Origin of the sequence: Streptomyces sp. NPDC048504 (assembly GCF_043200035.1) — a bacterium.
Classification (GTDB): Bacteria; Actinomycetota; Actinomycetes; order Streptomycetales; family Streptomycetaceae; genus Streptomyces.
Genome location: NZ_JBICXA010000001.1, coordinates 621,766 through 679,436 on the forward strand (window position 1 = coordinate 621,766; position 57,671 = coordinate 679,436).

The window sequence follows — 57,671 nt, forward strand, 5'->3', positions numbered from 1 at the left end:
CGTGTTTCGGGCTGGTGCAGGACGGTGGTGATTCGGCAGCGGATGGTTTTGGTCCGGTGCGGGGTGGTGGTGGTCCGTCGCCGGGCGGTTTCGGACCAGTGCCGGGCCGTGGCGCCCCGATAGCGGATGACTTCGGACCGGTACAGAGCGGTCGTGACCCGGCACAGGATGATTTCGTGCCGGCACCCGACGGTTTCGGCTCGGCACAGGACGGCCGGCCCTCGGCTGATCAGTCGTCGGGGCCTGTCGCCGATGGTGCGCCCGGTCAGGTCGCGAGTGGTCCGGCAGGTTACGTCGGCAGTGGCGCGGCTGGGGAGGTCGGGAGTGGTCCGGCGGGTTACGTCGGCAGTGGCGCGGCTGGGGAGGTCGGGAGTGGTTCACCTGGCCAGGCCGGGAGCGATCACCCCGGCTACGCGGAAAGCGGCTCGTCCGGCGATGCGGTGAGCGAACCGCCGGGCTACGTCGGAGGTGGTGCGCCCGGCCAGGTCGAGAGCGGTCCGGCGGGCTACGTAGGGAGCGGGCCCGGCGATGTCGCGAGTGGACCGCCTGGCTACGCGGGGAGTGGTTCGTTCGGCGATGCGGGGAGCAGTCCGGCGGGCGATGCCGCGAGCGGTCCGCCCGGCCACATCGGGAGTGACCAGCCCGGCCATGTCGCGAGCGGCCCTCCGGGGCAGGACCCGGGCGGACCTCGGGGTCGAGTCCCGGGCGGGCAGCCCGGATACGCCATGGGTGGTCCCTACGTGGGCGGTCCCTACGCCCCGCAGACCCCGGGACGGTCTGGGACCACCAGCCGGGACCCGGCGCTGTACGGTGACCTCTCCGTGCCCGCCCTCGGGGGCTCCACGCCCGCGGGTCGGCCCACCCCGGGCAGCCCGCGTACACCGGGGGCGCCGGAGGCCTTGGAGGCGCCGCAGACTCCGGGTGCCCTGCCGACTCCAGGGAAGCCCGGGGCCTTCGGGACGCCGGGGACTCCGGACGCCCGGCATGGCCGGGGCACCCCAGGTACCCCGGGCATCTCGTACAACCCGAGTACCCCGAGTACCCCGCAGGCCGCCAACACCGCACACGCCCCCGTCATCCCGCAGGCCCAAGGCACTCCACACACCCCTGTCACCCCGCGGGCTCCAAGCACTCCGCCGACCCCCAACACACCGAACGCCCCGCCAGGCTCCGCCTCGCCGTACTCCTCCCAGGAGCAGGCCAGTTCGCCCGGCGGTGCGCCGTACGGCCAGTGGAGTCCGTATGCGAACAGGCCCACGATGTCCTACCAGGGCAGCACGCCGACGCCCCCCTATGGGGGTCGGCAGAGGCCGACTTATCCCGGTGGTCCAGGGGCGATCGGCGGTGGGGCACGTCACGGGGGACCGCGTCGGAGGCCGGTCGGGGCGGTTGTCGTTCTTGTCGTGGCCGTCCTGATGGTGGTCGCCGGTGGGGTGTGGGCCGTGACCTCGCTGGACGACGGGAAGGGTGCGGCGGCGACCAAGAAGGCGTCCCCGTCCGCGGAGTCTGCGCCGGCCGGGGCCGCCTATCCGTACGGCGAGGACGTCGGGCTCAAGAAGACGCTGCGGGCCGGGGATTGTGTGCACGCGGTGTGGACCGGGGCGGCGTTCGCGTCGCGGCCCGAACTGGGGGTCGTGAGCTGTGCGCACGACGTTCCGGACGGGCAGGTGATGGCGGTCGACACGGCGAGCGACTTCGCCGACGCGCGGGACCACGGGGGCGAGCGGTGCGCGGGCAAGGTGAACGGGGTGGCTGGGTCCCTGGCCGACGCGGGTGTCTACGCCCTCACTCCGACGGAGGCCGGCTTCCGGGCCGCCGGGAGCGGTACGGCGTGTCTCGTGCTCGGCCGGCATGTGCCGATCGGCGGGGAGATAGGGCGCTTCCGCAACACCGGGTCGAATGTGTGGACCACCGAGATGAGCGTCGGTGACTGCTGGCTGTACGTCGCCCACAAGACGTACTTCACCGCGAACCTGACCGACTGTGCCGATCAGCACACCGACCAGGTGATCGGTTTCGTGACGGCCCCGAGGACGATGGCGTTCGAGGAGGCGCTGCGGCAGGGGAACAAGCTGTGCCGCGACAAGTTCGAGTCGACTTGGGGGCCTGGTGCCGGCCGTTCCGTCTTCGGGTATCTGTCCGACGAGACCAACTGGAAGGCCGGTTTCGACTCGGTCGTGTGCACCGTGGGCCGGGCCGACCGGTCCCGGACGAGCGGGGCGATATCGTCCTCAGGGACGACCGCCTGAGCCCTGTCCGCCGCGAGTTCACCCGGGGTTGGCCTGCCCGTCGCCTCCGGGTGCCAGCCTCCCGGACCGGGGCATCCGGCCAGGAGGGGACACACATGGAGAGCGGGCCTGCGATCTTCGCGGGGTTGGTGTTCGCCCTGTTCGGAGGTGCGCTGCTGCTGTGGACCGTGGTCAGGGTCCGGCACCGCGAACCCGTCGCCCAGGGTGTGAACCCGGTCGCATCGGCGACCCTCGCGACCCTCGCCGCGGTCGCCGCCCTCCTCCTCGGAACCTGGTGCTTCCTGCACGTCTGAGCAGCGCGCCGGAGCCGCGGCGCGGACCATCGGCGGACAACCAGGGGATCACCCTCCGGATGGCTCCGAAAAGGCCGGTGGGGACTCCGGGCGGCAGGAATGGCGGTAGTCGGGTTACCGTTCGAGTGGCCGTTGCGGGCTTTTCCCGTTTGACACGGGGGCGGGATGTACCGTCACACTCCGCAGCGTCACCATGACCCGACCCCGGGACCAAGCGACCCCGGGGAGATGCAGGCACGTCCCCGCGCCGCCCGGCAAGCACTCTCGCCGCACCGGTCGAAGGCCCTGGTAGCTCCGCTACGAGGACCTCCACCGGTACACCGAGAGCCCGCACGGAACGACGCGGAAGCGCACCTGCTCCTCCCCGGAGCCGTTTGCCCCGGGGGAGGCCCCAGCGTCGACCGGAGAGAAGAGCGAAGTTGTCCCCGACCAGCGAGACCGCACACGGCGGCCGCCGACTCGTCATCGTCGAGTCCCCTGCCAAGGCGAAGACGATCAAGGGCTACCTCGGCCCCGGATATGTCGTCGAGGCGAGCGTCGGGCACATCCGCGACCTTCCCAACGGCGCCGCGGAGGTGCCCGAGAAGTACACCGGCGAGGTCCGCCGCCTCGGTGTGGACGTCGACCATGACTTCGCGCCGATCTATGTGGTCAACGCCGACAAGCGGGCCCAGGTCAAGAAGCTCAAGGACCTGCTCAAGGACTCCGACGAACTCTTCCTCGCCACCGATGAGGACCGCGAGGGCGAGGCCATCGCGTGGCACCTCCTTGAGGTCCTGAAGCCCAAGGTCCCGGTCAAGCGCATGGTGTTCCACGAGATCACCAAGGACGCGATCCGCGCCGCCGTCGCCAACCCGCGCGACCTCAACCAGCCCCTGGTCGACGCCCAGGAGACCCGCCGCATCCTCGACCGCCTCTACGGCTACGAGGTCTCGCCGGTCCTGTGGAAGAAGGTCATGCCGCGCCTGTCGGCCGGCCGGGTCCAGTCCGTCGCCACCCGGCTCGTCGTCGAGCGGGAGCGCGAGCGCATCGCGTTCCGTTCCGCCGAGTACTGGGACCTCACCGGCGCCTTCGGGACCGGCCGGACCGGTGACGCGAGCGACCCGTCGACCCTCGTCGCCCGCCTCCAGGCCGTCGACGGCAAGCGCGTCGCCCAGGGCCGCGACTTCGACTCCCTGGGCCAGATCAAGGGCGCGAACACCCTCCACCTCGACGAGGCCAACGCCCGCGCGCTGGCCGCCGCCCTGGAGGACACGCGGTTCGCCGTACGGTCCGTCGAGTCGAAGCCGTATCGACGTTCGCCGTACGCCCCGTTCCGTACGACGACGCTCCAGCAGGAGGCCAGCCGCAAGCTCGGCTTCGGCGCGAAGGCCACCATGCAGGTCGCGCAGAAGCTGTACGAGAACGGCTACATCACCTACATGCGTACGGACTCCACGACCCTGAGCGAGACGGCGATCACCGCCGCCCGCGCCCAGGTGACGCAGCTGTACGGCGCCGACTACCTGCCGGCCCAGCCGCGCGTGTACGCCGGGAAGGTCAAGAACGCCCAGGAGGCGCACGAGGCGATCCGCCCCTCGGGTGATCGTTTCCGCACGCCCGCCGAAACCGGCCTGACCGGCGACCAGTTCAAGCTCTACGAGCTGATCTGGAAGCGCACTGTCGCCTCCCAGATGAAGGACGCGGTCGGCAACTCCGTCACCGTGAAGATCGCGGGCACTTCGTCCGACGGCCGGGACGTCGAGTTCAGCGCCTCCGGAAAGACGATCACCTTCCACGGGTTTTTGAAGGCCTACGTAGAGGGCGCCGACGACCCGAACGCCGAGCTGGACGACCGCGAGCGCCGGCTGCCCCAGGTCGCCGAGGGCGACGCGCTCACCGCCGAGGAGATCACGGTCGACGGGCACGCCACCAAGCCCCCGGCCCGCTACACCGAGGCCAGCCTCGTCAAGGAGCTCGAAGAGCGCGAGATCGGCCGCCCGTCGACGTACGCGTCGATCATCGGCACGATCCTCGACCGCGGCTACGTCTTCAAGAAGGGCACGGCCCTGGTGCCGTCCTTCCTGTCCTTCGCTGTCGTCAACCTCCTGGAGAAGCACTTCGGGCGGCTCGTCGACTACAGCTTCACCGCCAAGATGGAGGACGACCTCGACCGCATCGCCAGCGGCGAGGCACAGGCCGTGCCGTGGCTGCGGCGCTTCTACTTCGGCGAGGGCGAGGCGACGGGTGCCGCCGAGGCCGGCAACGGCGACGGCGACCACCTGGGCGGCCTCAAGGAGCTCGTCACCGACCTGGGCGCGATCGACGCCCGCGAGGTGTCGTCCTTCCCGGTCGGCAACGACATCATGCTGCGCGTCGGCCGCTACGGCCCCTACGTGGAGCGCGGCGAGAAGGACTCCGAGAACCACCAGCGTGCCGACGTCCCCGAGGACCTGGCGCCGGACGAGCTGAGTGTCGAGCTCGCCGAGGAACTGCTCGCCAAGCCGAGCGGCGACTTCGAGCTGGGCGCCGACCCCGAGTCGGGCCACCAGATCATCGCCCGCGACGGCCGCTACGGCCCGTACGTCACCGAGGTGCTCCCCGAGGGCACCCCGAAGACCGGGAAGAACGCCGTCAAGCCGCGTACGGCCTCGCTGTTCAAGTCGATGTCCCTCGACACGGTGACGCTCGCCGACGCCCTCAAGCTGATGTCGCTGCCGCGCGTCGTCGGCAAGGACGCCGAGGGCGTGGAGATCACCGCGCAGAACGGGCGCTACGGGCCGTACCTGAAGAAGGGCACGGACTCCCGCTCGCTCCAGACCGAGGACCAGCTCTTCACGATCACCCTCGAAGAGGCGCTGGAGATCTACTCCCAGCCCAAGCAGCGCGGCCGGGCCGCCGCCAAGCCGCCGCTGAAGGAACTGGGCACCGACCCGGTCAGCGAGAAGCCCGTCGTCGTCAAGGACGGCCGCTTCGGGCCGTACGTCACCGACGGCGAGACCAACGCGACCCTGCGCTCCGGCGACAGCGTCGAGGAGATCACCCCGGAGCGCGGCTACGAGCTGCTCGCCGAGAAGCGGGCCAAGTCGCCCGCCAAGAAGACGGCGAAGAAGGCCCCGGCGAAGAAGACGGCAGCCAAGAAGGCGCCCGCCAAGAAGACCGTGGCGAAGAAGACGACGACGGCCGCCAAGAAGACGACCACCGCCGCCAAGACCGCGACGGCCCAGAAGACGGCCACCTCCAAGGTGACGTCCGAGGACTGACCCGCACGCTTCCTGCACCGCAGGGTCGCGAAACGAACGCCCCGGCATCACTTTGGTGTCGGGGCGTGCGCAGGTCCGGGCGGGCGCGGCTTGTTGTCGGTGGCTGCCGATAGGCTGAAAGCATGACGCCAGCCGAGCAGCCAACGGCCCACCAGCCGGCCCCCGACGACGCCCTTGTCGCGGACTCCCGCGAGCGTGCCGTCCGCGCCCTGCTGCGCCAGCCGCAGCTCAAGCGGTTGTGGAGCGCACAGCTCGTGACGGGTGTCGGTGACACCCTCGCCCTGCTGGTCCTGGTCGTGCTCGCCTTCCAGGCGGCCATCGCCCAGGGCTCGTTCGGCGGTGGTTACCGGGGTGTGGCGTTCGCGGTCGCGACGGTCTTCGGGGCGCGCATCCTGGCGACGCTGCTCTTCGGGGCGGTGCTGCTCGGCCCGCTCACCTCGCTCACCTCCCAGGAGGGGCCGCTCGACCGGCGCTGGACCATGGTCGGCGCGGACGGTCTGCGGGCCGCGTTGCTGATCGTCGCCCCGCTGTGGATCGACTGGACTCCGGACAACGCACTGGCCGTGCTCCTGGTGACCGCCTTCGTGACCGGAGTCGCCGAGCGCTTCTGGACGGTGTGCCGCGAGAGCGCGGGACCCGCCCTGCTGCCCGCCCCGCCGCTGGAAGGCGCCACGGTCCGGCCGCTGCCCGACCACATGGACGCGCTGCGCCGGCTGTCGCTGCGCACGAGCTTCGTGGCGATCCCCCTCGCGGCCGCCGCCCTCGTCGTGGCGGCCCTGCTCAACAACCTGCTGGGCACGGGCGTCGCCTGGTTCGACCAGCACCAGGCCGCGCTCGGTTCGTACGTCGCCGCCGGACTGTTCGCCGCGTCCCTCTCCGTCCTGACCGCCCTGGAACTGCCCGGAATCCGCACCCCGCGCGCGCGGTCGCCGCTCGAAGGGCTGCGCCGCCCCCGGACGGGCACCGGTGTCGACAAGGGCCGTACGGGCGCGATCGCGCTGCTCGTGGTCGCCTGCGCGGCCGTCGCCGCGGCGATCTCCGCCGCCGTCGCCGTGTCCGTGCTCCAGGCCCAGGACCTGCACGGCGGCCCGGTGACCTTCGGGCTGCTGGTCCTCGGACTGACCGGCGGGGTCGTGGTCGGCATCCGTACGGCGCCCGCCCTGCTGCCGACGCTGTCGCGCCGCCGCCTGCTGACGCTCGCCATCGCCTTCACCGGTATCGCGCTGCTCGCCGCGGGCCTGGTCCCGGACGTCACCACCGTGCTGCTGATCGTCGCGCTCGCCGGCATCGGCGCGGGCGTCGCCGCCAACACCGGGCACACCCTCCTGGATCAGGAGGCCGAGGACTACCGCCGGTCGCGCACCACCGAGCACCTGCACGCGGTCGTACGGGTCGCGGTGGCGCTCGGCGCGCTGATCGCCCCCCTGGTGGCGGCGCTGATCGGCCCGCACCGCCTGGAGAACGGCAAGTTCGTGTTCGCGCACGGAGGTGCCGCGTTCACGCTGATGCTGGTCGGCGCCCTGCTGCTGCCGGTCGCCGCCCTGGTCCTGGCCAAGGTCGACGACCGCTCCGGAGTGCCGCTGCGGCACGATCTGCGCGACGCGCTGCTCGGCGGCGACGACCCCGACACCGTGCCCGCGAGCACCGGCTTCTTCATCGCCCTGGAGGGCGGCGACGGTGCCGGGAAGTCCACCCAGGCCGAAGCCCTCGCCGAGTGGATCAGGGGCAAGGGACACGAGGTCGTGCTCACCCGCGAGCCCGGCGCGACACCGGTCGGCAAGCGGCTGCGGTCGATCCTGCTCGACGTGTCGTCTGCGGGACTGTCCCACCGCGCGGAGGCGCTGCTCTACGCCGCCGACCGCGCGGAGCACGTCGACACCGTCGTACGACCGGCTCTGGAGCGCGGCGCGATCGTCGTCTCCGACCGCTACATCGACTCCTCCGTCGCCTACCAGGGCGCGGGCCGCGACCTGTCCCCGACCGAGATCGCCCGCATCAACCGGTGGGCGACCGACGGACTCGTCCCGCACATGACCGTCCTGCTGGACGTGGACCCGGAGACCGCCCGCGAGCGGTTCACCGAGGCGCCGGACCGACTGGAGTCGGAGCCCGCCGAGTTCCACGCGCGCGTACGGTCCGGATTCCTCACGCTGGCCGCCGCCGACCCGAGCCGCTACCTGGTGGTCGACGCGGGCCAGGAGCCCGAGGCCGTCACCACGGTGATCCGGCACCGCCTCGACACCGTACTGCCGCTCTCCGAGGCCGAGATCAAGGCCCAGGAGGAAGCGCGCAAGGCCGCCGAGGAGGAGGCCCGCCGCAAGGCCGAGGAAGAGGCCGCCCGCAAGGCCGAGGAGGAGCGACTGGAGCGCGAGCGCCAGGAGCAGCTCGCCCAGCTGCGCGCCGAGGAGGAGGAGCGCAAGCGGCGCGAGCTGGAGGAGGCCCAGCGCCGCGAGGCCGAACGCCAGGCCGAAGAGGCCCGGCAGCGCGCCGAGGACGCACGCAGGCGTGCCGAGGAGGAGAAGGCCCGCCTCCTCGCCGAGGAAGAGGCCCGCGCCGCCGAGGAGGCCCGCCGCAGGGCGGAGGCCGACCGGCTCCGCAAGCAGGCCGAGGACGAGGCCCGGCTGCGCGCCGAGGCGGAGGCACGGCGGCTGGAGAAGCAGCGCAAGGCCGAGGCGGCCCTGCTCGCGGCCGAGGAGGCCCGCCGGTTGGCGGCGGAGGCGGCGGCCGCGGCGGAACGGGCGGCTCGACAGCCGACGGCTCCCGCGGTGCCCCCCGCTCCGGAGGCCAGGCCTGAGGCGTCGACTGTGCCGACGCCGGTGGTGAAGCCGGGTTCGGGCGAGGGCGCCGGTGCGCGTGGGCGGTCGGCGGAGGACACGGCTGTGCTGCGGCCGGTGAGTTCTGGCTCCGGTTCCGGGGACGAGACGGCCGTACTGCGGTCGGTGTCCGGGGACTCCGAGGCACCCGATGCCGAGGTGCGCGACTCCGACGTACGCGACTCCGAGAGGACGGCCGAGCTGCCGCAGCCGCCCGCTCCGGCGGGGGCCGCGGACGAGACGGCCGTACTGCCCCCGGTGCCGGCTGCGGAGGAGACGGCTGTGCTGCCGCCGGTCGGTGCCGCGGACGAGACCGCGGTGCTGCCGCCGGTGCGCGACCAGGGGCCGTCGGACCGGGTGCCCGCGGGCTTCTTCCGGGACGAGCGTCCGGGTGACCGGACCGAGGGTGGCGAGGACCGCACCCGCGAGCTGCCGCAGGTCGACGAGCAGGGCGCGCCCCGGCGCCGGCCGCGTCCCGACTGGGCCGAGGAGACTCCCCTGGACGACCTGCCCTCGCTGGCCGACGAACTGCTCGGTCCGCGCGAGGACGGCGACTTCGGCCGCGACGACGACACCGGGCGTGGACGGGGTCGTGGCCGGGGGCGCAGGGGCTGACGCCGACGGGGGCCGGCGGGGACGCAGGGGCTGACAGCGGGGCGGCGCCCCACACCTCGCGTGCCCGCCCTCACCCCAGCGCCCGCCCCCGGATCGCGCCCCGAACCAGCTCCCGGCCCCCGTTGTCAGTGGTGGCCCGCACAATGGATCGCGTACCTCGAAACGTGACGAAAGGGCCGGTGACCCATGACCGTGTGGGATGACCTGGTGGGCCAGGAGAAGGTGAGCGAGCAGCTCGATGCCGCCGCTCGGGACGCCGACGCCTTCGTCACCGCGGCGACCACCGGCACGGCCCCGCCGGAGGCGTCGAAGATGACGCACGCCTGGCTGTTCACGGGGCCGCCCGGCGCGGGACGCAACCAGGCGGCGCGGGCCTTCGCCGCCGCGCTGCAGTGCGTGAGCCCCGACCGCGCGCTCGGCGGCAGCCCCGGCTGCGGCTTCTGCGACGGCTGTCATACGGCGCTGATCGGCACCCACGCAGACGTCACCACCGTCGCCGCGGTGGGCGCGCAGATCCTCGCCGACGACATGCGGGACACGGTCCGCAAGTCCTTCACCTCGCCGGCGACCGGCCGCTGGCAGATCATCCTCGTCGAGGACGCGGAGCGGCTGAACGAGAAGTCGGCCAACGCCGTCCTCAAGGCCGTGGAGGAACCCGCCCCCCGCACGGTCTGGCTCCTCTGCGCCCCCTCGATCGAGGACGTCCTCCCCACGATCCGCTCCCGCTGCCGCCACCTGAACCTGACCACGCCCTCGGTCGACGCCGTCGCCGACCTGCTCGTACGGCGGGAGGGGGTCGAGCCCGCGGTGGCCGCGGCCGCCGCGCGCGCCACGCAGGGGCATGTCGACCGGGCCCGTCGGCTGGCCACGGACCCGGCCGCGCGCGAGCGCCGGGCGACCGTGCTGAAGCTGCCGTTGCGCGTCGAGGACGTCGGCGGGTGCCTCAAGGCCGCCCAGGAGCTGGTGGACGCGGCGGCCGCGGACGCGAAGCAACTGGCCGAGGAGATGGACGACAAGGAGACCGAGGAGATGAAGGCCGCGATGGGCGGCGGCCAGGGCAGCCGGATGCCGCGGGGCACGGCCGGGGTGATGAAGGACCTGGAGGACAAGCAGAAGCGCCGGAGAACGCGTACGCAGCGCGACAGTCTCGACCTCGCGCTGACCGACCTCACCGCGTTCTACCGGGATGTGCTCGCCCTCCAGTTCGGTTCCCGGGTGGCGATCGCCAACGCGGATGCGGAGGACGCGCTGGAGCGGCTCGCGCGCGCCGGCTCCCCTGAGTCCACGCTGCGCCGTATCGAGGCGATCGGGGCGTGTCGCGTGGCGCTCGACCGGAATGTGGCGCCGTTGCTGGCGGTGGAGGCGATGACGTTGGCGCTCAGAGCGGGGTGAGCGGGTCCGTGCGGGCCGAGTGGGCCGCGGCGGGCTGATTGTGCGGGCGTGAGGTTGACGGCGTAACTCGTCCGGGGCTGATCGTGCACGTACGGCATTCAAGTGATCGCGCAGCGTTACGCTCGCTGGATGCACATGAGGCGCCCCCTTCGCCGGCCCAGCCGGAGCAGTCAGCCGAGCCGGCCGAGCCCGTCCAGCGAGGTCGAGGCCCGTCGAAGTCACCGGAGCCGGAGCTGGAGTCAGCGCGGCCGCGGTCGTAGGACCGGTGGCACGCTGCTCGCCGTAGCCGCGCTGCTCGTGTCCGCCGCATGTTCCTCGGGGAGTTCGACGACGGCGACGAGTCCCGCCGCGGACGTGGCGCTGGCCGCGCTGCCGCGGTCGACGCCGTCCACCCTGGCGTCGTACTACGGGCAGAAGCTCAGTTGGCACACGTGCGGTGTTCCCGGTTTCGAGTGCGCCACGATGAAGGCGCCGCTGGACTACGCCAAGCCCACGGCGGGGGACGTCCGGCTCGCGGTCGCCCGCAAGAAGGCCACCGGCAAGGGCAAGCCGCTCGGTTCGCTGATGGTGAACCCGGGCGGGCCGGGCGGTTCGGCGGTCGGGTACCTCCAGCAGTACGCCGGGATCGGCTACCCGGCCGAGGTCCGCGCCCGCTACGACATGGTCGCGATGGACCCCCGAGGCGTCGCCCGCAGCGAGCCCGTCGAGTGCCTCGGCGGGCGGGCCATGGACACGTTCACGCAGACCGACACCACCCCCGACGACCGGCGCGAGACCACCCGACTCGTCAGCGAGTACAAGAAGTTCGCGGAGGGCTGCGGCGCGCACTCGCCCGACCTGCTGCGTCATGTCTCGACGATCGAGGCGGCGCGGGACATGGACATCCTGCGGGCGGTGCTGGGGGACCGGAAACTGACGTACGTCGGGGCGTCGTACGGGACGTTCCTCGGGGCGACGTACGCGGGCCTCTTCCCCGACCGGGTCGGCCGCGTCGTCCTCGACGGCGCGATGGACCCGTCGCTGCCCGCGCGCCGTATGAACCTCGACCAGACGGCGGGCTTCGAGACGGCGTTCCAGTCCTTCGCCAAGGACTGCGTACGGCAGACGGACTGCCCGCTCGGCGGCAAGGGCACGACGCCCGCCAAGGTCGGGACGAACCTGAAGGCATTCTTCCGCAAGCTCGACGCGCACCCGATCCCCACCGGCGACGCGGACGGCCGCAAGCTCGGCGAGGCGCTCGCCACCACCGGCGTGATCGCGGCGATGTACGACGAGGCGGCCTGGCCGCAGCTGCGCGAGGCGCTCACGTCGGCGATGAAGGAGAACGACGGCGCCGGGCTGCTCGTCCTCTCCGACAGCTACTACGAGCGTGACGCCGACGGCCGCTACTCGAACCTCATGTTCGCCAACGCCGCCGTGAACTGCCTCGACCTCCCGGCCGCGTTCTCGACCACCGACCAGGTCGAACAGGCACTCCCCGCCTTCGAGAAGGCATCCCCGGTCTTCGGCGACGGCCTCGCCTGGGCCTCCCTGAACTGCGCGTACTGGCCGGTCAAGGCCACGGGCGAACCCCACCGTATCGAGGCGAAGGGTGCCGCCCCGATCGTGGTCGTCGGCACGACCCGCGACCCGGCGACGCCGTATCGCTGGGCTCAGTCCCTGGCCCACCAGCTCTCTTCGGGCCGGCTGCTGACGTACGTGGGGGATGGGCACACCGCGTATGGGCGTGGCAGTACGTGCATTGACTCCGCGATCGATGCGTATGTGCTGCGGGGGACTGTGCCTGGGGAGGGGAAACGCTGCTCGTAGCCTTGGTCGGGGTGCGGGTGGGGTGTTGTTGGGGCTGACTTCGGGGTGCGGTCGGGGGTGGTCCCGGGGGGTGTACGGAGCACCCCCGGAAACTGTGTAGACTTTCCGACGTTGCTGATCGCACCATGGTGTGGACAGCGCGCCGCCTTAGCTCAGATGGCCAGAGCAACGCACTCGTAATGCGTAGGTCTCGGGTTCGAATCCCGAAGGCGGCTCTGCCGAAGCCTCAGGACTCACTCGCCGTGACCTGGGGCTTTTGCTTTTCCATTACCTTGCCTCGCTGTGACGGCCCAGTCCGAGAACCGTCGCTGAGGGCCGCCGGTGGACAACCGGTGGACACGCGTGCAGTGGGCGTGCAGAACGGTGGTCGAGTGCGCTCAAGTGGATTGGCCTGTCGCGCCGGAGGCAAAGGGGGTGCGGGTCCGTGTCCCTCGGGCTGTCGGCAGCGACGCTGTTGGGGGGTTTCCATAAAACGGGCGGGCCGATACGGCGGCTGGTGAAGAATCAGCCGCATGGACAACGAGATTCAGCTGATCAGCGACGGTGACGGACTGACGGTCATCGGGAGTGAGGCGGATGTCGAACGCTTCCTCGTCTCGGAGGGGCTGACGTCCAAGGACGACCTTGGATTGCGACGGCTCAGGTCCGTCGCCGGCACCGGGGCTGTGGTCGCGCAGGCAGGTTCGGACATTGCCGCCGAATCCGCTTGCTGGGTGAAGCTGACCCGGGAGTCGGCGCAGGTCATCAAGAAGTACGGGCTGAGGAAAAGTGCGAAGACTGGTCTCAGCACCGGTGTGGTGAAGGGGCCCAAGGGCCAGACGAAGGGTTTCGTCGAATTCGCGACCGGGCCCAGATCGCTCCTGGGTAACCCGGCGGTTCTCGCTCGTGCCGCGGGGATCATGGCACAGCTCGCGATGCAGCAGACCATGGACGAGATCACCGACTATCTCGCCACGATCGACGAGAAGGTCGACGACGTGCTCCGCGCCCAGAAGGACGCTGCGGTGGCGGGCATGATCGGAGCGGAGCTCGTGATCGAGGAGGCCATGACCATCCGGGAGCAGGTGGGCCGGGTTTCCGAGATCACGTGGTCGAAGGTGCAGGCCACGCCGGGGACGATTGCGACGACCCAGGTGTACGCGGTGCGTCGACTCGACGCACTCGCGGAGAAGATGGAGCGCAAGGCCAAGATCGGTGATCTCGCCGAGGCGGCCACGGAAGCCGAGTCCAAGGCTCAGGAGTGGCTCGCGGTTCTGGCTCGTTGCTTCCAGCTGCAGGACGCGATCGCCGTGCTCGAACTCGACCGGGTGCTGGACACGGCTCCGGAGGAGTTGGACCGGCACCGCCTCGGCATTCGGATTGCCCGGCAGAATCGGCTGGATCTCATCTCGCGGAGCACCGAGCGTCTGGTGGCCCGGATGAACGCAGCCGCCAGCGCGGCCAACGAGAAGGTGCTACTGCACCCGACCAAGTCCCCGGCTGTGGTCCAGTCGAGCAACCATGTCGTGGGCGGTGTCCATGACTTCCACGGGCGGCTCGGGATCGAGTCCGGTCGCCAGCCGTCGGAGACGAGACGATGGGCGGTTGCGGCGGCTGAGGTGAGGGACAAAGCGCTTGAGACAGGGGCGAAGGGCGTCGGCGCCGCCAGAAGCCTCGGCAACGAGACCGTCGATCGGGCCAGCTCGATAAAGGGCAAGCTCTCCAGCGGGGTCGCCGAGCGGACGCGCCGTCGGCGCGGGGGCGGGGAGAAAGGCTGAGTGAGCGCCGACCGTGAGCCACTTGCGTAGCCCGACTGCACCCTCACTGCGGAGAGCCTCATTACCGCGGAGGAACCGGGCGTGAACGTTTTGCGCTTCGGTGCCGGCGTCGGGGGACTTCGCCTGTGACGTCCAGGAGGAGAGCATCCAGCTTCTCAAGGGCATGGGCGCGATCTGCCCACCTCGCCAAGGCCCCGCCGCCCAGGAGGGTCGACAGGTTCCTAGTGCTTCAAACCGACAGCGACAGTGCTGTGGAGCCCGCTGTCGTGGGGAGTCGATCAGGGGTCGAATCCTCATGCAGCAGCCCGAAGCCACGATCAACGCGCACTTACAGTAGGAACATCCGCCGTGCTCGCCGATGCCTTGCGTTGCATGCGGAAGGAGGGGAAGAACGGGGGGATCCGGGACAGGTACCTCTGTTGCGTCAGATCATCTGCGCTGCTGACGGTGGTCGACAAGCCCGCCTATGGGTGGAGTGGTCCGGCGACAGTTGGGTCCCCGGTCGGAACTGACGGCACACAGGCCGGAGCCCCGGTCAGATTGCCGCTGGCCGGGACTCCTCTCCATCGCTCACTCAGGCTGAGCGTTCCTCGGCCGATTCCTTGGCCTTCCGCGGAGGGGACATCCTCGGGCGGGAAGAGGCAGTCTCGGCGTCCTTGACCACCGCGAGGGGCTTCCGTGCCCGAGGCACGAGCTGTACGACCTTCTCTGCGGCGTCTCGGGCGAGGTCGTCCAGGACGGCCTGGTAGATGTCGCGGGTTACCCGGGTGTCCGAGTGGCCGAGGGTTTCGGAGACGACCTTGATGTCGACACCGGCCGCGAGCATGAGTGTGGCGGCGACGTGGCGAAGGTCGTGCAGTCGGATGGGCGGGAGCCCGGCGGCCTCCACGAGGCGCTCGAAGAGGTCGGAGACCTTGCCCGGGTGGAGGATCGAGCCGTCCTCTTGGGTGAAGATGCGTCCTGTATCGACCCACCCGTCACCCCAATCGAGCCGCTCCTGCTGCTGGCGGGCCTTGTGGGTGAGCAGCAGCTGATCGGTCTCGTCGTCGAGGGCGATCAGGCGAATACCGGAGTCGGTTTTGGGTGCACCCTCGTGGATCTCCCAGCCGTCCTGCACGAGCTGGGTCGCGATGGCGAGAGATTTCGCGGCGGCCGAATGGTCTACCCACCGGACACCGCACGACTCGCCGCGCCGAGTGCCACGGAAGGCGATCAGCCGCCAGAACGGGTATAGGCGGTCCTCGGCGACGTAGTCGAGGAATTGACCGGTCTGTTCGGGGGTCCAGACCATGACCGGCGACGGCTTCTCGCCGGTCTCCTCCCACCGGACGATCCGCTCGTCCGTCCAGATGAGGGCTTTTGGCTTGGTTCCTGGCAGCAGCTCGACGTGTGCCGCAGGGTTGAAGGCTGGCATCACCTGCTGGGCGATGGCGACGTTCAGCGCGGCCCGCAGGGTGTCGCGGATGTGCGGTTGGGTGTTGAGACCGGTGATCCGCCGGAACGGGGGCATCGCGTCGAGCTGGGCCTGAAGCCACTTGCGGCGGGCCCGGTTCTCGGCACCCTTGTTCGGTGTCGCCTTGAGGTCGTCGCGGACTACCCGCCGCTGGGCGTTCTGCTCCTGGATCTCGATGTTGCGCTCGTTGATCGCGTCGAACATCGTGTTGATGTGGTGCACCCGCAGCTTGTCCAGTCGTAGGTGGCCAAGGTGCGGCTTGAGGTGGACGCGGATATCGCACTCGTAGCGGGCCGCGCCTCCCCGGCGCAGGCGCTTACGCCCGGCGAGCCAAGTGTCGAGCCACTCGCCCACGGTGGTCTTGGAGTTGAGCGTCTGCCCAGACTGGAACCGGCGGCGGGTCTCGTCGTAGTCGGGGAGCGGGTCCTTCTCCTTGAGGCAGCTCTCTATTAGGTCGCTGATCTGGGTCTTGCCCCAGGCGTCGTCCTCCTCGGGAATGGCCATGAGGGCACGGACTTTGTCCAACTCCTCCTGAGCCTTGGTGGAGGACTGGAAGCCGCCGCGACGGAACCGTCGGCGGCGGCCGTCCTGAGCCGGGTCCAGTTCCTGGAACACGCTCCAGACCCCGTGCCGTCGCGACTTGAGCTTGGGGCATGAGGCCCCGAAGTCCTTCCCGGTCGCAGGGTCCGTGCACCGGCACCGCCGAGTTATGGTGCCGTTCTTCACTCGCTGTCCTCCGGGTGGGCCGATATTTCAGGCTGGTCGACGAAGGCCAACTCGTCGGGCAGGGCCGGAGGTACGAGGCCGCGTTCGCGCATACCGCTGCGGAACGCGCGTAGCTCCTGGCAGTCCTCGAAGGCGTGCTCTTCGTACCCTTCGGCGCGCTGTAGGAGTGTGGCTCTGCGGGCTCGGTCCAGGGTGGTGCTCGCCGTGCGTCGCCGTTCCCTGGCCAGGGCGTTGGAGGACGTAGCCGCGGTCGCCAGGTCGCCGTGATGGCGGAAGACGTCGAGAACGTCCCGGGCGGTGCCTTCGGCTGCGGGCTGGTCCAAGGGGCTCTCGCCGGTGAACCAGGTGAGTGCCTCCCAAGTGGACACCTCCCGTCCCGGGATGACCTCCACGGTGGCAGACGTGCCGAGTGGGAAGAGGAGAGTCACCGGCGGGACGCCGAGGACGTCGGCCAGGACGACGAAGTCGGCGATCGTCATGCTCGCCTTCCGGCCGGACTCCAGGTTCTTCATGGACTGCTCGGTGATCTCCGTCAAACCGCGGTCGGCGCAGCCATGGGCGACTTCGCCCATGGTGAGGCCGGCGGCCCTGCGCGCCTCTCGCATCCCCTGGGCGATACGAGCGGTGAGTGCCGCTGGCCATTGATCAAGTTTCATGGCTGCACTTTAGATCGAAAAAAGGTGCTGCTGCAACAAGGTGATACATCTAGAGCCATCGCTGCGGCACTAATGACCCTTTGGAGGGCGTCGTGATGGCACCTGATACTTCCCGCGAGGCGCGAGCGCTCACGAGCGATGAGCTGCTTGCTCTCCCGGCGGTGATCGACCTGGACACCGCGAACCGAGCGCTCATGATTGGTCGCTCCACCGGGTATGGGCTCGCCAAGCAGGGGGAGTATCCGGTCAAGGTCTTGCGGCTCGGGAACGCCTATCGAGTGGTGACGGCCGATCTGCTGAAGTTGCTCGGGCTGGAGCACCAACACTCAGAGAGCGGCCATCCTGGGCGTGCTGTCTGCCTGTGCGCCTAGCCTCGATGCAGTGGTGGACCGTGGCTGAGCGCTCTCAGCCGTTGTGAACCGGGCGATTAACGCACAGCTTTCGGCGGCGGGTGAATGTCGCAGAGCTGGCGGACAGCGTGAGCATGTTGCGTGCCCTGGGCGCGAGAACCGCGTCGGAGGGTCACGTCCTTGGACGTTTCTACGACGTGATGACCGGGGCGTGGGGAACGGACCGGATCGAGTGGGCAAGGGGAGATACGCTCGCCGTCATGGCTGCGGTCTGGTGGGCTTATGAACTCGCGGAATCCCTGCTGGCGGACCTGTTGCCGCGCCGCTGGGCGCACTCGCGTGGGGTGGCGGTTCGCGCTGAAACATTGGCTCCGGTCCTCGGAGGCGAGGCGGAGACTCTCTGGGCTGCTGCCGTGCTGCACGACATCGGTTATTCCCCGGCCGTGGCGGAGACGGGCTTCCACCCTCTAGATGGCGCCCGCCACTTGCGGGCGATTCCCGGAGTGGATCAGCGCATCGTGCGGCTGGTGGCCAACCACTCCTTCGCGCTGCTGGAAGCCGAGGAGCGGGGGCTACGGGAGACACTGGAGGCAGAGTTTCCGTTACTGGACGATCATCTGCTGGTGGACGCCCTGGTGTACTGCGACATGACCACCACTCCGGACGGGGCCGTGACCACGTCGTACGCCCGGGTGGAGGAGATCCTCAGGCGTTACGGGGCTGACAGTGTGGTCGGGCGGTTCATCGGCAGGGCCGCACCCGCCATTCACGGGAGTGTGGAGCGGGTGCAGGCGCAGGCGGCCAAGGCAGGGATATCTCCCTGAGAGATAGTCGCCGATCTGCTCGCGTTCACCTCAGAGGCATCTGGCCGCGACCAGGGACTACAGATGTCCGTTGGCAATGGTCAATGAAGTGGTCTGACATGAGGTATAGCGGGGTACGGTTCACGCGACGGGCGTCATCTCGCCGGCCTCAATGAAGGCTGATCGCTTATCACAACTTGCCGAAGCGTCAAGACATCCTGCGCGGCGAGCCTACGGACAGACTGTCCTCACACAGTTGTTGCCGAGTGGAAGGCTTCTTTCCACTGAGGCCGCTACCAAGGTGAGGTTGTTGTCATGGCGCGTCGCGATCCCGAACGTCCGAAGTGCGGATTCACGGTTGCGGCGGCTGTCGATGCTGTTCCGGCCGCACGCCGCAAAGTCGTCGCACTAGCCCAGGACTTGGAAATTCACCTATCGGACCAAGCCATGGAGAACGTAGAACTGCTGGCCGGCGAGGTAATTGCTAATGCAGTCCTGTACACAGATGCTCCGTGTGACGTAGCTGTGACGCGTACTGGCACGTGGCTCCGCGTCGAAGTCACGGATACCGACCCCTGCCTGCCGAGTGCTGTTGAGGCTGGGCCGGACGACGAGAGCGGTCGAGGTCTGCTGCTCGTGAACGCCTTGGCAGACGCCTGGGGCACGCGACCGGAACCAATGGGCAAGACGACCTGGTTTGAGATTGCGCTAGAGCCTTCGGCTGAGGGCACGGGCAGCAACTTTGCGGGTGTACCCCCTTCAACTCGCGCGAGTGACGCTACTGTGCGACGAACAGAGCGTCACGTTTGCATGGCCCCGCATGCTGATCCGCGGTCCTCGTCCGGCGCAACAACTACGGCGAAGCAACATCAGGCTGCCTGAGGCTGTGAACCGACGCAGTCCCTGCGGCATGAACGTTCGCGACACCAGGCTCGGCGGGGCAATATCCGCTACTTGCCCGGCAGGGTAGGCCAGCGTTCATCTACACCCTCAACATGGGCCGCTAGTGCCCGCGTACCTAGAGCAGCACCAGCAGGTCCACGGCACCGTGATGGTTCCGGAGGTTCTGATGGTGATATTCAGTTTTCCCCACCTCGTGGTTAGGCGTAGGGCAAACCTGCTCTGTTGATCTCCTCACCTTTCGGGTGACCTTGTTCGGTCTCTTCGCGTGATCTTCTCCGGCGTGTCGAGTCGACCCGGGAGCGTCGTGGAGAGCCTGCGTGAGCCATGAGTTCACGCGGGAGGAAGACGGAAGTTGGATTTCGTGGAGAAGCGCGGGAACTACAAGATCACGCTTGGTAAGTACGACACAGTTGTTGACGAGAACGGCAAGGCGATCCGGTTTGCCACCAAAGGCGAGGCACAACCGGCGGCGGCCGAGGCTGAGAACAGTTGTCAGTGCGGCGACTGGCGCGCCCCGGCGCTCAGCCAGGAGACCTTCGGCGCGTACGCGAACCGCTGGTACGAGGCCCAGGACCTGGCCGCCTCGACCATGCAGAACTACCGGCGTCACATCAAGGAGCACCTGCTTCCCAACTTCGAGGACAAGGCGCTCGCCAGCATCCTGCGCAGGGACGTCGACCTGTGGGAGAAGAAGGAGAGGGCGGTCTACGCGATCTCCAGCGTCAGGACCTGGCGCTCGACGCTCCACGTGATCTTGGAAGATGCGATCGACGAGGGCCTGATTACGTCCAACCCGGCCGCCCGACGACGAGGGCGCGGCAAGCGCGCCGGCCGCTCCCGAGGCCGCGGCCCGGAGAAAGTCATCACCGATCCGCTCGGCATCCTGCTGACCGCCGAACGGGCCGCTTTGCTGTCCGGTCGCGACGACGAGTTCGTCGCCGTCGTCCTCAAGGGATACACCGGCATGCGCTGGGGCGAAATGGTCGGCTTGGAGACGGAGTTCGCCCGCCCTGGCTCCGTCCGCGTCGAGTGGCAGCTGTACGAACTAGACACGGGTGAGCTGGTGCGCTGTCCGCCCAAGGACGACAGCTATCGCACCATCGACGCGATGGACTGGCTGGTGGCTCTGGTTGCTGATCACGTCGCCCGCACGAAGCCGACACTCTGCCCGTGTCACGGCAAGACCTACGTCTTCCAGGGGCAGGCCGTGGCCCGTACCGGCGGCAACCAGGGCGCGAAACTCGTCGATGTCGCACGCCGAGCCGAAGTCTCCACGGGCACGGTGTCCAACGTCCTCAACCACCCTGAACGCGTCACCGAAGCCAAGCGCGTGAGGGTGGAGCAGGCCATCGCGGACCTTGGATTCGTGCGGGGCGGCGTGGTGTTGAAGCACGCCGCCCACTGGCGCCGAAACGGCTTTGCGACGTGGCTGTTCACGCCAGCGGTCTCTGGCTGGTACCCGAAGAAGGCACCACAGGAGGCTCGCCCCGTACCGCTGCTCGGCGAGCCGTGGCCTGGCGTCCCGGCTCGAGGACGCGGAGCCAGTGACCGAGCTGATGCTTGCTGGCTCCCGATCGCCAAGGGCCTCACGCCCCACGGCCTTCGTCACACCCACCGGACCGTGATGGAGGACCTCGGTACCGAGAAGGTCCTCATGGACGAGCGCATGGGTCACATCGACGGCTCGGTCTCGGCACGGTACGCCCACGTCACAGCTGGCATGCGCAAGCGCCTCATGCTAGGTCTGACCGAGCGGTGGGAGACAGCGCTTGACGCTCGACTGGCCCTGTGTCCGACGTCTCCGGTGCGTGTACTTAACGATCTCCTGCGCGTACGCGCTTCCATGGCCCGATCTTCTCGCTATCGATCCATGCCCTGCTGCCGATCCCGATGGCGACGCCCAGCTCGCAGTTGCTGAGGGAGATCCCAGCACGGCCCCCGTGATGCTCGTCGCTTGCTCGGCGGGCAGGTGGACATGATCGGAATGTCACAACTGATCGTCCTGCCTCGGAGTCTCGCCTTGGAGCAGGTCGGCCTGTGGGGACGGGTTGAGCCGATGTTACTGAACGGCTGAAGACTGCCAACCCTCCTCGGATCAAGGTGAGTTGTTCCGGTTAGCGCACCTCGAAGTTCTGTCAAGACTCCTCGTGAGGGAACCGTGCGGACAACCTGTCCGCGCACCGGGCCTGCCAACTGGAAGGGTTTCTGCCGAGCGAGTTGCTGACCATCCAGATGCTGCCTCCATTCGCCTGGTTGGTGCAGTTGCACGCGCCCCGCCGAGTCTCTCGAAGGACTCCACGGCGGGTGGGAACCGACGTCGGGAGTCATCCCTGAGGGATTCTCGGCACCCAATCCAGATTCGCTATAGCCAGATGAGAGGAATTCAGCGTGACCGCTGTGCAGACCCCCGAGAGGATCGAGCTGGGAAAGTTCTTCCAGGTCTCGGTCCGGCAGTTCGACGCTGACCAGGCCGCACCCGAGATGTTCTCGGCCGCCATCGACGCGGAGTGGCACCGGCTCCTGAACGACCCCGAGTACGCGACGTTCTGCACGGCGAACGTTGGTCGGCTGATCAACCACGTCGAGAACACCGGATACGGTCGGATCTCCTGGGTCGACGCCTACGAGGAGATGTTCGGCCAGCTGCCCGAGATGTGGTTCACGGACGCCGAGGGGGTACTCGACGAGCGGGCCCTGGCGCGTTACCGCGAGACCGGTGAGGTGTGGGCGGAGTGGGACTGCAGCCCCATCCCCGGCGACGGCGGCGACGTGGCGCCGAAGATCTCGGAGGCCGCGGCCGGATGACGACCGGCCCCGTTACAGGAGCGCCCCGGTCCCCCGCCGGGGCGCTCCGCCTGGTCGAGGCGCGCACCACGAGTCCGTGCACCGTGGACATCGCGGACTACTCGGAATCGGTGTCGGCTCACTGTCCGTACCTCGCGCCTTCCTTGCGGCATGGCCTGACGGCGTGGACGGTGTACGAGATCGCTGGCAGCGATCCTGAGTCTGTTGAGGCCGGCCTGTTCCATGCGGGCATGCAGGCCGCGGAGTGGGTCCGTCCGCTCGCGGCTCGTCCTCGCGGCGCTCCCGTGTGTGAGAACGTCGTGATCTTGGGAGACATCGACGGAGTCGATCACCGCGAGTTGATGGCGTGGCCGCACTGGGCATTGAAGAACCTGTACGGGCCCGTCGGAGTCATGTTCGGGAAGTTCCAGAGAGGCGAGGAACGGCTCGACCGAGGAGGCTGCCCGATCCCGCCTCCGCCGTGCTCGTTCCTCCCGGTACGCCCTGCCGTGCGAACCCGGGATCCTCAGTTCCTGAAGGAAACACCCGTTCTCGCGGATGCGCTCTCCGTCGCGGTAGACGATGGGCGTGATGTCTTCGAGCAGCTCCCACACGATTGGCAGGCGGTAAAGGCATGGTCGCGTTCCCTCCCTGTCCCCGTGAGGCCCTCGCAGCCGCAGAAGCCGCCTGCGGTGGCACTATCGAGCTGAAGGAACTGACCAACCGGCGGGGCTCCGCGGTCTGGAAGGCCACCGGCCCTGCGGGCACGGCTGCGGTGAAGATCGGGTACGACGACGGCGCGGTTGTCACGCTGCGAGAGGCGGCTGCCCTGGCCGCTATGGACCACACTGGCTATGGGGCAGTCTCCGGTTCGAACGACGGCGGTTCGTGGCTCGTCACGCCCTGGTTCAGCGGACCTTCCACGTGGAAGGTCTTCACTCCCGTCCGCGAAGGTACAGGCGACCGTGAGACGGCTCTTCGTGGCGGCGCTGAGTTGTGTCGATCAGTCGCCGACCTGCATGCCTCCGGATGGATTCACGCTGATCTCCAGCCCTCCCACGGTGTCCACACCCCAGATGGCGTCCGGTTGATCGACTTCGCCTGGTCTTGGCGTGAGGGCCAGGAGCCGGTGAACGGCTTTCGCGGTGGCATCGTCCACCTCATGGCCCCGGAACTCGCTGCCGCTGTCGCGCGTGAAGACGGTCCGGTGACGCCAACGCGCCGCAGTGACACATACGCACTGGCAGGGGTTCTGTGGACCTGTGCCGCAGGAGGGTGGCCGCTGGACTACAAGGCCGCGGGCATTGACCGGCAGGCCGCAGGTCCCGACGGAGTACGGGACGCCATCGCGACCGGCCGTGTTCCCTTGAAGCCAGACGTATGGCCCGAGTTCCAGGATGCCCTCCGGACGGCGCTCTCCGCCGTACCAGAGGACCGACCTACAGCCGGCGAGCTGGCCGAACTCCTGCTCAAGGTTGAGGTGTGATCTCGCTGCGCGAGCTGAGCCTGGGCGACGCACCTGCGCTCCAGCGCATCTACAGCGACGCCTCCGTACGGTACCTCCCGCGGATGGCCATGACCGCCGAGAGCGCTGCCTCCTGGCTGGCTGATCACGTAGTCGAACGTCACGCGACTACACGGACGATGTACTGCTTCGGCATCGATCACGCGGATGACCTGGTCGGCGTGATCAAGCTGCGTCCTGACCGGACATCAGCGGCGCTCAGCTACATCCTCCGGCACGACGTCTGGGGGCACGGGTACGCCACCAAGGCGGTGGCGCTCGTGCTCGACTTCGCTTCCTCCGCCCTCGGCTTGGCTTCGGTTGACGCCAAGCACCACCCTGATAACCACACCTCCGGGCGGGTGTTGATCAAGTCCGGCTTCACCTGCACTGGTCGCTCTGGAGCGGCCGTCACGTACATCAGGCACTTCGCCTCGTGCGATTCGATGTCCTCAGGAGCGTCGGCAAACGCGTCCAACACGAGGAGGGTGGCTGACCACGGGCAGGACACGGATACGGTCAGAGCACGCGCGTAGGCGTTGTCTGCGCGTGAATCCGATCGCGGCGGCGACTCCGGGCCGTACATCGCTTTCTACGGCGATGGTGCCGCGGCCCGAGGGCGGTCTGCCCTTGCGAAGTCGTTGAGAGTGGGGAGTGCTCACGTGGCGCCACGTGCTTCGGAAGGGCACCCCGATGGCCAAGGGCTGGACCACCTTGGCGGTCGAAGGGTGCTCACGGCGGAGCTGGTGCGTGATGCCCGGCGGCAGGTGCGAAACGGGGCCTCAGTAGATCGTCTTGCGCGTGCGATCGGTGTGAGCAGCAGAGCGCTCTCGAAGGCGGTGTACGGCGCCACCTGGCGCCGAGTGGACGATCCACCGCCGATCAGCCGGCCCCAGCCTGCTGATCCAGATCATCCCAGCCCCACGGTTTTGAATGAAGATCATGTGCGTGTGCTGAGGCGCGAGCACGCCAGTGGCGCGTCGGTGCGCTATCTCGCAACGAGAAATGGCCTTCCCTACAACACCGTTCATGATGCGATCCGCGGCGTCACCTGGGCACACGTCGATGAACAGGCGCCCGAGGAGATTCCCGGGGAGCCGCGCCGCCCAGGCGTGCTCCTGACTGTGGCGACCGTAGGAGAGATGCGGCGGGCGCATGCCGGCGGTGCTTCTTTGCGGTCACTCGCTGACAAGTTTCATCTGGAGTACGCGACGGTTCGAGCGGCCGTACAAGGCGCGACCTGGCGGCACCTCACCGATCCGCCTCCTGTACCGGCCGCCGGACGAGGTGGGCGACATGCGCTCACCAATGAACAGGAAGCTGATCTCGCGCGGATGCGCGAGCAGAGTGGGGCAACGTACGCCCAACTCGGCGCTGTGTTCGGAGTCAGCGAGGCCACGGCCTGGCACGTATGCGAACGTCGCCGTCGCTCAGTCCCAGACTGAACGCGCACGGGCTCGTTCGCGGTGCGTGGAGGAATCTTGTGGCGCACGAGATCCCCGAGGAGGAGCGGCGAGACGCTCCGACAGGTGCGATCGAGCAGCCGTTGGGAATCGGTAGGCTTACGAACATGTCTACAGCCTCCACGCGCGTGCGTTTCGCCCCGTCCCCGACTGGAATGTTCCACGTTGGCGGGGCCCGGTCGGCTCTCTACAACTGGGCCGTCGCACGACAGTCGGGAGGCAAGTTCGTCCTGCGCATCGAGGACACCGACGCGGCCCGCAACAAGCCCGAGTGGATCGACGGGATCATCAGCGCGCTCGCGTCTATTGGGATCTCCAAGGACGACCCCGCATTCGAGGGCCCCTACTTCCAGTCGCAGAACGCCGACCGGCACAACGAGGCCGCGCAGCAGCTCTACGCTCAGGGCCGCGCGTACTACTGCGACTGCACCCGTGAGCAGGTGCAGGAGCGGACCGGCTCCCAGCACCTCGGCTACGACGGTTTCTGCCGGGACCGGGGCCTGGAGTACGTCGAGGGCCGGGCGTTGCGGTTCAGCACGCCCACCGAGGGCGAGACGGTCGTCGTGGACCTGATCCGCGGTGAGCCGTCCTTCCCGAATTCGGCGATCGAGGACTTCGTCATCGCCCGCGGCGACGGCTCGCCGGTCTTCCTGATCGCCAACGTCGTCGACGACCTCGACGAGGGGATCACCCTGGTCATCCGCGGCGACGAGCACCTGTCGAACACGCCGAAGCAGCAGTTGCTGTGGGAGGCGCTCGGCGCGAAGCCCCCGGTGTGGGCGCACCTGCCGGTGATCGTGAACGAGAAGCGGCAGAAGCTGTCCAAGCGTCGCGACAAGGTCGCCCTTGAGGACTATCTCGCCGAGGGCTTCCTGCCCGAGGCGATGACGAACTATCTGATGCTGCTGGGCTGGGGCCCCGGAGACGACGTCGAGCTCCTCCCATACGAGGAGTTGGAGCAGAAGTTCCGAGTCGAGGACGTGAACACCTCCCCGGCCTTCTTTGACATCAAAAAGCTGACCGCGTTCAACGGCGAGTACATCCGCGCGCTGCCGTTGGAGAAGTTCATCGAGGCCTGCGAGCCGTGGCTGCGTGCCCCGTACGCCAACTGGGCACCCGAGGACTTCGATCAGGCCGCCTGGGAAGCCGTCGCTCCGCACGCTCAGACCCGCGTGGCTGTCCTGTCGGACATCACGGCCAACGTCGACTTCCTGTTCCTGAAGGAGCCGGTGGAGGACGAGGCGTCCTGGGACAAGGCGATGAAGGGCGACCCGGCGGCCCTCCTGACCACGGCCCGCGCCAAGCTGGAGACGGCCGACTGGACCAGCCCCGAGTCCCTCAAGGCGGCGGTCCTGGCCGCAGGCGAGGAGCACAGCCTCAAGCTGGGCAAGGCCCAAGCCCCGGTGCGTGTCGCCGTCACAGGCCGCACGGTCGGACTGCCCCTCTTCGAGTCCCTGGAAGTCCTCGGCAAGGACCGCACGCTGGCCCGGATCGACGCAGCCCTGACGAAGCTCGCGGGCTGATCACCTCGTGATCAAGGTCCCGTCGCCTGTGTGAGGAGGCGGGACCAGGCGTTGTGGAAGTACGCCGTGTCAAAGCGGGCCAGCGTCTCGTACACGGCCTTCGACTCGTCCGGCGCTGTGACCGCCCGCTCCCGTATCTGTTGGGCCAGCCGATCCAGATCCGGGGACGGCTGTGTGGCGAGGTTCGCGAGGTCTCCGAGGCCAGCGATCGGCCGGATCAGGCAGGGCACGCCGAGGAGCAGCGCCTCCGCAGCGCACCGGCTCCACCCTTCCTGCATTCGCGGCGTGAAGACCCCGACGTCGCAGGCCCGCAGAAGTTCCAAGTACTGGGGGCGCGGCAGGTCGAAGTGGCGCCCCGGGGAGCCGACGGTGTTGCTGCCGGTCGTCACGAGGTGGAGTCCAGGCGTGTCCTCGATGGCGCCGGCGACCGTGTCGATGCCCTTCCAGTGCACGGCTTTGCCCGCATACACGGAGATCTCATCCTGCGGGAGGCCAAGCCGGGCCTTGCAGTCGGCTGGGTCCATGGCGCGTACCTTGTCGATCTCGGTGAGGTCGAAGGCGTTGTAGATCACCTGGACGTTGCGCACGCCGCGGGCCCGGAGAAAGGCCGCCCAGAAGGGGGCGACGCATACGACCGCGCGGCATTGGGCCAGGGTCGTGAAGAGTCTTCGCCACAGCAGCGGTTCGACGGGCCAGGAGTCGAACTGCAGCGGCTCGTAGTGGTGGAAGACGAAGACGGTCCGGGCCCGCATCTCCGGCGTGAACAGCAGGATGCTGAGGTCGTCCCATAGGAATGTGCCCGGCTCGGTCTTGAGGTCGCGGATGTGAGGTGCAAGGCGGGCGAGGTGCCGCAGCTTCCGTCCCCGACGGACGGCGTACGTCCGTTTGTAGTCCGGCACCGTGCGCCAGTCGATCCGGTCGGCGGTGACCTCGTGGATCATACGGAGGTAGACGCGGCCTCCGGTACGGCCTTGTGGCGACAGGGAGTGGATGACCGGCTTCATGTGGCCGTCTCCGCTTCCGCGTGCCGCTGATGCTCGGTGGTGAGCAACTCGTACGCAGCCCGCAGCGGCGCACTCACGTCGCGGGATCCAGCGGCGAGCGGCAGGTAGGTGCGGGTCAGGCTGTCGAGGAAGCGTGCCCGGCGGGCTGGGTCCGGCGAGTGTCGCAGGTCCCGCAGATTGTCGATGCGGTCGGCGAGACGGACGAGCAACTCGTCCGAGCCGAGAGTCAGGATCTTGCTGTGCCAGGCGTCGGCGTCCTGCGGCTGCTTGGGGCGGCGCTCCAGGCGGTGGTCGGGGGTCATGGAGCGCAGCTGCTGGACGAAGGCTCCGCCTAGGCCGGATTCGATGAGAGGCTCGGCCGACGGGGAGATCTCCAACGCGTCGTGCAGCAGACCGAGGGTGAGCAAGTCGGGGTCGGTGACCCCGAGTTCGTCCCTGAGGATGGCCACGACGCGCACCGGGTGGTTGATGTAGGGCGTGCCCTGGTCTCGGACATGACCGGCGTAGATCATTGTGGCGAGGGACGTGGCGTGCCGGCCTCGCTCGCGATCGAGCTCCGGCCAGTCCTCGAAGCCGAGTTCGTCCGTCACAGCGGGGGTGTTGGTCATGAGCGATCCGTTCCGGAGGCGGCCGACAGGACTGTGTCGATCCGCACGTGCGGAGCGAGGACCAGCGTGTCCTCGACAACCAGGGCGTCGAGGCCGAGCTCGATCGCAGCGTCAACGGCCTGTTCGGCGGTGCGGAGGATGGGGGTCCCCTTGAAGTTCAGGGAGGTGTTGAGGAGCACGGGCACGCCGGTGAGCCGGTGGAACTCCTCCAGGAGCGGGCGGACTCCCGAGTGGCTGCGGCTCACGGTCTGCAGGCGGGCGGTTCCGTCGTGGTGAACCACCGCGGGCATGCGGTCGGACTTGCAGTGCCGTGCGCGTACGACGCGGTTCATGAAGGGGTCGGCGTTTCCGAGGAACCAGGCGCTGGCTTCCTCGGCGAGCGCCAACGGCGCCAGCGGGCGGAAGCCAGCTCGCTGCTTGAGGGCGTTCAGCCGGGTCTTCGTGGCTTCCTTGCCGGGGTGGGCGAGAATCGAACGGTGACCGAGGGCCCTCGGTCCGAACTCCATGCCGCCCCGCACCCAGCCGACGATGTGGTGGTCCGAGAGGAGTGCGGCGACCGTGGGGACCAGCCGGTCGCCGAGGCCGGAGATGCCGCGGTAGCCGCCCGCGAGAGCACCGTCGGGCAGGGCACCGGGGAGTGGACCCCAGTCGGCGTCCTCCGGTGTCGGCAGGAGCGGCTGCCCGAGGACGTAGTTCCAGGCGTAGAGGGCGGCGCCGACCGCGGTGCCAGCATCGTGCGGCGCGGGGGCGACGAACAGGTTCTCGAAGCCGGACTGCTCGGCGAGCGTTCCGTTGAGATGGGAGTTCAGGGCGCAGCCGCCGGAGAAGACCAGCGTGCGGGCGATCGTGAGATGCCGCAGGTGGCGGGCCACGTGGACGACTGCTTCGGCGAAGACCCTCTGGGCTGCCGCGGCCAGGTCAGCGCGTGCGTCCAGTGGCTTCGAGTCGGCGGACTGCGCGGTCCACACGGCGTCTTCGACCTGGAGTGGGGTGTCGGGGTCGTACGAGCCCCACGGTGCCGCGATGTGCACATGCCCGTCGTCGCCGAGATGGACGAGGTCGCGGAGTTCCTTGTAGTAGCGGTCCGGGTCGCCGAACGCGGCGAGGGCCATCATGCTGCCCTCGGCCTCGTTGCCCGGCGGGATCACTCGGAGCGCGAGGTTGCGGTAGAAGTGGCCGAGTGAGGGGTGGACGCGCGCGGGTCCGGACGGGCCGGGGGCGATGGTCGGTGTGACCTGGTGGATGCGGTCGATGTGGTTCGGGCTCAGGTCGTAGCCGGTGATCCGTTCGCGTCCGGTCGAGATGTCCGCGCCGAGGGCGGAGCCACCCGCGTCGATGACGAGTCCGGCCGCGTGCTCCTCACCGGAGAGCAGGTAGCCGGCGAGGACGTGCGCCGTGTGGTGGGAGATGAGCTTCAGCCGCTTCCCGAGTGCCTCGGGGAGCATGGTGGCGAGTTCAGCCTGTTCGGTGGACACCCAGGATCCGTGCCGGGGGGTGGGCCGCATGGACGGGGTCCACACGTGGTCGATGTCGTCGATGGTGATGCCGGCGGATCGCAGGCACCAGTCGAGCGCACGGGTGGGGGCGGTGAGGATGGTCTCGCGCGTGGTGCGGTTGTGCTTGATGCCGCTCCATCGCTCCTCCTCGGCGGCGTGGATACGGCCGTTGACGATAAGGCAGGCGGACGTGTCGTGGTGGAAGTTCAGGCCGAGCACAGCGGGCATGGGGACCTCCAGGCAGAGGGTGGTCAGACAGAAGCCGTGCGGCGGGTGGGAACGGCTGGGGCGGGGACGACCTGGAGACCCGAGTCCCTGTACTCGTGGCACTTCAGGCAGAAGTCGTAGTGCTGGCGGCGGGGAGCGAAGACCTTGGCGGCGAAGTCGTCGTCCCAGACCGTGAACTCGCTGTCGTTCTTGGCCATGGCGTTGAAACACCGGTAGCAGTCGCCATCGACTTCGACCATCAGGTGCTGGTCGACGTTGCGGTCGCAGAGTCCGCCGAGATCGTTGGCCGGCTGGCCGACGTCGATGTGGTGGACGTGGTTGGTGACATGGATGGCTCCGTGCTCGTCGCACAGCGCGGCCAACTGCTTGAGGCGCTCCGGGGCGATGGCCTCCAGCACGCTGTTGATGACGACCGTCTTTCCGGCCTCCCGGAGCACCGGGATGACGGCGCGGACTTCGTCGTAGTTGTCGTGTTCCTCGTCGCAGCCGATGAGGACCTGGTCGTAGTGCGCGAGGGCCGCCCCGAGGATGCGGTCGTTGCGGGCGAGGGTGATCGCGTTGGAACCGAGCACCATGACTTGGTCCGGGAAACGGTCACGAGCCAGGGCGCTGAGCCCGCTGAAGTCGCGGTGCACTGTGGGTTCGCCACCGTTGATGTGCAGCTGACGGAACGGGATCTGTTCAAGGCGGTCGAGGACCTGGGCGAACGTGTCCATCGGCATGTTCTCGCCCTGGCCGCCTTCGGCGAAGATGCAGAAGTCGCAGTGGCGGTTGCACTTCGTCGTGATCTTGATCTTCGCGGTCTTGAGGGTCCTTTGTGCACCGGACAGCACGGAGGACGACGTCATGGAGAGCCCCCTTTGGTCACATGGAGTGGGCGGAGAGGAAGTCTTCGACGACGGAGCGGTGACGACCCCACAGGGCGAGGAGGTCGTGAAGAGTGCTCGCCGTGGTCGGGCCTGGTGGCAGAAGCGCCGTCATGGCCTCCGCGAGCGTCGCGTCGTCACGGGAGAGCCGGTCGGTGAGGCGGGTCAAGGTGTTCCGAGCGGAACGGAGTTCCTTCTCCTCGCGAGCGATCAGGTAGCCGGTCGCGGTCTCCGGCGGGGGGCCCAGGTAGTAGATCCAGCGTGCGACGCGTACGCGGAGCATGCCCGCTGTCGTGGTCCAGGCCGCCTCGTCCGTCCCCGCCCCCTCCGGCAACGGCCTGGGGGCTGGTGTGCGGCGAAGTACGGCGTCCACGGCCGCGTGGGCCGTGCGCAGCATCTGCGTGGGAGAAGGCTCCGGATCTGAGGTGGCGGAAGACAGGCGGAGGAACTCCTCCGCACGGGATTCGAGTTCGCCGGGGTGCCACTGATTGAGGGCCGCGGTCTTTCCGGGGCAGCGGGTACGTGTGGCGAGGGCCGCGGACGCGAACCAGCACGGTGCCACGTAGTGCCAGGCGACGCAGTGCCTTCGGTAGCTGTCGAGATCATGATGGACGTTCTCGGTGCTGTCCTTTTCGAGCTGGTAGCGGCCTCCGATTCGTGCGTCGAGGATCCCGCGATAGAACCTCTCGTCTGCACGACTCCACGGCATCATCTGCGCACGGGATTTCCACCTCTGGAGAGTGGTCGTGTTGCCCGTGGCCAGGCTCCAGGTGGAGATTTCAGCCGGAGAGACGAGGTTCCGGTCGAGCTCACTGGCGGTGAACGCGAATCCGGGCGGATGTTCCAGCAGCCGGCTGTGGGCCGGGTCCAGGAGCACCGTTTGGTGATGGGCGGCGGCCAGTTGCTCGTTCCATTCCCACCACGACTCCGGGGTCTGTTCGAGGATGACGCGGATGTCGATGTCCGAGTGCGGTGCGATGAGGTCGCCGGCCTGCCACTTGTGCGTGAGCATGCCTGCCGCGACACCTTGGGCGGCTAGCTGCTCGGCGTAGAGGACACCGAGTTGCGCGTATGACGTGGTGGAGCGGGCCGTGGTCACTCGCTCTCCCCATCGGATCGGCGGAGCGAGCAGGCGCCGCCCGTACCGCTGCCCACGGGAAGAAGCGGAAGTACCGCCACGCCCTGCGGCCGCTCCATGCGATCCCAGCGCAGGTCGTAGTCGACGTAGTGGAAGCCCTGCCAGGCTTCGTTGCCGTCGCGTTCGAGCATGGCGCGGAAGAGGTGGGCGTAGGCGTCGGGCATGGTGCCATCCGCGAGGTGCGGCTTCAGGGGGATGTCGCGGTTGTGGAGGATGCAGGGCCGGGCGATGCCGGTGGGTGTGATCTTGATGCGGTTGGCGTCGGAGCAGGTGGCGCAGGAGGAGTTGGAGATGAACCCGATGGAGCCCGCCCAGCCGGACGGCTGCAGGTACCGTCCCGGGCTTCGTACCCCCAGCTCGGTCCGGGAGATCTCGCCGGCCTTCTCGAACCAGGCGTGGAGGCGTTCGCGGACCTCCGCTTCGGGCACGAATTCGGTGGGGAACAGCGCCTCCGCCGGTCCGATGCGCTGCAGCTCGATCAGCCGTACGGCGATGGGGAGTTGCTTGGCGAGTTCGGCGACGCCGAAGGCGTCCTCCAGGTAGGAGCGCTGGAGCACACAGTTGATCTTGACCTTGAGGCCGAGTTCCAGTGCCCGGTCGATCGTGGCACGGGAGACACGCGGATCGCCGCCGCCCATGATCTCGGAGGATCGCGAGGGATCCAGGCTGTGCAGGCTGATGTTCAGGTACGTGAGACCGGCGTCGTGCAGCGCGTCCACCGTCAGGCCGCGACGCAGGTTGCCATGGCTGGTCATGCCGACGGTCGCCTTCTCACCGAGTCCTTCGGAGAGCGCCCCGATGATGTCGAGGATGTCGGCACGCAGCGTCGGCTCCCCGCCTGAGCAGTGCGCCTTGCGGATGCCCCAGAGCCCTGCCTCGTTCGCGATGCCCGCGTAGTTGGAGACGGTGAGCGTCTTGTCCTTGTGTCCGTAGTCGGGCATGCACCGCGGTTTGCAGAAGACGCAGTCGAGATTGCAGATCGAGTTGAGCGTGAACGCCAGGTAGGGATGGTTCCGGCCCGTCTCGGCGAACTGCCGCAACAGGTCGGCCTTGGACGGCTGCTTCTCAGTGATCACAGGGCCCTCCGTTGGTTGGGGTGACAGCACCGTTGAGGGGCTGGTTGGAGAGGAAAAGCCGAAGGTTGTCGTGGAAGAAGGCGACCGCCTGGTCCATGTACGCGTGGCTGAAGACCGCGCTCTTCGGCGTGAGCACGATCCGCGGATGGTGGCGGAGCGGGTCGTCGAGCTCGGGGGGCTTGTGTGGCTGTACGTCGAGTGCGGCACCAGCCAGCCGGTCGTGGTCCAGGGCGTCGAGGAGCGCGTCGTGGTCGACGGTGCTGGCCCGCCCCAGGTTGATGAAGACCGCCCCGGGACCGCATGCCTTGAAGGTGGTCTCATCGAAGAACCCGCGGGTCCCGTCAGTGGCGGGCAGCAGGTTGACGATGGCCCGCGAGCGCGCGAGCGCTTCGTGAGCACGATGCGCGGGTACCCATTCGATCCCGCCGGGTTCAGGGGGAGGAGGCTCGCGTCGTACGCCGATGACGTGCATGCCGAGGGCCTGTGCGACCTCGGCGAGGCGGATGCCGACAGAGCCGCAGCCGACGATCGTGAGGGACTGTCCGTACAGGTCGAAGAAGCTGGCGGCGAGGTCGTCCTTCCACCAGACGGACCGGGCCTGAAGTCTGCTGCTTTCGAACAGGCCACGTGAGAAGCCGAGGAGCAGCCCGATCGCGTGCTCCGTCATCGGCTGACCGTGGTAGCCATACCCGCGCGTGAGCGTGATGCCCGCAGCATCGAGCGCGGCGACGGGCCAGTGATCGACGCCCGCGGACGGGGTGGCCGTCCAGCGCAGCTGTGTCGGGGCTTTCAGCCATTCCGTGTCGAAGGCCCAGCCGAGATAGACATCCGCAGCGCGGATCTCGACGGGGACGTCGTGCTCCTCGGCGAGCCGGAAGCGGACGCCCGGGAACGCGGACCGTAGTTGTTCCGCATGCCGGCCGGATAACTGCCAGAAGGAATAAGGGGAGTTGAGGGATACCAGCACGGTGGTTGTCACGCTCAACCCCTCTCGGCGGAGCTGAGCGCCATCGCCCAAGGGGCGTACTGGCGCAGATAGGAGCGGATCGTGGTCTCGTAGTCGTGCCGCGCCGCGAGCAGGGCCCCGCTGCGGGCACGCAACTGCTCACGCTCCCGGTCACTGATGTGAAGCGCCCGCCTGACCGCACGGGCGAGATCCACGGGGTCACGGACCTCCGCCGTGAATCCGGTCATCCCGTCGATGACGGTCTCCGTGAGTCCGCCAGCTCGCGTCGCGACCACCGGCGCCGCTCCCGATGCGAACGCTTCGAGCGGGATCCTCCCGAACGGCTCGGCACGGGAGGGCACCACGACGGTACGGAGGGCCGGGCTGCGCAGCCATGAGCGGTAATCAGGTGAGAACCGCGACAGAAACGTCGCGTCGATCTCGTAGTCACGGACCATCGCCCGGAGTCGCCGCTGGTGGTCGGTGAGGTCCTCCGAGTGTGTTGTGGGTGCGAGCAGAAGGTGCGGCAGCCGTGTTCCCCGCCTCTTGAGGAGGCGGAGGGCTTCCAACAGATCTTCGAAACCCTTGCTCTCCACCGCTCGACCCATGGCCAACATGAAGCCCGCCCTGGCCCGAGGCGGCAGTGGAGCGGAGGGGGCATCCTCGTGGTCACTGAGGAGCAGGCCGTTGGGGAGGTCGACGACCGCGTGCCGCGGGACGTCGTAGACCTGCTCAAGATGCCCGCGCATGTGGTGCGAGATCGCGGCGACGCGTGCGCCGTCGCTCACCGCGGCGGCCAACCCCTTGTGCTCCCACCTGATACGCCGTCGGTCCTCGGGCGAGGCGAGTTCACTCGTTGACCGGGGCACGAGAAGGAGACCGAAAGGGGCGTCGATGCCTAGATGCAGCCCGAGACCGAGAAAGGGGATGTCCAAGCCGATCAGCTGAGCCATGGGCGCCCGAGCGAGATGCTCCCGTGCGACTCCGACTACGCGCTCACACAGGGACTCGCAGCCCGCGATGGAAGCGGTCGCCGCGCGACCGCCCGGAATCGGAACGACCTCGGCTTCAGCTTGCCGAAGGATCCGTTCCGTCTCCGCCACCCATGCCGGGTCGTAGCTCGGGTCGGAGCGGGGTACCTGTACGGGCATGACGAGGAGGCGCCCCGGGGGGAGTGCCCGGGTGAGCACCTTGAGGAAAGCGCGGTTGCTGAAGCCCGTGCCCGATGTGCAGCCGTAGTAGCCGTCGTGCAGCGCTACTGCGATCTTCGGTTGAGCCGTGGCTAAGGCCGGCCCGACGGCTTCCTCCGTGCCACTTTGCCGCTGAAGGGGAAACGCGTCGCCAATCGGAACGCGAATCACGCGCTCTGAACTGCCTTGATGGGTTGCCATGGGGGACGCCTCCAGTGCGGGATCGGGGGCTAGGGCAGGCGGAGTTGCCCGGGTCGCATAAGGGTGGTGTGATTCATCGGAAGCTCGTGCGACGGAGCGTGAAGAGACGATTCCACTGGGCGAGCTCGGCGAGCGGACAAAGTGTCCGTAGGAATTCGACGACAGACTCTTGACAGCAACAGCCCTCATTTGCCGGTGAGTTGACGGGCGCGAGCTCTGTGGCGTCGAGTCACGTCAGCAGTGGTTGCATCTCGGCCATCGTCGCGGCTCCGTTGTCCTCGGGCCCGAGCTCTCATGACACGCTCCTTCGGTCTTGCAACCCGAACGGCAGTCCTTCCGACTCCAGAACACCAGATGTACCGGTGCCGGGAGGAGGTGATAGATCGGTCAACTGGGTCAACTGAGAAGGGTGTTGCTCGATCTTGGTGACGCCTGGGAATGCCTGAGTGCGAGGTACGGACCGCGAGTAGGCCAGCCCGGGAGTGGTACGGCATGCCCAAGACACCCGAGAGGCGCAACGAGGTCCTGTCGGGCTGTCTGGACGAACTCGGCTGGAGCCCCAAGCTGCTCGCGCGCAAGCTGAACCGTGTGTTCGGGGTGGGAACCGTCGCCGAGTCCGCGCCGTACCACTGGCGGGACGCGGGGGCCGTTCCTCGTTCTCCCTTGCCGGCGATGGCGGTGTACGTCCTGTCGCAGGAACTGGGTCGCGTCATCTCCGTCGAACAGTTATGGCAGGGAAGAGCCGCGGATGCGCCCATGTTGATAGCCGCGGATGCGAGTCTGGGACATTCCTGGAACGTCAAAGGGCTCGGTCACATCGTGGAGGATTGGGTGATCGGCGGGTTGCTCGATCGGCGGCGCTTTCTGGCCATCTCGGGGTCCGGGCTGCTCGCCGCTGTTTCCCACTACCTGGACGGAACGGCCGGTCGAGGGGCGTTCAGCCCCAGAATCGCCGACCCGGGACATACGGACCCGCTCGTCACTCAGGTCGAGCAGAACCTCCCCTTGCTGCAGCTCCTCGACGACGAGAACGGCGGTGCTCGTCATCTTCCCTACGTCGGAGCTCAGTTCAGAGCGGTCGGGCTCCTGCTTCACGAAGGCGCTCATTCGGACACAGCCACCACGCGACTCATTCGCGCCTTGGCCGAGATCGGACAGCTCGCTGGCTGGATGGCGTTCGACTCAGCGGACCACGGTCTCGCCCAGCGGTACTTCGTCACCGCACTGCGCGCCGCACACCAGGTCAACGACCGTGCGCTGTGCGCCCACATCCTTGCCGACATGTCCTTCCAGGCGGCTACCCGCCAGCATCCCGCTGACGCGATCGCCCTGGGCGAGGCCGCTCGCCGGGCGAGCGAGGGAGGGACGGCAGGCGTGCGTGCTTCGGTGCTCTCGCGCCTGGCCCACGGATATGCGACGGCCGGTCGCGGTGCGGATTTTGAGCGGACAAGCGAACTGGCCCGTGAGCTGATCGAGGGGCGGACGGACACCACGCCCGAGCCTCGGTGGATGTACTTCCTGACTCCCAACCACCTGGAGTGTCAGGCCGGATACTCGTTGATCGGCCTGGGCCGCTCGAATCTGCACCAGGGAGGTCGCTCTGTCGGGCGGAGTTTCATACGCCGAGGAGAGGCGCTTCTGGAGACAGGGGCGCATGGCGTGGAGAGAGGCGATCCAAGTCAACGCAGGGCGCTCTTCGAAGGGGCATGGCTGGCCCTGGGGTACAGCGCCTCAGGCGAACTGGAACGGGCCTGCGACATCGCCAGAACGGCTGCTTCCAGGCTCACGACTGTGCGCTCGCCCCGAAGCGCCGCACTCCTTCGGCAACTGGCCGTCGAACTGCGTCGCAAGCAGCGAAACCCGCACGTCGGCACTTTCCTTCCCGAGCTCGAAGAGCAGCTAACGAAATACGCGGGTTCGGGCGCGGGACCTCCGGATACGGTCGGAGCATGACCACAACCGGCAAGATCGTCATTGTTGGCGGAGGCGTCACGGGTTTGACCACAGGGGTGGCACTACTCGAAGCAGGATTGCCCGTGCACCTGGTGACAGCAGAGATCCCAGGCCCGACGTCGGTCGCCGGGGGCGCGATGTGGGGCCCTTACCTAGTTGAACCGTGGTCGAAAGTACGGCGGTGGAGCCTTGTCTCGCTCGACGTCTTTCGAGGTTTGTCAGGCCACCCCGCAACCGGCGTTCGGATGGTCAGCGGCATCGAGGCCGCTCGGAATGCGATGTCCGCCCCCGAGTGGAGCACCTTGCTGCCCGACTTCCGTGAGTGCTCTCCTGGCGAACTGCCGACCGGGTTCGAGGGCGGCTATCGCTTCACGGTTCCCCTCATCGACATGCCCGTCTACCTCCAGTACCTTCTGCGGCGGTTCCGGGAGGCCGGCGGCACGGTGCGGCGGCGGTTCGTCAGTTCGCTCGACGAGATCGACGACGCTTCCGTGATCGTCAACTGCGCCGGGCTGGGCGCCGGCGATCTCGCCGCGGATGACGGTGTGCGACCGATTCGCGGCCAGCACGTGGTCGTGGAGAACCCCGGCATCACGGAGTTCTTCTCCGAGGACACGGGCTTGTCGCCGGATCTCGTCTGCATCTACCCGCACGGCGAGACGGTGGTTCTCGGGGGCACGGCGATCGACGGCGAGGCGAGTCTCCGGGAGGATCCGGTCGCGGCGAGAGCGATCGTCGAGCGATGTGCGGAGATCGATCCGCGGCTGGCGAAGGCCGCCATCGTCGCGCACCGAGTGGGAGCGCGGCCAACGCGCTCTGAGGTCCGTGTCGAGGCAGATGTCCACGGAGATGGGGTCCCGCTGCTCCATAACTACGGCCACGGAGGGACCGGCGTCACCCTCTCATGGGGTTGCGCGCGCGAGATCGTCGGGCTGGTGCCGTCCTGAAGCCAGCACTTGCTTCGAACTGCGGCATGCCGCTGGGCGTCCGGAGCCAGTTGCGTTCGAGGACACTCAGTCGGCCAGCACAGAACGGACGCGCCCAGACGTGGCAAGTCCGAGCAGCACCCTCAAGATCAAGCCAACTCCGGACTGGCCTGGAAATGAAGAGGGCGAGCACTGTGCATGTGGGCTTAGCATGCGTCGATGCGGCCAGAACTTGGACAGGTACTGCACTTCTCCGAGGATCCCACGATCACCCGCTTCGTCCCGCGCGTTTCTCCGACGTCGAAAGACTCCGGGGCCTTCGTCTGGGCCATCGACGCCGATCGAGCCCCCGACTACTGGTTCCCCAAGCAGTGTCCGCGGGCAATGGCATGGGTGACACCCGACACGTCTCCGTCGGACCGCGAGCGAATCATCGGCCCGGGCGGGGGCGACCGCGTACACGCGATCGAGTACGACTGGTTGGAGGAGATCCGAAACGTTCGCCTCTACGCATACCGGTTCGACTCCACGCTCTTCCGCCCCATTGGGGAGCCCGTCCCGCGCGCCCACGTCGCGGAGGAGCCCGTCGAGCCGCTGGGTCCCCCCGAGCCCGTCGGCGATCTTCTTGCCTTGCATGCCGAGGATGGCATCCAGCTACGGGTTCTGGACGTCTTGTGGCCATACTGGGAGGCCATCACCGCCAGCACCTGCGGGTTCAACGGCATCCGGCTGCGCAACTCCCTCGGGCACCCCGCGCACCAGCCCGAAGCCCGGCCGCGAACACTTCCCGGCCAAGTAGGTTCCACCGGAGCGGCCGTGGGCCGACAACGTGAGGGGAGTGCAGGACAACGCAGGGAGTCCTACCCCTGATTGCTTGGCCTTCACCTCTTGGCGGAAGAACCCATCACTGTCGTGATCTCGTGCAAGAGCTGCCGTACGTTCTCAAGATTGTCGAGTACCACGTCGGCTCCTGCTGAGGCCAGCTCGCGAGCGGTGGTTTTACCGGACGCGATTCCAATCACTGAAGCGCCGCCTTCAATTCCGGTGCGGACATCTTCGAGGGAGTCTCCGATAACGACGGTGTTGGAGCGAGTGAAGGCGGCTCCGAGCTTGGCCTGAGCTCGCCTTTGTGCGACGGCGACGAGAGCAGGACGGTGCTCGTCGTCGGAGGAGTACCCGCCGATTTCTGTGTCCAAGAAGGTGTCGAGGCCAAACGCTGCGAGCTTCAACAGCGCGTTGGGCTTGAGGTTCCCCGTGACGACGGTCGGCACCAAGTGCGTCTGCTCGTGCACCGCCTTCAGGGCAAACACGGCACCGGGCATGAGGACGCCCTGCTCACGTAGCTCTCCCTCATGCGCGGCGAGACGTTGCGGCAGGAGTTCAACCATGCGCGGCAGCAGTTGGGGGACGTCCAACGCTGGCACGCCGTTGTGCAGGAGCAGGGATCGGATCGCGAGGGGCATAGTGACGCCAATGCCCCGGGCCGGAAGTCGCTCTGGGGGGCGCCCAACGATCTCGGTGAAGGTCTCGCGGTACACCTGCCGATCGATCTCACCGACGTACAGCAGAGTGCGGTCGATGTCCCACAGCACGAGGGCCTCTTCGGCTTCAGCCACTGCCGACTCCTTGCCTTCGACCTGGGCGGCGCCGCCCCGTCCTGTGATTGCGAGCGTACGTGGGGCCGCACCGATCCATCATGTTGACGCATGCGCTCGGCTACTGCCTGCAACACGGGGTAAGCGCGGGTTTCCGGTACGTGCAGGAATCGCGCGGACAATCTGTCCATAGGCAATTCGGTGTCCGCCTCTTGACTGGAGAGCGAAAGCCCTACTCGCCCGGTGCTCGCATTGTCACGGAATATCCCAGTTCGCCCGCTAGGGCGGGGGCCCAGAGAAGGGGCAGCAAGGTACTCAGGCCTGTACTGCAGCTTCACGTCCTGGTCGTGATGCCATCAGCTCTGTTAACAGTTGGCGACCAAGGGCGCAGGCTTGGACATTATCCGTAGTCTGATTCAAGTGCTTCATCGCGAAGGGACAGGTCCACCGATGAGTGAAAACCTGACGCTGGGAGACCGTCTCCGTATCGCTCGTAGGACACGGAAGCTATCTGCCGCTCAACTGGCACAGAAGGTCGCAGTCTCCCCAAGCTACGTGCAGAAGTTGGAGTCCGGAGCGCGGAAGGCCTCACCCTCCCTGGTACTGGCGCTCGCCAAGGCTCTGCGCTTCGGCCCCGAGGTTCTGACCGGTCAGCCGTATTACGGTGAGCCGGAGGCTGAGGACGGCGTCCACGCTGTCATACCTGAGCTCCGGCGTCTCCTGCTCTGCTACGACAGCCCCGACGACCTGGAGATCGCTCCCCGGTCGCTTGCCGTGCTCGCCTCGGAAGTCGACCAGGTCGCGGCACTGCGCCGCGACGCTCGTTACGCCCCGATGGGCCCCCTGCTGCCGCCGATCATCACCGAGTTGACGCACGTGGCACTCGGAGGCAGCAATGGCGACCAAGGCAAGGCGTTCTGGCACTTGGCGCGCGCCTATCGCGCCGTGAACTCGTTGGCTCACAAGATGGGCCACCACGATCTGTCGAACACGGCGCTGGAGCGGGTCCGTTGGGCGGCTGACCACTCCGGCGACCCGTTGATGCAGTTCACAGCCGGCTATCTGGTCGCGGGGGCGATGCTCCGCCAGGGCGCCTACTTGCCTGCTCGCCGCAAGCTGCTTGCGCTGCGGACCGAGTTGGAGCGGCTCCAACCGGAGAGCTCCTTCACTGACGATGCTCTTGCTGTCGACGGTGCGCTGCTGTTGAAGCTGGCCGTACTGGAAGCTCGCGAGAACAGCTCGGACCGTGCGGACGCGTACCTGCGGGAGGCTGACCACGTGGCAGCTATGGCGGGTAATCGTGACTCCCTGGCGTACGAGATGTCGTTCGGCCCGACGAACATCCGCATACATGAATTGCACGCGATGATCGACATGGGCGATACCGAGCAGGCTCTCGCCCGCCTCGCCGAGTGGTCTCCGGTTTCTGGCGGCGAGTGGACGCCGCCGGCCACGACTGTGGGCGAGCGGTCTAGCCACCACTTCATCGACGTGGCTTCCGCGAAGCTCGCCGTGGGCGACCGAGTTGGTGCGTTCAGCGATCTCAAGCGTGCTCGGAAGGTTGCTCCGAACCACACGCGGTTCCACCCATCCGTACGGGAGACCACTGCGGCATTGCTCAGGGTGGATGCCCATCCGTCCAACGAGCTTTCGGCGTTCGGTAGTTGGGCGGGCATAAGCACAACTTGAGCTTCTGTCAAGGGGGTTGGTCAGTGAACCCCACGGACAAGCTGTCCGCGCACAGAACTTGCTGAGTGGAATGGTCTCCTTACACATAGTGGTGAGGAGGCCGTTTCCATGTCCGACGCCAATCCAGCACCTCGTGCGCTACCGCCGCGCTGGATGCCCATCGGTGAAGAGCCCGAGCTGTGCTCCGCGGGTGAATGGTGGGATGCCGTACGCGCTGTGGAGGCCGTGGGCCAGCGCGCGATCGAGATCCTCAGCGAAGGTGACGAGCCGGTCGGCCCTGTGATCCTGGACGCTGGCGGGCCGGAGCCTCGGCTGTACTTCCTCGTGCCCGTGGGCACCGCGACCCGCTGGGAGGAGCCGGGGACTGTCGCACTGGGCCAGACTTGCCACGTCGTCGTGCCGCCTGCCGAGAGCACGACACCTCCGGGGATGCACTGGCATGTTCTCCCGAGCGGCCCGCGATTGCTGACCAGAGCCGATGCGCTCCGCCGTGCGTTGAGTCAGGCGCGCAGGGAGCGGCGGGGGTCCGCAGAGGAAACAGCCTCCTGATGGCCCTGAGCATCTCTGTCGTCCTGGTGCTCGGCATCCTCGTGGTCGTTCTGATCCGGGGGAAAACCGTGAAGCCCGGACCCGCGATCGTCTGCGTGCTCTTCGGGTTCTTCCTGGCGAGTACGTCCATGGCCCCGAACATCAACCGCTTCATCACCAGCATCGCGAACATGATCGGCCAGATCCGTTTCTAGGGCGGCCGACTCGGTATCCAGCCTCCCGCCGCTCGGACAGCACGTCACCCATGCCGTTTGCGGCCCCATCCCCCCACCTGTCTAAGGCCCTCGATGACATTCACGTCCATTCCAGAGAGAGCGCCAACTCGTAAGGTCCGCACGCATAAGAAGAACGGTCCTGATCTCACTCGCCGGCGTCGCGTCGTCCGTGGTGAGGAACTCTGATGCGTCTCGTGTATCACCCGGCCGGCCATGACGACGACCTGCGCGTGGCCTTGGTCGAACTGGAGGCTGGGCGCTGGAGAACGGCTCGGGATCTGCTGTCGAAGACAGACGGGCACTGGGCTCTGCGAACGTCGCGCACTCAACTGCTGGCAGTGGCGGCTGCCCGGTCGGACGTGGTCAGCGTCTGGCTCGACGAAGAGCCGGGCAGCTACGACGCGCAGCTCATGAGTGTCCGCGTCGCCGTCGAGCGAGCGTTGCGGGCGCACCGCCAACAACATCCGCAGACCCCGGAGTTCGAGACCAAGGCGCGACGCGATGCCTTGTTGGCGGCTCGTCGTGCGCCGCGTGATCCCGTGCCGTGGGTGTGCCTGATGGCGTTGGCGCAGATCGACACACGCCAACTGCGGCGTGAACACCGCTTGTTGTCCGACGAGCCGATGTTGCCGAGTGGGCCGTGGGGTCTGCTCTATGAGGTCAACCAGCGTGATCCGTACAACCGCGAGGCTTACCATCGCGTGCTGCAGTTCATGCTCGCCCTTGATGTCCCGCGAGCTGCCTCCCTGGCCGCGGTCGTTGACTTCAGCTGGTCGGTGGCGGGGCAGCGCCCTCTCAGATCGCCACTGCTTCTTCTGCCGACGTACGCGGTGATCGAGCAGCGTCGGGCCCGTGTTGATCCGCTGTGGCGGCGACAGTGGGCGGAGGAACCAGCGCTCGGCTACACGCTGAGTGCCTTCTACGACTGGTTCCAGAAGGTGCCGCCTGGGCTGTGTTCGGTGGCCGACCTCAACCATCTCGCCTACGCGTTGTGGGCGGGCCACCGGCATTGGGAGGCCGCTGAGGTCTTCGAGGCGATGGGGCCGTACGCGGCGCGCGAGCCCTGGACGTCGGTGCATGACGGCGCAGCAGCGGCAGATCCCGGCGAGGCACTGCTTCTTCGAGCACGCGCGGAGTCCCTTTCCTACGCCCACAATCACAGGCCTCGGGCCGGTCCGCACCCGTGATCGTCAGTAAGTACCGAGTAGCCCCTATTTGGCATGCCCTCGTCAGTAATTGCTCTCCTTGATGCCCTGGAGGTAGTTCAGTGACCCACGCAGATCCCACCCGCCACGCCGCACATCGGAAGTCCGATGATGCCTACCTTCGAGAGCTCGGCTACGAGCCTGCCCTGACCAGGCGCATGGGCCCGTTCGGAAACTTCGCGCTGAGCTTTTCGATCATCTCTGTTCTGTCGGGCTGCATGACGCTCTTCGGCTTCGGACTCGTCACGGGCGGGCCGGCCGTCATGATGTGGGGCTGGGCCGTAGTCGGGCTGATGGTGCTGGCCGTCGGTGCCGCGCTCGCCGAGGTCACGTCCGCCTACCCCGTCAGCGGTGCCCTGTACTTCATGGCCAGCAAGCTCGGTGGCCCTCGGTGGGGTTATGCCACGGGATGGCTCAACCTGCTCGGTCTGCTGGGCGGGATGGCCGGCGGCTGCTACGGGATCGCTCTGTTCACCGGCGCCTGGCTCAACTTGCAGTGGGGTTTCACTCCCACCCCGGAGAAGACTCTGGGCATCTTCGCGGTCATCCTGCTGCTGCTTGCCACACTCAACCTCTTCGGCGTGCGCCTGGTCAGCATCCTGAACTCGATCAGTGTGTGGTGGCACGTCACCGGTGTCGCGGTGATCGTCGGCGCGCTCGCCCTCGTACCCTCCCACCACCAGTCGCCCGGCTTCGTGTTCGGCGAGTTCAGTAACCACACGGGCTGGAGCAACCCGCTCTATGTCGGGCTGCTGGGCCTGCTGTTGGCCCAGTACACCTTCAGCGGCTACGACGCGTCCGCGCACCTGTCGGAGGAGACGGTGCACGCGCAGGTCAGTGCCGCCCGTGGCATCGTCCGCTCGATCTTCTGGTCGTGGGTCGTCGGCTTCGTCCTGCTCGCCGGGATGCTCTTCGCGATCCAGGACTACGCCGGCACCGTGGGCAGCGCGACCGGCGTCCCCCCGGCCCAGATCTTCCTCGACGCGCTCGGCCCCACCGCAGCCAAGGCTCTGCTGCTGGTTGTCATCGTGGCGCAGTTGTTCTGTGCGAACGCCGGACTCGCGTCAGCGTCGAGGATGGTGTTCGCGTTCTCGCGGGACGGTGCCCTGCCCTTCTCCAACACCTGGCGGCGCCTGAGTCGCACCAAGACCCCCGTCCCGGCCGTCTGGCTCTCCGTCGTCGTCCCCTTCATCCTCGCCCTGCCCTCGCTGTACTCCACCACCGCCTACACCGCGATCACTTCCATCAACGTCATCGGTATCACCCCCGCCTACGCCATCCCGGTCTACCTGCGGTTGCGCGCCGGCAGGCGGTTCGTACGCGGTCCCTGGCACCTGGGTAAGTGGAGCGAGCCGATCGGCTGGACAGCGGTGGTCTGGGTCGGCTTCGTGACCGTGCTCTTCTGCTTGCCGCAGACCCGCCCGGAGGGCGGTGGGCTGGTGTCCGTCGAGTCGTTCAACTACGCGTCGGTAGCGCTGGTGTCCGTTCTGGCGCTGGCCTGGATCTCGTGGCGTTTCAAGGGGCGACGTTCCTACGAGGTGCCGGTGCAGAACTCCGACCGCTCGGCGAGCGCGTACGAAGACGAGGTCGTCTGATGACAGGGACCGCGACCGGCAACGGGACCACGGCACGCCTCGCCACGGCGTCCACTCCCGCTTCGGGCGGCAACTCCGAAAAGGCGTTCTCCCTGACAGACCTGCGGAACCTCGTCAAGGCGGGCGGGATAGACACGGTCCTGCTGGCCGTCCCCGACCTGCAGGGACGATTGAAGGGGAAGGGGTACGACGCTGACCACTTCATCAAGCGAGTCGCGCACCATGGCGCCGAGGTGTGCGCGTACGTCCTGGCCACCGACGTCGACATGAGTCCGGTGGAAGGCTTCGCGCTGACCTCGTGGGATACCGGCTATCAGGACCTGTCCGTGCAACCGGCGCTGTCGACCCTGCGCGTGGTGCCGTGGCTGCCGCGCACCGCCATCGTGCTCGGCGATGCCGTGTACCGGGACGGAACGCCCATCGACATCGCGCCCCGCCAGGTCCTCCACGCGCAGCTGACCCGGCTGGCCCGGCACGGCCTGCACGCCAAGGCTGGGATGGAGACCGAGTTCGTCCTCTACAAGGGCACGTACGCGGACGCGGAACAGGCCGGCTTTCAGGGGCTGCGTCCGTTGACGACGGAGAACCTGGACTATGCCCTCGACCACGATCCGGTATCCGCCCGTTTCGTCCGTCGTCTTCAGCGTGCGCTCGCCGGCGCCGGAATGCCCGTGGAAGCCATCAAGACCGAGGCCGGCCCCGGCCAGGTCGAGGTGACCTTCCCGTACGGGTCCGCGCTCACCGCCTGCGACCGGCATCCCCTCTTCAAGCACGCGGTACGCGCCCTGGGATCACGAGCGGGACTGGCGCCCAGCTTCATGGCAGCCCCGGCCACCGGCCAGGCCAACGGCCTGCACCTGCACGTCTCGCTGTGGTCGAAGGGAATCAGCCAACTGCACGAGCCCAGCGGCGGACTGTCCCAGATCGGCCGGTATGCCGTCGCGGGCCTCCTCGACGGCTTGCCGGATCTGGGGCCGCTGTACGGTCCCAACGTCAACTCCTACAAGCGGTTCACGCCCAGGGCGTGCGCGCCGACCACATTCAGTTGGGGCTACGACAACCGGACGTGCGCTGTCCGTGTTGTCGGCCACGGCGAGGGCCTGCACCTTGAGATCCGCGTGCCGGGCGCGGATGCCAACCCGTATCTCGCTCTGGCTGCGGTTCTGGCGGCCATCGACCACGGCATCGAACAGAAGCTCTCCCCCGGCCCCGAGGTGACCGGGAACGCCTACAGGGTGGGCGGTACGCCCGTGCCGCCCACCCTCACCCACGCCCTGGCCGCCTTCCAGAACAGCGCCCTCGCGGAAGCGGCCTTCGGCACGGATGTGGTCGAGCACTACGCCCGGCTCGCCCAACTGGAACTCGACCATGACCAGCGTGTGGTCACCGACGGCGAGCGGCAGCGGTGGCTTGCACGCGCCTGAGCCCCACATGCGCAGACACCTCGCCATAGCGCGCAGATGACCAGGCCAGAGCGCATTGTCAGTAGCTCTTGGCAAGCTGCCCACCCGCACACGAACACCACCAAAAGTGTCCAACTGACCACAACGTGTGGTCGGACCGGATGGTTCAGAGAATGGAAGGACGCACCAACGTGACCGACATGCCCAGCGCACTCCACCAGTTGGTGGGGTCGGTGACCGACACGTACGCCGTGGTCGCCGAACACACCCGGCCCGGAGATCACCGGCCGTCCGTGTGGGAAATCAACGGCGCTGGGGGCGAACGGTGGTTTGCCAAGCAGCATGCGGGGCGCAAGCCGCACCAACGCGAGGTCGACGCATACCGGAAATGGACGATCGCCCTCGGTACGGGCCGCGCTCCGGAACTGGTCGCAGTGGGCAGCGAGACACGCACCATCCTGGTCACTGCCGTCTCCGGGCGCGGCCTCGACCGGCTGCGTCTGCCGGCCGAGCAGGAACGCAAGGCGTACGAGCAGGCCGGTGAACTGCTCGCCCGGCATCACGCTGCGGCAGGCGACGGGCCGACATCGGAATCAACCCAGGAGGAGTGGGGACGAGCAGCCGACGATCTCCTGGACCGCACCGCGATGTATGTGCCGGAGCACGACATCGCGCTGGTGCGCTCGCTCGCCCGACACGCTCCGCCGCACCTGCCGCGGGTGGCCAGCCACGGCGACTACATGCCCAAGAACTGGATATGGGACGAGACCGAGCAACTGCTGCGGGTCATCGACTTCGAGCGAGCCGAACTCCGCCCCGCCGTCTACCGGGACATGAGCCGCCTGCGCTACCGGATCCTGCACCACCAGCCCGACCTGGCCGCAGCCTTCCACCACGGATACGGCCGTCGCCTGACCGAAGAAGAAGAGGTCGCGTGCCGGGCGTACGCGGCGCTGGACGCTCTGGACTCGCTGTCCTGGGGGATCCAGCGTCGCGACATCGCACTGGTCGACGCAGCGCACACCATGCTGGAGAACCTGCGCCTGGACAGCGACAAGCACGTCTGGGGTGGCTGGCGTCCGTGAACGCATTCGCCGGAACTCCCGCCTACTACCGACGCTTCCGTCCGGGTATCCCTGTCGCTCTCGCCGCCCTTCTCGACCAGGCGGCGCCCACCGGCAGTCCGCGCCGCCTTCTGGACATCGGCAGCGGCCCGGGACTCGTTGTCCACGCCCTCTGGCAGTACTTCGACGACCTGGTCGCGGTCGATGCCGAGCCGGGAATGCTCACGGAAGCCGAAGCCATGCTCCGTCCCACGCTCGACGCTGCCCAACGGCTCCAGCTTCGACATGCGCTGGCGGAGGACTTTCTGCCACCGGAAGGATGGCAGCCACATCTCGTCACCTGCGGCCGTGTCTTCCACCGGCTGAACCAACCCCGCTTCCTCGACCGCCTCAGTGAGTACCTGGCACCGGACGGCGTGGTCGCGGTCTTCAGCGACCGAAGTCTGTGGACCGCCGGCACTCCGTGGCAGCAGACCGCCCGCGAGGTCGTCCAGGACTTCCTCGGCGAGCAACGCAAGGCCGGCGACGGGCCCTTCAGCACTCCGGAACCGCCGTATGAGGAAGTACTTCGTGCCTCTTCCTTCTCACACGTCACCTCCGCGGTCGTGCCCGTCCGCCGCCAGTGGACGATCTCCCAGGTGCTGGGCTACCTGTACTCGACGTCATTCGCGGCCCCGCATCTGTTCGGCGACCACCGTGACGCCTTCGAGTCGGCCGTCACCAACGCCCTCACCCCCTTGGCCGACAGCGGAGTGCTCACGGAGGACAACGCGTTCACCGTCCTCACTGCCCGCCGCCCCAACGCCCACGAAGGCCGGTGATATCCAGATGGACGAAGCAGAGCGGGGTGCACAGCTGACGGCTGACGTGCTGGAGGACCGGTACGGGCTCGTCGTCGACGTCGTCGAGCCGGTGCACATGGGCACGGACACGATCAACTGGCGAGTCCTGACCGACGACGGACTGCGGCTGTTCGTCAAGCAGTACCCCGCCATGGCCGACCTGGACGAGGCACGCAACGCGTGGGACATGTCCGAATACTGCCGAGCCGCGAAACTCCCCGTTCCAAGCGTGTGGCCCGATGCCGACGACAACCTGGTCACCATCGCGGAAGGCAGTGCATGGGCTGTCGTGGACGAGGCCCCTGGCCGGGTGACCACGTCGGCCATGACGGTGTCCCTCGCCGAAAGCATCGGCGTCGTCATGGGGCGCATGCACCGTGTGCTCGCCGCGTACCCGCTGCCCAAGCGCGTGCAGCACACCCGCTGGCGGACGGAGTCCGTCGAGGATGCGGTAGCGAAGTGCGACACCGTGACGGCCAGAGCCACACGACAGGGCCATGACCAACTTGACCAACTGCGAGTCGACCTCGACCGTCGGCGGACAGACTTACGCGCCCACTCGGCCGCGCTGCGGGAACAACTGCCCGAGACGCTCGTGGAACAGGCCCTGCACGCGGATCTCACCCGCACCAACCTGATCACCCTCTTCAACGCCGTCACCGGAATCATCGACTTCCGCTGCGCCAGCGCGATGCCGGCCTGGGAACTGGGGCGAGCCGCATTCGACCCGCGCACCGTCGCCACCAGCACCAACTGGACGGACTGCGCCCTGGCCATGGTCAGGGCCTACCGCTCGGAACACCCCAGCCTCCCGATCCAGGAGGTGCGAGCCTGCGCCCGGATCGCCCTGCTGTACATGCTGTTCAGCCTCTACGGCGCCACCACCGCCGAGTACAGCCTGCCGCGAGACGCCGAGCTGGATCTGAAACGGCACTGGACCGAGCGTCAGATCGCCATCCGTCGCGTGCTCGGCGACCTTGAAGGCCTCGAAGACGAGCTCACCGTCCTTGCGGTGAACGGAGGCACCTCATGATCAACGCGTGGCTATCAACTGCACTGCATTCCAGGGGCGTTGAGCGACGGCCTCAATCGCACACACGGGATCCCGGACGAACGGCGGGCCCAGAACGACGCAGTGTTCCGAGGACCTTGGGCTCTCCAGGACGAGCGCACCGGCCGCGTTCCGGCCCGGGTCGGCTCGGATGAGGGCGTGTCGCCGCACCAGTCCGTTTTGTTCTGAACGACTCGACACCACTGAGAAGGCTCCAAAGATGAACAGAGACGGCGTTGGCCCAGAGAAGTGGATGCCCAACCTGTCCGGCCCTGACGGACAACGGCTGCCATGGCAATGACCATGCGAAGCGACGAACGCCTGAACGCGGGTGGGGCGCGGAATGCATCAAATCCGGGCAGGCCCACCATCTGGGGAGTGCCGTGGCAGCGGGCACGGCGTATACGGATCTACGCCTCGACTCTCGTGCCGGGGCCCTTGCAGATCTACGGATATCGGGAGGCCGTTCGCTCGTATCCGCTGGCCCGGGAGTGTGGTCACGACGAAGCCGTCCTTCCCAACGGCGTACCCGTCGCGTTCGTACTTGAGGAATCGGTGCTTCACCGCCAAGTCGGCGGCCATGACGTCATGCGCGCCCAGATCAGCCACCTGCTGGGACTTCTCCGCCCGGCCACGAACCTCTCGGTGTCGCTGATTCCCCTGCACGCGGGCCGTACGCCGGAGGACCTCCCCATGGAGCCCTTCGTGATCATCGACAGCCACCGGGTTGTCCTCCCTGTGACCCCTAGGCCGGTCGTCCTTGAACACCGTGAACAGGCCTCCCGGTACACCGCCGCGTTTGCCCGGTTCTATCGGCTCGCCCTCACGGGGCCCTTGGCTTCCCAGCACCTGTTGGGGCTTCAGAACGGGCACGCACCAACGTCTGTATCCGGCCGATGTCAGAGAAGGAAGTGATCTCCCATGCGCAGCAACCGTGTGATGACGGCCGCGTTGCTCACCATCGCGGGCACGGGCCTTGCCCACGTCGTCCTCAGCGAGCGCCGGCACCGCGACCGGACCGTCCTTGAGAGCGCACGGATACACCAGCGGCTCCTCGCAACTCAGGTCGAACGTCCCGGACTTCGCGAGATCTGGGGCAACCTGATACCGCTCGACCCCCGCGAGCGCCGACTTCACGTGCACCGCAACGCATGGGTTTCCGCGTGGGAGGCGCTGCATCGCGTCGGCGCCCTGTCGGACGACGGGGTTCATGACGCAGCTGGTGCCCTGTTCGCCACCCCCGAGGGCCGGGAGTGGTGGATCCGGGTCCGAGAAAGCCGAGCCCACGCAGCAAGCGACAGCCGTGGCCGCCGCTTCCACCGACTGCTGGAAGCCGCCTACCAAATCGAAACTGGAACGGTCCTGCCGCTGCCCGGCTCAACTACCGCTGGGTGAAGGGTTGTCGGCACTAGATGACGGCCCTGTTCGACGCGGAGGGCAGGCGGGCTCCGACCCTCGGACCGCATGCCAACAGTGCACGGTGCGTGCTCAGTTGAGAAAGGACGAGGGTTTGTCGTCCGCGACTGCCTTGCCGATAGCAACCCCGCCTGAGGCAGACCGAGTTGGCCAACTACCAGGCTGCTGGCTGCTCGACCAGGGCACCCCGTGTACCCCGTGCTGCACCACGCCCAGCTCCCCGCGTGGGTGCCGCCGCATAGAGCAGGACCGCCCATCGCCCCATCTCACGGTCTCAACCAGAAGGAGTAGTCCAACCGTGCCCGCCACCCATCAAACCCCGACTGAGCAGGGGCTGTTCATCCCGCTGTCAGTGCAGCGTGAGGCCGAGACCATGGCCCGCGAGTCCGGGGTCAAGCCTTTGATCACGTACGACAGTGAGGCGGCCATCCGCCTCACGCACATAAACGGCCGCCTGCGGATCGAGACCGTTGTCCGGCGCGGCAGCAGAGGATGGAGACGGTCCGACTACCAGCTGTTCCAGGACGGCGAGCGACGTCCCACAACAGCATCGTGGGTGGAGTACCGCGCTCTGCTTGAGCGGTTGCCCGCCGACGCGGCCGGTCCGGCGGCCCTGCCCGTCCTGACTCCGCTCGGTGAACATGACGTACTCCCGATGGAGATCCGCCAAAACCTGGGCCAGTGCGAGAAGACCCTGTACGGCCGGGGGGACATCTCCGTCTCCGTCGGACGCGACAGCAAAGGGCGGTACGTGATCGCTGTTGCCTCCGCGAAAGCGACCCTGCACATGGCCTTCGAAACCCAGCGCCGCAGCGGCAGGAAAGGCGCCGGCATCGCCAGCACCAACTCAGTTCGCGTGGTCACCGTGGACGGAAAGGACCTGACCGAGGAGGTAGAAGGCAAGCTCAAAAAGGCGCTTGCCCGACTCCTCGCCGAACCTCCCGGCACCAGTGCCCCCGACGTCGGCACAGGCGGTGCGCAGGGAGCACGGGGCGGCGGACCATCGGACCGCAAAGGCACCGTCCTGCGGCTGTAGCTCCACCAGGCTCACCGACCCCGACCGACTACCACAGGAACCCCGTGGCCATCGAAACCGATCCGACCGAACTCCTTCTCAGCGAGGTCAGCGGCCTCGATCTGAAACACGCCAGCCAGGCTGATGGGGTGTACCGCAGGCTCCGCGAGGCCATCCTCGACGGCGAGATACCGCCCGGTGCCACCCTGGAACGTGCCGACCTCGTGAGCGGATACAGGGTCGGCGACGAGGTCATCTGTGCCGCGCTCAAAGGGCTTGCCCGCGACGGCCTGACCAGGGACCAGGGACCCTTGGTGTCCGTGACTGCTCCATCGGATCGTCGTTCTGGCGGGGGAGCCCCGTCCGGGAAGCTGTCCAGGGGATCCGGTGTGTGCGGGGCGCGGTACTACTCGGCGTTCAGCGAGAGCAAAACGCTCAGCCAGTGGGTTGAGGACCGGCGATGCAAAGTGGACCTTGGCCGGCTCTACGCTCGGATTCACACCGGCGGTTGGGGCGTCGAGAGGGCCATCACAACGCCTTTGAACAGGAGCCGCGATCTCTGATGAGCCCGCTCGGCGTGCCGAGCCTGTGGGGCTCGGAGCTGGCACTGGGGACCAACCGTCCATCCCGCACGCCGGCCCGGCTGGCCCAAGACGATGGTGTCTTCCCGTTTCCTGGGTTGCAGAAGTACCAGTGCGCGGCGATTCGGCCACGGCCGGCATCCCCGTCCGCCGCGCGATTCAGGGGTGCGCGACGCCTGCGCCCCGTAACCGTGGGGTGGGGACGCGACTCAAACACGCGTGTTCGAAAGCGGCGTCCGGCTCGTTGTCCCGGTCATCATCAGTCATCCCCAACCTGGCCTGCCCGCCGCGCTGTTGGTGATGCCTACGGGTGTCGACCGTCCGCGCCCGCACCTGTACACGCTCGTTCGCTCGCACCGTCAATCGCAGGAGGAATCATGCGCCCCACCCCTGTTTTCGCCCATCCTGTCCCTGGACGTCCCGAGGCCGCCTGGACGGCTGTTCGTTCCCGTGTGCCGGTCGGTGCCGGTGCCGGTGTTGCCTTGTCGCCCCTCGCTGATACGTCACGACCGACACCGAGGTGGGGGGCATGAGCGTCGGCCATCCGATCCCGCCCGCCCTGCGGGAATGGGCCCAGGGCATCGTCGGCCCGGTACGGTCCGCACGCAACGTCTCCCACGACCGCCCCAACTCCCGTGTGTGGGAACTGACTTGTGACACCGAGCGCGTCTTCGCGAAGCTGTCCCCGAACCCGAAATTCTTCGGCCGCGAAACCCGCGCCCTGCGCGAAGTCGCACCCGGTCTTCAGCCGGGCACCGTCCCCTTGCTCCGGGGAACCGACCCGCATCAGCAGGCGCTGCTCCTCTCCCTGGTCGCGGGGAGCCCGGTGAAGTCGCTCTCCCTCACCCCCGCCGAGCAGCGCGCCCTGCACCGGCAGGCCGGCAGCTGGCTGCGGCGCTTCCACGGCGGAGAGAACGATCTCTGCCTCCAGGACCGCTTGGACGCCGCCGCCGAGATCGCCCGCGCTGCCGGCGGCGCCGACAAGCACCTGGAACGGGCCGGTGACCTGATCAGCCCCGCGGAACGCCGGACCGTGAGGCGACATGCATCCGTGCTCGAACACGTCGGTGCGCTGCCCGCCGGATACATCCACGGAGACTTCCAGCCCCGCAACTGGCTGCTGGACTCGGACCGACGGAGCAGCGTGTTCGGGGCGGTGGACCTAGAGCGCGCCCGCCCGCACGCCGTGGTCGCCGATGTCGTCCCCCTCGCCTGCGGCCCCTGGGCTGCGCATCCTGCTCTGGAGGAGGCGTTCTGGACCGGGTACGGCCGGGAGCTCACCGCTGAGGAAGAGCGGGCGCTGCGCTGCCTGTCCGCGCTGGACGCGGCGAGCGCCATCTCCTGGGGGGTACCCAACGGCGACCGCGAGATCGTCGAGCGCGGGCGGGCGACGCTGGCCCGGCTGGAGGTGCAGACGGCATGAACGATCCGTATCTGAGTCCGTCGAACGTGATGGTGCTGGTGGTGCGCGGCGACGGGCGCATCCTCGCGGTGCGGCACAACGCGACGTCGAAGACCAGCGCGAACCAGGTCACCGTGGTCGGCGGAAAACTCGAAGCCGGCGAGTTCCTCGACGCGGGCGCCCTGCGTGAGCTGGCCGAGGAAACTGGGATCCGTGTCGCCGACGACGACCTGGAGTTCGGGCAGGTGGTGCACTACCTCGACAGCGACGGTGTGCGGGTGATCGGGGTCGTGTTCGTCGCGTATCGGTGGCAGGGAGAGCCGTACAACGCCGAGCCCCACAAGCACGAGCAGATCCTGTGGGTCGATCCCGGAGATCCGCCCGCCGACTGCCACCCCTACACCCGGCAGGTCCTGGAGAATTTCCAAGTCGGCCGCCGGTACGGCAACATCATCGTTCCGACGAGCGGGGGTGGCTCGTGAACCGCGACCTCGTCCCCGCGCAGAACACCTCGCCCGATGCCGGACCGTCCGACGGCGGCTCGCGGGCGGCCGTGCCGCCGCCGGCGCCGGCGGAGATCCGCTACGAGGGCCGGTACGCCAAGAACCCATTGGACGAGGCATCGTTCGGGCAGATGTGCGCCCGGCTGCCGCGGGTGCTGGGCCAGACCGCGCGGATGGCGTGGGCCACCGACCGGTCCGCGGTCCTGCTGCTGACGGGCTGCACGGTACTGACCGCCGTGGCCGCCGGCCTGCTGCTGACCTACACCCGGCACGCCATGCGGCCGATCCTGGCCGCCGGGCCGGTGGCCGAACGGCTGCACCAGGCGCTGCCCGCACTGCTGGGCATCGCCATCGCCGCGGCAGCCAGCCGCATCGCGAGCGCGCTCTCCTCGTACGCGGACGGGCGGATCACCCCGCGGCTGACCACGGAAGCCGACAGCGCGCTGGTCGAGGCGGTGTGCCGGGTGGAGGCCGCCGCCCGCGCCGAGGACGGCTTCGCGGACCGACAGGAGGCCGCGGAAATGGGGGTGGTCCGAGGCCATGTGATGGTGCAGGACGCCACCCGCTTCGCCGCCGCCGTGGCCCGCATGGTCACCGCGAGCGGGGTGCTGCTGGTGCTCAACCCGCTGATGCTGCCGCTGCTCCTGCTCGCCGTCGTGCCCGCCGCCGTGGGCGCGATCCTGCACGCGCGCATCAACTACGAGACGCACTACGCCAACGTCGGCGACCGCAACGTCCGCCAGAACATGCGCGGTTGGGCGACCAGCCCGAAGTTCACCGACGAGATCCGCGCCAACGGCATGGTCCCCTACCTGGGGTTCTGGCACCGTACGATCTCCGAACGCATCGACCGCCGCACCCTCGCGATGGCGCCGAGGATGCTGCGGATCGTGCTGGCCAGTTCCGCGATCGGCGGTGTCTTCCTCACCGTCACCTGGGCCGCGCTCGCCTACCTGGCCGCCACCGGACGCATCGAACCGGCCATCGCCGCCACCGCGGTCGTCGCCGTCCAGACCACCCTCGCCGCCCTCAGCCAGCTCGTCATCAACGGCGCCGCCATGTTCCACACCGCCCTCTACCTGGCGGACATGGAAGCCTTCCTCGCCTTCGCCGCCGAACGCGCCCCGAAACGCGGCGAGTTGACCCTTGCCGGGCCGGTGGAGGAGATCCGGCTCGACGAGGCCGTCTACCGCTACCCCGGCAAGGACACCCCGGCGGTGGCCGGGGTGTCGCTGACCGTGCGGCGCGGGGAGATCCTCGCCGTGGTCGGCGAGAACGGCTCCGGGAAGTCCACGCTGACCAGGCTCCTCGCCGGGATCTTCCTCGCCGACCGGGGCACCGTGAGCTGGAACGGCCACGACCTCACTGGCCTCGACCCGGACAGACTCTGGGAGCGCTCCGGACTCGTACCGCAGAACTTCGCGCAGTGGCCCCTCAACGTCCGCGACAACGTCACCCTCGGCCAACCCCTCACCTTCGACGACGACTTGGTATGGCAGGCACTGGAAGCCGTCGGCCTGCGCGAGGCCATCGAGGAACTGCCGCACGGCCTGGACACGCTCCTGGCGCGGGAGTTCTGGGGCGGAACCGAGCTGTCGGGCGGGCAGTGGCAGCGCCTGGCGTGCGCGCGGGCCCTGTACCGGCAGCCGGAGCTGCTGATCCTGGACGAACCGACCAGCCAGATGGACGCCCGCGGCGAACACGCCATCCTCGAACAGATCAAGTCGATCGCCGGCGGCCGCATGACGATCGTGGTCACCCACCAGCTGGTCAACACCCAGATCGCCGACAAGATCATCGTCATGACGCGCGGCCGGATCGCCGAACACGGCACCTACGACCAACTCGCCTCCGGCGGCGGCCTGTTCGCCGAACTCCTCGCCCTGTCCACCGACCGATGACCCGCCCCTCGACCGAACGGCGCGAAGGAGCAACTCCGTTGGGATACGTACAGCAGGAAGAGTGGAACACCCACTACGCGCAAGAGCGGCGCTTCCGCTCCCTCGGGGACGCGGAACGGGCGCTGCTGGCCGAGCACGTACCGGCCCCCGGCGACGGTGGCCGGGCCCTTGACGTCGGCTGCGGTCTGGGGGAGTTGGCCGTCCATCTGGCATCGACGGGCCACAGGGTCGACGCCGTGGACTGGGCCGGCAGCGCCCTCGACCACGCCCGCGCCGCCAGTCCGGCCGGTGTGCGCTGGCTGCGGCTCGACGTCGAGCGGGACGACCTCGCGCTTTTGGAGGAGAACACGTACGACCTGATCACGCTCCGGCTCGCGTACGCGTTCCTGGGTGATCGCACCCGGGTCATGCACGACCTCGGGCGCCGGCTGCGCGAGGACGGAGCGATCGTGGTGATCACCCCGCTCGCCGCGAACACTCCGGCGAAGAAGCGGGACATCGCCCTGGACGAGGACGAGATCAGTCTGCTGAGTGCCGGATGGGAGCAGGTCCAGCGCTTCGATGCGGACGGGCTCGCCCTGGTGATCCTGCGCAGCCCGTGCCAGGACCACGCCACGGTGGCGGAGAAACACCGGCCCGCTACGCACGCGGTGACCGGCGCCTGCGCGGTCGTGACCGACACCAACGGCCGGGTCCTGCTGGGCCGCTCCACCAGCCAGATGTGGGAACTACCGGGCGGGCGTACGGAGGGGGCCGAGCCGTTCGAGCAGACGGCGGTGCGTGAACTGGCCGAGGAGACCGGCCTGGTCGCCGACCCAGTCGACGCGCATGTGCTGAGCATGCTCTGGGACGACAACCACGGCATCTCCCGCCTGACCGCCGTGGTCCGCGTCACCGCCCATTCCGGCACGCTCGCCTGCCGCGAACCCGACAAGTTCACACGGTGGGAGTGGCATCCCCTGCACACCCTGGCCCACCTCGACCAGATCTTTGCCCCCTCCGCGCAGGCGCTGGATGCCGTCTGGCCCGGCGTCCTCCCCGGCCTGCCGCCCGCGCGCGCCTACCCGCACGCGATTGCCCACCCGCGCGTGGACGGCGAACCGGCCCAGGCCGTGCGACTGCGGCAGGACATGACCGCGAGGGTTGTCGTCGGCGGGTGGGCGCCTTCGAACGAGGTCCGGGCGGCCCTGCGGGCGGTGCCGCGTCACCGGTTCACGCCCGAGAGCCCGTTGACCACGGCGTACGACGACGACCTCGCTGTCATCACACGCCGCGACGACGGGCAGGCCACCAGCTCGGTGTCCGCCCCCTGGCTCCAGGCCGACATGATCGAAAGCCTCCGCCTGGAGTCGGGCATGACGGTGTGCGAGGTGGGATCCGGCGGCTACAACGCCGAACTCCTCGCCCACGTCGTTGGCCCGGGCGGCCGGGTGGTGAGCGTCGACATCGATCCGTACGTCGTCGCGCGAACCCGCCGCTTCACCGCCGAAGCCGGCAGCGGCCGGGTCACCGCGCTCCTCGGCGACGGACACCTCGGCGCCCCCGGCCATGTGCCGGCGGCCGGTTTCGGCGGCTGTGTCGTCACCTACAACTGCTGGGACATCGCCCCTGCCTGGCGCGCACAGCTCGCCCAAGGCCGGTACCTGGTAATGCCGTTGGAGATTCACGGCTATACCCG

47 protein-coding genes and 1 tRNA gene (1 of these 48 running past the window's edge) are annotated in these 57,671 nt (G+C 68.1%); 37 read left to right on the plus strand and 11 right to left on the minus strand.

Annotation, left to right across the window (positions count from 1 at the left end; genetic code table 11):
* Positions 1–1,403: 1,403 nt before the first annotated feature.
* The 8 genes from ACGFY9_RS02930 to ACGFY9_RS02965 all read left to right on the plus strand — a co-directional run bounded on the left by ACGFY9_RS02930 (position 1,404) and on the right by ACGFY9_RS02965 (position 14,170).
* Entirely contained in the window at positions 1,404–2,249 is an 846-nt protein-coding gene (locus tag ACGFY9_RS02930) for a septum formation family protein (protein ID WP_393751293.1), read from the plus strand.
* A 95-nt stretch (positions 2,250–2,344) separates the two neighbouring features.
* Positions 2,345–2,542, plus strand: coding sequence for a hypothetical protein (locus tag ACGFY9_RS02935; RefSeq protein WP_393751295.1), 198 nt, complete (start codon positions 2,345–2,347; stop codon positions 2,540–2,542).
* 419 nt (positions 2,543–2,961) lie between these two features.
* A complete protein-coding gene (topA, locus tag ACGFY9_RS02940; protein ID WP_393751297.1) occupies positions 2,962–5,784 on the plus strand; it encodes a type I DNA topoisomerase in 2,823 nt (940 codons plus the stop codon).
* Between the two features lie 122 nt (positions 5,785–5,906).
* Entirely contained in the window at positions 5,907–9,212 is a 3,306-nt protein-coding gene (tmk, locus tag ACGFY9_RS02945) for a dTMP kinase (RefSeq protein ID WP_393751299.1), read from the plus strand.
* Between the two features lie 186 nt (positions 9,213–9,398).
* Complete coding sequence (locus ACGFY9_RS02950) at positions 9,399–10,604, plus strand: DNA polymerase III subunit delta' (RefSeq protein ID WP_393751301.1); 1,206 nt, start codon at positions 9,399–9,401, stop codon at positions 10,602–10,604.
* A 129-nt stretch (positions 10,605–10,733) separates the two neighbouring features.
* Positions 10,734–12,413 carry an alpha/beta hydrolase gene (locus ACGFY9_RS02955; RefSeq protein WP_393751303.1) on the plus strand — a complete coding sequence of 560 codons (1,680 nt, stop codon included), beginning with the start codon at positions 10,734–10,736 and terminating at the stop codon, positions 12,411–12,413.
* A gap of 141 nt (positions 12,414–12,554) precedes the next feature.
* Positions 12,555–12,628: transfer RNA gene (locus tag ACGFY9_RS02960), tRNA-Thr, on the plus strand.
* 297 nt (positions 12,629–12,925) lie between these two features.
* Positions 12,926–14,170, plus strand: coding sequence for a hypothetical protein (locus ACGFY9_RS02965; protein ID WP_393751305.1), 1,245 nt, complete (start codon positions 12,926–12,928; stop codon positions 14,168–14,170).
* Between the two features lie 574 nt (positions 14,171–14,744).
* On the opposite strand, the gene ACGFY9_RS02970 is transcribed toward ACGFY9_RS02965, so the two are convergent.
* Entirely contained in the window at positions 14,745–16,349 is a 1,605-nt protein-coding gene (locus ACGFY9_RS02970) for a tyrosine-type recombinase/integrase (protein WP_393751307.1), read from the minus strand.
* Positions 16,346–17,005, minus strand: coding sequence for a helix-turn-helix domain-containing protein (locus tag ACGFY9_RS02975; protein WP_393751309.1), 660 nt, complete (start codon positions 17,003–17,005; stop codon positions 16,346–16,348). Before ACGFY9_RS02975 ends, ACGFY9_RS02970 begins: the two co-directional genes overlap by 4 nt.
* A 95-nt stretch (positions 17,006–17,100) precedes the next feature.
* Here ACGFY9_RS02975 and ACGFY9_RS02980 point away from each other — a divergent pair, with 95 nt between their 5' ends.
* From ACGFY9_RS02980 to gltX, 9 genes are all read left to right on the plus strand, one after another.
* Positions 17,101–17,376, plus strand: a complete 276-nt coding sequence (locus ACGFY9_RS02980) for a hypothetical protein (protein WP_393751311.1) — start codon at positions 17,101–17,103, stop codon at positions 17,374–17,376.
* A 239-nt stretch (positions 17,377–17,615) separates the two neighbouring features.
* A complete protein-coding gene (locus ACGFY9_RS02985; protein ID WP_393751772.1) occupies positions 17,616–18,179 on the plus strand; it encodes an HD domain-containing protein in 564 nt (187 codons plus the stop codon).
* A gap of 294 nt (positions 18,180–18,473) precedes the next feature.
* Complete coding sequence (locus ACGFY9_RS02990; RefSeq protein WP_393751313.1) at positions 18,474–19,040, plus strand: ATP-binding protein; 567 nt, start codon at positions 18,474–18,476, stop codon at positions 19,038–19,040.
* A 373-nt stretch (positions 19,041–19,413) separates the two neighbouring features.
* Positions 19,414–20,979: a LacI family DNA-binding transcriptional regulator gene (locus tag ACGFY9_RS02995; protein WP_393751315.1), complete on the plus strand. Its 1,566-nt coding sequence runs from the start codon at positions 19,414–19,416 to the stop codon at positions 20,977–20,979.
* A gap of 470 nt (positions 20,980–21,449) precedes the next feature.
* A complete protein-coding gene (locus ACGFY9_RS03000; RefSeq protein WP_393751317.1) occupies positions 21,450–21,866 on the plus strand; it encodes a hypothetical protein in 417 nt (138 codons plus the stop codon).
* A gap of 613 nt (positions 21,867–22,479) precedes the next feature.
* On the plus strand, positions 22,480–23,331 hold the full coding sequence (locus ACGFY9_RS03005) for a hypothetical protein (protein ID WP_393751319.1): 852 nt from the start codon (positions 22,480–22,482) through the stop codon (positions 23,329–23,331).
* Positions 23,328–23,885, plus strand: a complete 558-nt coding sequence (locus ACGFY9_RS03010) for a GNAT family N-acetyltransferase (RefSeq protein ID WP_393751321.1) — start codon at positions 23,328–23,330, stop codon at positions 23,883–23,885. Before ACGFY9_RS03005 ends, ACGFY9_RS03010 begins: the two co-directional genes overlap by 4 nt.
* A 327-nt stretch (positions 23,886–24,212) precedes the next feature.
* Positions 24,213–24,794 (plus strand): hypothetical protein, encoded by a 582-nt coding sequence (locus tag ACGFY9_RS03015; RefSeq protein WP_393751323.1) that lies wholly within the window; start codon positions 24,213–24,215, stop codon positions 24,792–24,794.
* A gap of 173 nt (positions 24,795–24,967) precedes the next feature.
* Positions 24,968–26,335: a glutamate--tRNA ligase gene (gene gltX / locus ACGFY9_RS03020; protein ID WP_393751774.1), complete on the plus strand. Its 1,368-nt coding sequence runs from the start codon at positions 24,968–24,970 to the stop codon at positions 26,333–26,335.
* An 11-nt stretch (positions 26,336–26,346) separates the two neighbouring features.
* Here gltX and ACGFY9_RS03025 read toward each other — a convergent pair whose 3' ends face one another.
* The 8 genes from ACGFY9_RS03025 to ACGFY9_RS03060 are packed head-to-tail and all read right to left on the minus strand — an operon-like array spanning position 26,347 to position 34,650.
* Positions 26,347–27,339, minus strand: a complete 993-nt coding sequence (locus tag ACGFY9_RS03025; RefSeq protein ID WP_393751325.1) for a glycosyltransferase — start codon at positions 27,337–27,339, stop codon at positions 26,347–26,349.
* The gene (locus tag ACGFY9_RS03030; protein WP_393751327.1) at positions 27,336–27,947 is read right to left on the minus strand and encodes an HD domain-containing protein; all 612 of its coding nucleotides are present in this window, start codon (positions 27,945–27,947) and stop codon (positions 27,336–27,338) included. Before ACGFY9_RS03030 ends, ACGFY9_RS03025 begins: the two co-directional genes overlap by 4 nt.
* On the minus strand, positions 27,944–29,671 hold the full coding sequence (locus ACGFY9_RS03035) for a carbamoyltransferase C-terminal domain-containing protein (protein ID WP_393751329.1): 1,728 nt from the start codon (positions 29,669–29,671) through the stop codon (positions 27,944–27,946). Before ACGFY9_RS03035 ends, ACGFY9_RS03030 begins: the two co-directional genes overlap by 4 nt.
* A gap of 23 nt (positions 29,672–29,694) precedes the next feature.
* The gene (locus ACGFY9_RS03040) at positions 29,695–30,519 is read right to left on the minus strand and encodes a radical SAM protein (RefSeq protein WP_393751331.1); all 825 of its coding nucleotides are present in this window, start codon (positions 30,517–30,519) and stop codon (positions 29,695–29,697) included.
* A gap of 16 nt (positions 30,520–30,535) precedes the next feature.
* Positions 30,536–31,636 (minus strand): hypothetical protein, encoded by a 1,101-nt coding sequence (locus tag ACGFY9_RS03045; RefSeq protein ID WP_393751333.1) that lies wholly within the window; start codon positions 31,634–31,636, stop codon positions 30,536–30,538.
* Positions 31,633–32,751, minus strand: coding sequence for a radical SAM protein (locus ACGFY9_RS03050; RefSeq protein ID WP_393751335.1), 1,119 nt, complete (start codon positions 32,749–32,751; stop codon positions 31,633–31,635). Before ACGFY9_RS03050 ends, ACGFY9_RS03045 begins: the two co-directional genes overlap by 4 nt.
* Positions 32,741–33,730 (minus strand): D-2-hydroxyacid dehydrogenase, encoded by a 990-nt coding sequence (locus ACGFY9_RS03055; RefSeq protein ID WP_393751337.1) that lies wholly within the window; start codon positions 33,728–33,730, stop codon positions 32,741–32,743. Before ACGFY9_RS03055 ends, ACGFY9_RS03050 begins: the two co-directional genes overlap by 11 nt.
* Before the next feature lie 2 nt (positions 33,731–33,732).
* On the minus strand, positions 33,733–34,650 hold the full coding sequence (locus ACGFY9_RS03060) for a glycosyltransferase family 4 protein (protein ID WP_393751339.1): 918 nt from the start codon (positions 34,648–34,650) through the stop codon (positions 33,733–33,735).
* 930 nt (positions 34,651–35,580) lie between these two features.
* Here ACGFY9_RS03060 and ACGFY9_RS03065 point away from each other — a divergent pair.
* The 3 genes from ACGFY9_RS03065 to ACGFY9_RS03075 all read left to right on the plus strand — a co-directional run bounded on the left by ACGFY9_RS03065 (position 35,581) and on the right by ACGFY9_RS03075 (position 38,837).
* Complete coding sequence (locus ACGFY9_RS03065) at positions 35,581–37,041, plus strand: carph-isopro domain-containing protein (protein ID WP_393751341.1); 1,461 nt, start codon at positions 35,581–35,583, stop codon at positions 37,039–37,041.
* Entirely contained in the window at positions 37,038–37,988 is a 951-nt protein-coding gene (locus ACGFY9_RS03070; protein ID WP_393751343.1) for an FAD-dependent oxidoreductase, read from the plus strand. Before ACGFY9_RS03065 ends, ACGFY9_RS03070 begins: the two co-directional genes overlap by 4 nt.
* Before the next feature lie 198 nt (positions 37,989–38,186).
* On the plus strand, positions 38,187–38,837 hold the full coding sequence (locus tag ACGFY9_RS03075) for a DUF6886 family protein (protein ID WP_393751345.1): 651 nt from the start codon (positions 38,187–38,189) through the stop codon (positions 38,835–38,837).
* 11 nt (positions 38,838–38,848) lie between these two features.
* Here ACGFY9_RS03075 and ACGFY9_RS03080 read toward each other — a convergent pair whose 3' ends face one another.
* Positions 38,849–39,583, minus strand: coding sequence for an HAD family hydrolase (locus ACGFY9_RS03080; RefSeq protein ID WP_393751347.1), 735 nt, complete (start codon positions 39,581–39,583; stop codon positions 38,849–38,851).
* A 429-nt stretch (positions 39,584–40,012) separates the two neighbouring features.
* Here ACGFY9_RS03080 and ACGFY9_RS03085 point away from each other — a divergent pair, with 429 nt between their 5' ends.
* From ACGFY9_RS03085 to fxlM, 17 genes are all read left to right on the plus strand, one after another.
* Positions 40,013–41,251 carry a helix-turn-helix domain-containing protein gene (locus ACGFY9_RS03085; RefSeq protein ID WP_393751349.1) on the plus strand — a complete coding sequence of 413 codons (1,239 nt, stop codon included), beginning with the start codon at positions 40,013–40,015 and terminating at the stop codon, positions 41,249–41,251.
* 108 nt (positions 41,252–41,359) lie between these two features.
* Positions 41,360–41,800 (plus strand): hypothetical protein, encoded by a 441-nt coding sequence (locus ACGFY9_RS03090; RefSeq protein WP_393751351.1) that lies wholly within the window; start codon positions 41,360–41,362, stop codon positions 41,798–41,800.
* On the plus strand, positions 41,800–41,994 hold the full coding sequence (locus ACGFY9_RS03095) for a hypothetical protein (protein ID WP_393751353.1): 195 nt from the start codon (positions 41,800–41,802) through the stop codon (positions 41,992–41,994). Before ACGFY9_RS03090 ends, ACGFY9_RS03095 begins: the two co-directional genes overlap by 1 nt.
* Before the next feature lie 206 nt (positions 41,995–42,200).
* Complete coding sequence (locus tag ACGFY9_RS03100; protein ID WP_393751355.1) at positions 42,201–43,202, plus strand: hypothetical protein; 1,002 nt, start codon at positions 42,201–42,203, stop codon at positions 43,200–43,202.
* A 176-nt stretch (positions 43,203–43,378) separates the two neighbouring features.
* Entirely contained in the window at positions 43,379–44,815 is a 1,437-nt protein-coding gene (locus ACGFY9_RS03105) for an amino acid permease (RefSeq protein ID WP_393751357.1), read from the plus strand.
* The gene (locus ACGFY9_RS03110) at positions 44,815–46,239 is read left to right on the plus strand and encodes a glutamine synthetase family protein (protein ID WP_393751358.1); all 1,425 of its coding nucleotides are present in this window, start codon (positions 44,815–44,817) and stop codon (positions 46,237–46,239) included. Before ACGFY9_RS03105 ends, ACGFY9_RS03110 begins: the two co-directional genes overlap by 1 nt.
* A gap of 179 nt (positions 46,240–46,418) precedes the next feature.
* Positions 46,419–47,303 carry an aminoglycoside phosphotransferase family protein gene (locus ACGFY9_RS03115; RefSeq protein WP_393751360.1) on the plus strand — a complete coding sequence of 295 codons (885 nt, stop codon included), beginning with the start codon at positions 46,419–46,421 and terminating at the stop codon, positions 47,301–47,303.
* Positions 47,300–48,103, plus strand: a complete 804-nt coding sequence (locus tag ACGFY9_RS03120) for a class I SAM-dependent methyltransferase (protein WP_393751362.1) — start codon at positions 47,300–47,302, stop codon at positions 48,101–48,103. The genes ACGFY9_RS03115 and ACGFY9_RS03120 overlap by 4 nt, the downstream gene beginning before the upstream one ends.
* Positions 48,104–48,110: 7 nt before the next feature.
* Positions 48,111–49,157, plus strand: a complete 1,047-nt coding sequence (locus ACGFY9_RS03125; protein WP_393751364.1) for a phosphotransferase enzyme family protein — start codon at positions 48,111–48,113, stop codon at positions 49,155–49,157.
* 321 nt (positions 49,158–49,478) lie between these two features.
* Complete coding sequence (locus ACGFY9_RS03130; RefSeq protein ID WP_393751776.1) at positions 49,479–50,090, plus strand: Scr1 family TA system antitoxin-like transcriptional regulator; 612 nt, start codon at positions 49,479–49,481, stop codon at positions 50,088–50,090.
* A gap of 6 nt (positions 50,091–50,096) precedes the next feature.
* Positions 50,097–50,570, plus strand: a complete 474-nt coding sequence (locus ACGFY9_RS03135) for a DUF6082 family protein (protein WP_393751365.1) — start codon at positions 50,097–50,099, stop codon at positions 50,568–50,570.
* Positions 50,571–50,889: 319 nt separating this feature from the next.
* Positions 50,890–51,627: a hypothetical protein gene (locus ACGFY9_RS03140; RefSeq protein WP_393751367.1), complete on the plus strand. Its 738-nt coding sequence runs from the start codon at positions 50,890–50,892 to the stop codon at positions 51,625–51,627.
* A 44-nt stretch (positions 51,628–51,671) separates the two neighbouring features.
* A complete protein-coding gene (locus ACGFY9_RS03145) occupies positions 51,672–52,169 on the plus strand; it encodes a GntR family transcriptional regulator (protein ID WP_393751369.1) in 498 nt (165 codons plus the stop codon).
* Between the two features lie 547 nt (positions 52,170–52,716).
* Positions 52,717–53,610, plus strand: a complete 894-nt coding sequence (locus tag ACGFY9_RS03150; protein WP_393751371.1) for an aminoglycoside phosphotransferase family protein — start codon at positions 52,717–52,719, stop codon at positions 53,608–53,610.
* Positions 53,607–54,071, plus strand: coding sequence for an NUDIX domain-containing protein (locus tag ACGFY9_RS03155; RefSeq protein WP_393751373.1), 465 nt, complete (start codon positions 53,607–53,609; stop codon positions 54,069–54,071). Before ACGFY9_RS03150 ends, ACGFY9_RS03155 begins: the two co-directional genes overlap by 4 nt.
* Entirely contained in the window at positions 54,068–55,993 is a 1,926-nt protein-coding gene (locus ACGFY9_RS03160) for an ATP-binding cassette domain-containing protein (RefSeq protein WP_393751374.1), read from the plus strand. The genes ACGFY9_RS03155 and ACGFY9_RS03160 overlap by 4 nt, the downstream gene beginning before the upstream one ends.
* A gap of 38 nt (positions 55,994–56,031) precedes the next feature.
* Positions 56,032–57,671, plus strand: partial view of a methyltransferase, FxLD system gene (gene fxlM / locus ACGFY9_RS03165; RefSeq protein ID WP_393751376.1) — the 5' portion only. It continues 649 nt past the right edge of the window; only the first 1,640 of its 2,289 coding nucleotides appear in the window; it begins with the start codon at positions 56,032–56,034; its stop codon lies off the right edge, out of view.

Excerpts from the sequence above, each read along its gene's own strand:
- ACGFY9_RS03100 (WP_393751355.1), top strand. The coding sequence starts at position 42,201 with ATGCGTCTCGTGTATCACCCGGCCGGCCATGACGACGACCTGCGCGTG.
- ACGFY9_RS02955 (WP_393751303.1), top strand. The coding sequence starts at position 10,734 with ATGCACATGAGGCGCCCCCTTCGCCGGCCCAGCCGGAGCAGTCAGCCG.
- ACGFY9_RS03115 (WP_393751360.1), top strand. The coding sequence starts at position 46,419 with ATGCCCAGCGCACTCCACCAGTTGGTGGGGTCGGTGACCGACACGTAC.
- ACGFY9_RS03040 (WP_393751331.1), bottom strand. The coding sequence starts at position 30,519 with ATGACGTCGTCCTCCGTGCTGTCCGGTGCACAAAGGACCCTCAAGACC.
- ACGFY9_RS02935 (WP_393751295.1), top strand. The coding sequence starts at position 2,345 with ATGGAGAGCGGGCCTGCGATCTTCGCGGGGTTGGTGTTCGCCCTGTTC.
- ACGFY9_RS03005 (WP_393751319.1), top strand. The coding sequence starts at position 22,480 with ATGGTCGCGTTCCCTCCCTGTCCCCGTGAGGCCCTCGCAGCCGCAGAA.
- ACGFY9_RS03070 (WP_393751343.1), top strand. The coding sequence starts at position 37,038 with ATGACCACAACCGGCAAGATCGTCATTGTTGGCGGAGGCGTCACGGGT.
- ACGFY9_RS03090 (WP_393751351.1), top strand. The coding sequence starts at position 41,360 with ATGTCCGACGCCAATCCAGCACCTCGTGCGCTACCGCCGCGCTGGATG.
- ACGFY9_RS03085 (WP_393751349.1), top strand. The coding sequence starts at position 40,013 with ATGAGTGAAAACCTGACGCTGGGAGACCGTCTCCGTATCGCTCGTAGG.
- ACGFY9_RS03030 (WP_393751327.1), bottom strand. The coding sequence starts at position 27,947 with ATGACCAACACCCCCGCTGTGACGGACGAACTCGGCTTCGAGGACTGG.
- ACGFY9_RS02950 (WP_393751301.1), top strand. The coding sequence starts at position 9,399 with ATGACCGTGTGGGATGACCTGGTGGGCCAGGAGAAGGTGAGCGAGCAG.
- ACGFY9_RS03135 (WP_393751365.1), top strand. The coding sequence starts at position 50,097 with ATGCGCAGCAACCGTGTGATGACGGCCGCGTTGCTCACCATCGCGGGC.
- tmk (WP_393751299.1), top strand. The coding sequence starts at position 5,907 with ATGACGCCAGCCGAGCAGCCAACGGCCCACCAGCCGGCCCCCGACGAC.
- ACGFY9_RS03035 (WP_393751329.1), bottom strand. The coding sequence starts at position 29,671 with ATGCCCGCTGTGCTCGGCCTGAACTTCCACCACGACACGTCCGCCTGC.
- ACGFY9_RS03110 (WP_393751358.1), top strand. The coding sequence starts at position 44,815 with ATGACAGGGACCGCGACCGGCAACGGGACCACGGCACGCCTCGCCACG.
- ACGFY9_RS02990 (WP_393751313.1), top strand. The coding sequence starts at position 18,474 with ATGGCGCGTCGCGATCCCGAACGTCCGAAGTGCGGATTCACGGTTGCG.
- ACGFY9_RS03095 (WP_393751353.1), top strand. The coding sequence starts at position 41,800 with ATGGCCCTGAGCATCTCTGTCGTCCTGGTGCTCGGCATCCTCGTGGTC.
- ACGFY9_RS03105 (WP_393751357.1), top strand. The coding sequence starts at position 43,379 with ATGGGCCCGTTCGGAAACTTCGCGCTGAGCTTTTCGATCATCTCTGTT.
- ACGFY9_RS02965 (WP_393751305.1), top strand. The coding sequence starts at position 12,926 with ATGGACAACGAGATTCAGCTGATCAGCGACGGTGACGGACTGACGGTC.
- ACGFY9_RS03025 (WP_393751325.1), bottom strand. The coding sequence starts at position 27,339 with ATGAAGCCGGTCATCCACTCCCTGTCGCCACAAGGCCGTACCGGAGGC.
- ACGFY9_RS03065 (WP_393751341.1), top strand. The coding sequence starts at position 35,581 with ATGCCCAAGACACCCGAGAGGCGCAACGAGGTCCTGTCGGGCTGTCTG.
- ACGFY9_RS03060 (WP_393751339.1), bottom strand. The coding sequence starts at position 34,650 with ATGGCTCAGCTGATCGGCTTGGACATCCCCTTTCTCGGTCTCGGGCTG.
- ACGFY9_RS03150 (WP_393751371.1), top strand. The coding sequence starts at position 52,717 with ATGAGCGTCGGCCATCCGATCCCGCCCGCCCTGCGGGAATGGGCCCAG.
- ACGFY9_RS02985 (WP_393751772.1), top strand. The coding sequence starts at position 17,616 with ATGGCTGCGGTCTGGTGGGCTTATGAACTCGCGGAATCCCTGCTGGCG.
- gltX (WP_393751774.1), top strand. The coding sequence starts at position 24,968 with ATGTTCCACGTTGGCGGGGCCCGGTCGGCTCTCTACAACTGGGCCGTC.
- ACGFY9_RS03130 (WP_393751776.1), top strand. The coding sequence starts at position 49,479 with ATGCGAAGCGACGAACGCCTGAACGCGGGTGGGGCGCGGAATGCATCA.
- ACGFY9_RS02980 (WP_393751311.1), top strand. The coding sequence starts at position 17,101 with ATGGCACCTGATACTTCCCGCGAGGCGCGAGCGCTCACGAGCGATGAG.
- ACGFY9_RS03155 (WP_393751373.1), top strand. The coding sequence starts at position 53,607 with ATGAACGATCCGTATCTGAGTCCGTCGAACGTGATGGTGCTGGTGGTG.
- ACGFY9_RS02975 (WP_393751309.1), bottom strand. The coding sequence starts at position 17,005 with ATGAAACTTGATCAATGGCCAGCGGCACTCACCGCTCGTATCGCCCAG.
- ACGFY9_RS03125 (WP_393751364.1), top strand. The coding sequence starts at position 48,111 with ATGGACGAAGCAGAGCGGGGTGCACAGCTGACGGCTGACGTGCTGGAG.
- ACGFY9_RS03075 (WP_393751345.1), top strand. The coding sequence starts at position 38,187 with ATGCGGCCAGAACTTGGACAGGTACTGCACTTCTCCGAGGATCCCACG.